We start from the raw sequence: 57,671 nt of genomic DNA on the forward strand, positions 1-57,671 counted from the left end.
ATCACCACGCTGAGGCAGGCTCCTCGCTTCGTGCTGGACTCGGCAGAATCCGGGCCTGTGAGGCTCTTCGGCACCGATGTCTGCACGCATCTGAGCCCTGAGCCGTACCCTGCTGGAGCTTCTGGCACCTCCCTGACTGACACCCCCGACAGGAGCAGCTGAATGTTCACCGGAATCGTCACCGGCCTCGGCACGGTGCTCACCCGCCGTGCCGATCCCGCCCGCGGGGTCGAACAGCTCACGTTCTCGGCCCCCGGGCATGTCACCGGGCTCGGGCTAGGTGGTTCGATCGCCGTCGAGGGCGTCTGCCTCTCAGCCACGGCCATCGAGGCTGAGCACATCACCGTCGATCTGATCCCCGAGACGTTGCAGCGCACTACGCTGGGCATGCTGGACGAGGGCGATCCGGTGAATCTGGAACGCAGCCTGGCCTCGGGCGCGCGTCTGGACGGCCACGTCGTCCAGGGTCATGTCGATGCTCGGGCTGAGCTCATCGCCCGGGATGAGGCGACCGGACTGCACCGATTCGCCCTGCGCCACCAGGATGCTCCGGCCGCCCAGTTCCTCGCGGAGAAGGGCTCAGTGGCGGTCAACGGTGTCTCTCTGACGCTCACAGCCGTCGGCGACGATACCCGTCCGTGGTTCGAGGTCGGCCTGATCCCCACCACATTGGCCGAGACTACGCTGGGCCGGCTGAACCTCGGTGATGAGGTCAACCTGGAGATGGACGTCCTGGGCAAATACGCGCGGCGGATGCTCGACGCCGATCGCCGCTCAGCGCAGGAAGAATCCGGGCGCGCAGAACCGGTGAACACCGGGCCCGGACACGTCAGGCCCGGACACACCGGGCCTGGACACGCGGAACCTGGACACACCCGACCCGGCCAGACACCGGTCCTCCGTGCCCCGGCGGACCCGCTTGCGGTGTTGGACCCGGTGGAGGTGGCGCTGAACCAGCTCGCCGGGGGAAGGCCGGTGATCGTCGTCGATGATGCCGACCGGGAGAACGAAGGGGACCTGATCTTCCCGGCCGCTGCGGCCACGGAGCAGCTGCTGGCCTTCACGGTGCGGCACTCCTCGGGTGTGGTCTGCGTGCCCTTGGGTGCTGAGCGGGCACAGCACCTGGGATTGCCGGCGATGGTCGCGGAGAACGAGGACCCCAAGGGAACGGCCTATACGGTCAGCTGCGACGCCGCGGTGGGCGTGAGCACGGGGATCAGCGCTGCTGATCGGGCCCACACCGCCCGGCTGCTCGCCGACCCCGGCACCGGAGCTGAGGATCTGAGCCGACCGGGACACCTGTTCCCGCTGGTGGCTGACCCACGTGGGGTGCTGGGTCGTGCCGGGCACACTGAAGCTGCCGTGGATCTGTGCCGACTGGCCGGGCGCGCGGAGGTCGGCGTCATCGCCGAACTGGTCCACGACGACGGGCGGATGATGCGGCTGCCGGCCTTACGCGAGTTCGCCGACGCCCACGGGTTCGCCCTGATCTCCATCGCCGACCTCATCACCTACCGTGGGGGCACGCCCTCGCCGCAGACGGTCAGCGATGCACCCCGCGCCCTATGGGAGAACCCGCGGTCCGAAGCCGAGCAGTTGGTCTCCGGCGGCCCGGAGGTGACCCTGCCCACCGAGTTCGGCACCTTCACCGCCCAGGTGTGGACTGAGCAGGCTACTGCCCATGAGCACTTGCTGCTCAGCGCGCCGGGCGCCTCCGGCGGGGCAGCGGAAGGTCCTCAGGCACCCGGTCCGCTGGTGCGGCTGCATTCTGAGTGCCTCACCGGAGACGTCTTCGGCTCCCACCGGTGCGACTGCGGAACCCAGCTGATCTCAGCGTTGCAGAGGCTGCACCGCGACGGCGGCCACCTGCTCTACCTGCGCGGCCACGAGGGGCGTGGCATCGGACTGGCGAATAAGCTGCGGGCCTATCGCCTGCAGCAGGAGGGCGCCGATACGGTCGAGGCCAATGAGATGCTGGGTCTGGCCGCGGAGTTGCGTGACTACACCGGAGCCGCTGCGGTGCTGCATGCCCGCGGCATCACCCGGCTGCGACTGCTGACGAACAATCCGGAGAAGGTCGAGGCGCTGCGCGAGACGGGCCTGCAGGTGACCCAGGTGCCCTCGGACGGGGTGGTGCACGCGGCGAACCGGCGGTATCTGCGCACGAAGCGCGACCGGATGCGCCACATGATGGATCACCGGCAGGACATCGACGAGAACCCCACTGACGAGAAACCCACTGACGAGAACCCCCACCGACGAGGTATCCGCCACCGACGACCAGGGAGAGCAGCGATGAGCAGCACCGGAACCCCCACGATCGCCGAGCAGGAGCTGCGGCGCTTGCGTCAGAGCGCGCCGCAGCTGCGTGTGGCCGTCATCGCCGGCCGATGGCATGAGCAGGTCCGCTCCGGCCTGCTCGCCGGAGTCCGCCGCTTTCTGGCGCAGGTCGGGATCCGGGACTTCACCCTGGTGGAGGCGCCGGGCAGCTTCGAGCTGCCGGTGCTGGCCCGTCATGCCGCCGTCGCACATGACGTCGTCATCGCCCTGGGTGTGGTCATCCGCGGGGGCACACCGCATTTCGAGTATGTCTGCCGTGCCGCCACGGATGGGCTGACACAGGTGGCGGTGGCTACCGGGGTGCCCATCGGTTTCGGCCTGCTGACCTGCGATGACGAGCAGCAGGCGGTGGATCGCGCCGGTCTGGAGGGTTCCCGGGAGGACAAGGGCTTCGAGGCCGCGCATGCCGCGGTGGTCTCGGCGGTGGAGATCGCCGCCCTGCGCTGAGCGCCTCCGTCAGGCCCCCGAGTCGTCGGCGCCCGCGTCCAGGGCCTATCCTGGTCCGGTGAAGACCTTCGACCAGCTCTACACTGAACTCGCCGAGAAGGCCGCCTCCCGGCCAGAGGGCTCTGGGACCGTCGCCGCCCTGGACGCCGGTGTCCATCAGATCGGCAAGAAGATCGTCGAAGAGGCCGCCGAAGTGTGGATGGCCGCGGAGCATGAGTCGAAGGAAGCCGCTGCGGAGGAGATCTCGCAGCTGCTCTATCACCTGCAGGTGATGATGCTCGCCACAGACATCTCCCTCGATGACGTCTACCGTCACCTCTGAGGTGAGGTCCGCCGCATCCCAGCCAGCCGTCCTGCCGACTGCCACCTACGTCCCCGCCGAGGAGCCTCCACCTATGCTGCGCGTCGCCGTCCCCAATAAGGGGGCCCTGTCCGAGGCCGCGATGGCCATGCTCGCCGAAGCCGGATACGTCCAGCGCCGAGACCGCCGGGAGCTGGTGATGCTCGATGAGGCCAACGGCGTCGAGTTCTTCTACCTGCGCCCTCGTGACATCGCCGTCTACGTCGGCTCCGGGACTCTGGACCTCGGCATCACCGGCCGGGACCTGTTCCAGGACGCCCGGGTCGACCACGGAGCCGAGGAGGTCATGGGCTTGGGCTTCGGCGGAGCCGGGTTCCGTCTGGCGGCACCGGTGGGGCGTTTCACCGCCGCCGAGCAGCTCTCCGGCTGCCGGGTCGCCACCAGCTATGACGGACTGCTCAGCCGGTGGCTGGAGGACCAGCAGCTCGCCGATGTCGAAGTCGTCCACCTCGACGGCGCGGTGGAGTCCGCGGTGCGCCTGGGCGTCGCCGATGCGATCGCCGACGTCGTGGAGACCGGCAACACGCTCAAAGCCGCCGGGATGGAGACCTTCGGCGAGCCGATCATGCAGTCCGAGGCCATCATCATCTCCCGCCGCGGCGAGCGTCCCGAGGGCATCAGCCGCATCATGCGTCGGCTGGAAGGGGTGCTGGTCGCCCGTCAGTACCTGATGCTCGACTACGACATCCCCAAGGACCTGCTCGAGCGGGCCTCAGCACTGACCCCTGGGCTGGAATCGCCGACGATCTCCCCGCTTGCCGACGAGGGATGGGTGGCCGTGCGCTCGATGGTGCCCGCCGCCGACACCAATCGCCTGATGGACGATCTCTATGAGCTCGGTGCCCGGGCGATCCTGGTCTCCTCCATCCACGCCTGCCGCATCTGAGCCCTGCCCCCGACATCATCAGCCCTGTTCCTGAGCGCACCGTTTTTCAGCATCCCACGCCTGAGCGCCCCGTCTTTGAGGAGGACACTATGACGGCTTCGAGCACCCTGGCCGTACGGATCATCCCCTGCCTGGACGTCGATGCCGGGCGCGTGGTCAAGGGCATCAACTTCGAGAACCTCCGCGATGCCGGGGACCCGGTGGAATTGGCGCACCGCTACAACGACGTCGGCGCCGATGAGCTCACCTTCCTCGATGTCACCGCTTCCACAGCGGACCGGGAGACCACCTATGAGATGGTCACCAGGACCGCAGAGGAGGTCTTCATCCCGCTGACCGTCGGCGGGGGGGTACGCACGGTGGAGGATGTGGCCCACCTGCTGCGCTGCGGGGCGGATAAGGCCTCGGTCAACACCGCGGCAGTGGCTCGGCCCCAGCTGATCGATGAGATCACCCACCGCTTCGGCTCCCAGGTGCTGGTGCTCTCCCTGGACGCCCGGCGGACCGAAGACCCGCAGTGCGCCTCCGGTTTCGAGGTCACCACGCACGGTGGCCGGCGGGGCACCGGGGTCGATGCGCTGCAGTGGTGCCGTGAGGCCTCGGAGCGCGGCGTCGGGGAGATCCTGCTCAACTCCATCGACGCCGACGGCACCCAAGCCGGATTCGATCTGGAGATGCTGCGGGCGGTGCGTCAGGTGACCGGTGTCCCGCTCATCGCCTCCGGCGGGGCGGGGAAGGTCGAGCACTTCCCTGCGGCTGTGGATGCCGGCGCCGATGCGGTGCTGGCTGCCTCGATGTTCCATTTCGGCCCGCAGGATATGATCGCCCGCGTCAAAGACGCCGTCCGTGCGGCAGGACATCCGGTGCGCTGAGGACACCTGGCTCCGCCGTCATCACCCGCCCCTTCTCCCCGATCCTTCTAGCCGACCGACCCGACCCTTCTCGTTCACCCGAGTAGCCTCCTACCTTCAGGACATCAGATGACCGACCACCAGCTCCCCGAGGATCTGCGCTCGCAGATCCGATTCACCGATGACGGCCTGATCCCGGCGATCGCGCAGGAGGCCAGCACGGGGCAGGTGCTGATGATGGCGTGGATGGATGAGGCGGCCCTGGCCATCACGCTGGGCACCGGGGAGGGAACCTATTGGTCGCGTTCGCGCCGCGAGCTGTGGCGCAAGGGAGCGACCTCCGGGCACACCCAGCGGGTCCGTCGGGTCCGGCTGGACTGCGACGGCGACGTCGTGCTGCTCGAGGTCGATCAGAGCGGACCGGCCTGTCATACCGGAGCGCAGACCTGCTTCACCGGTGGCGAGATCACGCTCGAGACCGGTGCTGAGTCGGCTGAGCGGCGGACAGAGCACATCGAGCAGACACAGCGGACCGAGCAGGCACCGCACACCGAGCAGACACAGCGGACCGAGCGGACACAGGAGGTGGATCGCTGATGCAGCCCTTCGGCGTGATCACCCCGTCCCGCCAGGAGTTCCTGGCCCTGGCCGCTGAGCACCGAGTCATCCCGGTCACTGTGCGCCTGCTGGCCGATGGACACACTCCGCTGAGCATCTACCGGGCCTTGGCCGACGGCCGCCCGGGAAGTTTCCTGCTGGAATCTGCCGCGCCCGGTGCGGTGTGGTCTCGGCATTCCTTCATCGGCGTGCGTTCCCAGGCCACGCTGACCGAGGCGGAGGGTCGTGCACTGTGGATGGGCGAGCCGCCGGCCGGGACTCCCACCGACGGCGACGCCGCCGAAGTGCTGCGCGATACCCTGCAGTTCCTCGCCGGGGACTCCGGGCGCGCCCGTGCCACCACGTTGCCTCATCTGACCTCCGGGTTGGTGGGATACCTGGGCTGGGACATGGTCCGGCACTGGGAGCACCTGCCGAGCCCGCCGGAAGATGATCTCGGAGTGCCTCAGCTGGCCATGAACCTCGTCTCGGACCTGGTCGTCCATGACAACCGGGATTCCACCGTGACCCTGGTGGCCAACGCCATCAACACCGACGGCCGTGACACCGGAGCGGAGGCAGCCTACGAGGCCGCGGTGGCGCGTCTGGAGCAGATGCGGGCCGGTCTGGCCGCTCCGCTCTCCCCGGAGCTGGCCTCCGCACCGGCGGACTGGGCTGAGGCCGTCGAGCGGGACCTCGACGAACGGGTCACCCACGCCTGGGACGAGCAGGAGTACCTCGAGACTCTCAGCCGGGCGAAGGAGGCCATCGTCGACGGTGAAGTCTTCCAGATCGTCGTCTCTCGGCGGTTCGAGGTCGCCACACAGGTGCAGGGACTCTCGGTGTATCGCATGCTGCGGCTGCTCAATCCGAGCCCGTACATGTTCCTCTATTCCTTCGAGACTCCCGACGGCGTGCCCTATGAACTGGTGGGTGCCTCCCCGGAGGCGCTGGTCACCGTGGAGGAGGGCACAGCCATCACCCACCCGATCGCCGGGACCCGGCCACGTGGTGCGACACCGGACCAGGACCACGAGTTCGCCGAGGACCTTCTCGCCGATGAGAAGGAACGCGCTGAACACGTGATGCTGGTGGATCTGGCGCGCAACGATCTGGCCAAAGTGTGCCGACCCGGGTCGGTGCAGGTGACCCGCTTCATGGAGGTCGAACGGTTCAGCCACGTCATGCACCTGACCTCCCACGTCCAGGGTGAGCTCGATGCCGGGGCCACGGCCTACGACGCGCTGGCCGCGACCTTCCCTGCCGGGACGCTCTCGGGGGCGCCGAAGCCGCGGGCGCTGCAGCTGCTCGACGCCTGGGAGCCGACTCGGCGCGGGACCTACGGGGGAGTGGTCGGCTATTTCGACCTCACCGGCCGGATGGATGCCGCCATCGCGATCCGTTCAGCACTGCTGAAGGACGGCCGCGCCACAGTCCAGTCCGGCGGCGGCATCGTCGCCGATTCGCAGGATGAGGCCGAACGTCTGGAGACTGTGAACAAGGCCGCAGCCCCGCTGCGGGCGGTGCTGGCCGCCGACCGGCTGGTCAGCGATTCCCCAGAGAGCGTCGAGGAGCCCTGATGCGACTCAGCCGCAGAACAGTGGTGCTGGCCGCGCTGTTGGCCGGCATCGTGCTGCTGTTCACCACCACACGGACCTGGGTGCGTGCCGTCGGCTTGGGGGAGACCTCAGCGATGGCCAGCGTGGAGATCGCCGGTTCGGACATCGCCCAGGGCGTGACGGCGATGGCGTTGGTCGTCCTCGCCGGCGCGGTGGCGGTGACCATCGCGCGTCGTCTCGCCCGGCTGATCATCGCGGTGCTGATGCTCGGTGCCGCCATGGTCTCCGGGTGGTCGGTGATCCAGGTGATCCGCGATCCGGCCGAGGCCTCGTTGGCGGCCCTGGGCGAGGTCACCGGCACCACAGAGACCGCCGGGTCCTATGAGATCGCTCCGGCGCTGTGGGGGGCTCTGGGCGCTGCGGTCCTGCTCTTCATCGTCTCCGTGGTGCTGCTCGTCGGTTCTTCCCGGTGGGAGGAGACGCGGCGCTACGAATCATCCCGCACGGGGTCGACCTCGGTGTCGACAGGCTCGGCCGCAGCTGCACCGGGAGTCGCATCGGCGCGGGCGCAGGGCAGTGGTCGTGCCGGTGCTCCCGGTGCTTCTGCGGTTGATGAGTTCGACCTTTGGGATGAGCTCTCCGCCGGTGAGGACCCGACACATGACCCGGAGCAGGACTCAGCGCAGGACTCAGCGCAGGACTCAGCGCAGGAGCAGAACCGGGAGCAGAATCCGGCACAAGGGTCAGCCCAGGACTGAGACCAGCCCAGGCCTGAGACCACCCCTGGGCTGAGCCGGGTGCCGTCGAGGCCGGTGTGTCACCGAGACCTGCGGTGTCACCGGGACGTGGCAGAATGGGACGCCGGAGGACCAATCCGGCGCCAGAGAGGACACAGATGAGCACCACCGCTCCCCAGCATGTTGATGTCGAGCAGCAGACCGCCGACACCGAGGCTGACGCCTTCATCCATCACGACCACGTCGGCCACGGCTCCACTCCGGCCGCCTGGGCGCTGTGCACTCTGGTCGTCATCGGTGCGCTGCTCATCGGCCTGGCCATGATCTTCGAGAGCTGGGTCATGGCCTGGATCGGCATCGCCCTGATGCCGGTGGCGCTGATCGTCGGGATCGTGATGAAGAAGATGGGCTACGGCGTGGAGATGGACTCCGCGGCAGTCATCAACCAGGGTGAGGACCCGCGTGATCATCAGGGTCCGGCCACCACGCACCTGAACAGCTGAGGGCTGGATCGGGATGACCGTACTGAGCAGCATCATCGACGGCGTCCGCCAGGACCTCGAAGAAGCCCGTGCGGAGATCCCGCAGCGAGAGATCGAGGCCCGGGCCGCTGCGGCGGCTGCGCCGCGCGACGCGGTGAACGCGCTGCGCGCAGGTCGCACCGATGCCGCCGGTGTGCGCATCATCTCCGAGGTCAAACGCGCCTCGCCCTCCAAAGGTGCGCTCAGCGATATCCCGGACCCGGCCGAGCTGGCGCGCGCCTACTGCGACGGGGGAGCCGCTGCGGTCAGTGTGCTGACGGAACGGCGTCGCTTCCACGGGTCTCTGGCGGATCTTGCCGCTGTGCGCGCCGCAGTGGACGTGCCGGTGCTGCGCAAGGACTTCATGATCGATGAGTACCAGTTCTATGAGGCCCGGGCCCACGGCGCGGACCTGGTGCTGCTCATCGTCGCCGCGCTGGAGGACGATCAGCTCCGGGACTACCTCCGGCTGACCCACGAACTCGGGATGGAGGCGCTGGTCGAAGCGCACACCGAGGAGGAGATCGCCCGAGCCGTCGACGTCGGCGCGCGGATCGTGGGAGTCAACGTGCGCAACCTGAAGACCCTCGAGGTCGATGTCTCCCACTATGCCGCGATGGCGCAGCACCTGCCGGATGAGGTGGTCCGCGTCGCTGAGTCGGGCGTCGACGGTCCCGCTGTCGTCGCTGACTACGCTCGTGACGGCGCCGATGCTGTCCTGGTCGGTGAAGCACTGGTCCGTGACGGTGATCCCGCCGCGGCAGTCCGCCGATTCCGCGCCGCCTCCCGCGGCCGCTGAGCCCCTACCGGAAAGAACCCGCTGATGTCTGAGACTGCCTTCGAGTCCTACCGCGATGCCACCGGCCCCTATTTCGGGCGGTTCGGCGGGCGATGGATGCCGGAGTCGCTGGTCGCCGCACTCGATGAGCTGGAAGAGGCCTTCCTCGCGGCGCGGGGTGACGAGAGCTTCGAGGCTGAGTACCGCCGGCTGTGCCGGGACTACACGGGCCGGCCCTCGATCCTCACCGAGGTGCCGCGCTTCGCCGGGGAGTTCGGGGCCGCTCGCATGTTCCTCAAGCGGGAGGACCTGAACCACACCGGCTCGCATAAGATCAACAACGTCCTGGGCCAGGCGCTGATTGCGAAGCGGATGGGGAAGACCCGCCTCATCGCCGAGACCGGCGCCGGTCAGCACGGGGTGGCCACCGCCACGGCGGCGGCGCTGATGGGCATGGAATGCGTGATCTACATGGGCGCGGAGGACACCCGCCGTCAGGCGCTGAACGTGGCACGGATGAACCTGCTGGGCGCCTCAGTGGTGCCCGTCGAACACGGCGCCCAGACGCTGAAGGACGCCATCAATGAGGCGCTGCGGGATTGGGTGGCCAGCGTGGAGACCACGCACTATCTGCTCGGCACTGTGGCCGGGCCGCATCCCTTCCCCGCGATGGTGCGTCATTTCCACCAGGTCATCGGAGATGAGGCCCGGGAGCAGCTCCTTGAGACCGCAGGCCGGCTGCCCGACGCCGTGGCTGCCTGCGTGGGCGGGGGATCGAACGCGATCGGCATCTTCCACGCGTTCCTCGACGACGCCTCGGTCCAGCTCTACGGCTTCGAGGCCGGTGGTGAGGGGGTCGAGACGGGCCGCCACGCCGCCGCCATCACCCTGGGCCGCTCCGGGGTGCTCCACGGGGCCCGGTCCTTCCTGATGCAGGATGAGGACGGCCAGACCGTGGACTCCCATTCCATCTCTGCGGGGTTGGACTACCCGTCGGTGGGGCCGGAGCACGCGCATCTGGCCGACGTCGGACGAGTCACCTACGAGCCGGTCACCGACGCCGAATGCATGAACGCCTTCGAAGCGCTGTGCCGCACGGAGGGCATCATTCCTGCGATCGAATCCGCGCACGCCCTGGCCGGTGCGGCTCGGCTCTCCGCGGCGTGGACCGCCGAGGACGCCGATGCCGCAGGTCAGCGGATCATCCTGATCAGCCTCTCCGGCCGGGGGGACAAGGATGTGGCCACAGCTGCCGAGTGGTTCCGTCTGATGCCGGGCCAGGAGAACGATCCGACCGAAGCTGAGGCAGATGTCGACATCGATGCCGCTGTAGATGCCGAGGTCGAGGCGGCGCCGGAGACGGGAGTGCAGGCATGAGCGAGGAGACGGTGACCGGGTCGAAGACCGCGGAACGGATCGAGGCGGCCCGCGCACAGGGGCGTGCGGCCTTCGTGGGATATCTGCCGGCCGGCTACCCGGATCGGGAGACCTCGATCGCCGCCGCCGTCGCGCTGGCCGACAACGGTGCTGATGTCATCGAGATCGGTATCCCGTATTCGGACCCGGTCATGGACGGTCCGGTCATCCAGCAGGCCACCACCGAGGTGCTCGGCCGAGGCTTCGGCATCGATGAGGTCTTCGAGATCGTCGATGCCGTCACCCGTGCGTCGGATGCCGCAGTGCTGGTGATGACCTATTGGAACATCATCGACCGGATGGGGGCCGAGGAGTTCGCGCGGCGTCTGGCCGAGGCCGGGGGAGCCGGGGCGATCACCCCGGATCTGATCCCTGATGAGGCGGCGGAGTGGATCGCCGCGACGGACCGTTACGGGCTGGACCGGGTGTTCCTCACCGCGCCGACCTCCTCGGCCGAGCGGGTGGCACGCATCGTCGAATCCTGTCGCGGGTTCGTCTACGGAGTCTCGCTGATGGGCGTGACCGGAGCACGGGACTCCGTCTCTGATGCGGCCGAGCGCGTGGTCTCCGCGGCCCATGAGGCCGGGGCCCCGCGGGTGTGCGTCGGGCTGGGCGTCTCCACGCGCGAGCACGTGGAACAGATCGGCCGGTATGCTGACGGCGTCATCGTCGGTACCGCTCTGGTGGCGGCCTTACGTGATGGGGGTCCTGAGGCCGTGGGCCGCCTCGCCGGCGAGCTCTCCGGCCGCACCCCCTGACCTCACCACAAGAATCCGAACTCTTTCGGGAATCCGAACTCTCCTGGGGACGGATACCCGATACAGTTCGGACACACGTGACTTGATCTGAGAGGACACTGTGCTCCACATCGCCGCAGGCATTCCGGCACCTCCCTTTGAGGGCCTTGACATCGTCGGTCCGTTCCGACTGACCATGTACGGACTCTGCATCGCCGTGGGCATCGCCCTGGCCTTCTACGTCACCCGTCGGCTGTGGGTCTCCCGGGGCGGACGCCCGGAGAACGTCCTCGACGCCGGGATCTGGGCGGTGCTGTTGGGCATCGTCGGCGGGCGCCTCTACCACGTGATCACCTCTCCCGACGCGTACTTCGGTGAGGGTGGAGACATCTCGAGGATTCCGCAGATCTGGCTCGGCGGACTGGGGATCATCGGCGCGGTGCTGCTGGGAGCCGTGGGTGTCTGGCTCGGCTGCCGCCGCTACGGGATGAAGTTCCCGGCCTTCACCGATGCCGTGGTCCCCGGCGTGCTGCTGGCTCAGGCGATCGGGCGCTGGGGCAACTACTTCAACCAGGAGCTCTACGGGGCTCCGACCACTCTGCCCTGGGGCCTCAACGTCGACGTCGAGGCCCGCGTGTCTGCGGTGAGTCACATGTCCGAGGCCACCCTGTTCCACCCCACGTTCCTCTACGAGAGCGTCTGGAACCTGCTCGGATTCCTCGGGCTGCTGCTGCTCTACCGGCGGTTCCAGGTCAAGGCCGGGATGCTCACCTGGACCTATGTGGCCTACTACTCGCTCGGCCGTTTCTGGATCGAGTCGCTGCGCATCGATGAACTCGATAAGTCCACGCAGTGGATCAGCCTGTTCGGCGTCTCCTGGCGGCTGAACATGTGGATCTCTCTGCTGCTCTTCGTCCTGGCAGTGGTGATGCTGGTGCTGCTGTGGTCCCGGCGTCCGCAGAGCGCGGAGGCGATCGCTGAGGAGCGCGAGGTCTACCGCCCCGATGCCGCAGAGCGGACACCGCAGGTCGAGTCCGAGGAGCAGGACGGCGACGGCGGCGGTGCTGACGGTGACGTTGACGGTGACACTTGCGGCGATGCTGATGGCGACGCTGACTCTGCCCGTGAGGACGAGAGCTCGGATGACGTCGACGCTGATGACGACGAGGCTGATGACGCCGATGCTGATTCTGACGACGTCGAGAAGGCCGCCGCAGAACGCGGTGGCAGCACCGGTTCCACGACCTGAGACGGAGAACCCCGCTCTCGGTCCACATCCTGAGATGAGATTTGCGCAGGTCAGGTCTCGGCGCGAAGATGGTTTTCCGATCAGCCCACCCGCTGAGCCCCCTGTGGACACAGTGTGCACCCACTGAGTCCGCATCTCTCGACCCGGTGATCCTCCGGTGAACGAGTCGAGCCGCGACGGCCGCCCGTGTCGCACGGGAGACCGCTCGCCCCTCGCACCCGAGGGGACGTGTCGTCCCGGACACGGGGCCGAGCATGATGCCTGCCGCCGGAGCCGATGACGCCTCCTCCCGTCGACCGCGCCGCACGCGGGGAAGGAACCTGTCATGTCCGAGACCATGCAGACTGCAGCGACTCAGAGCGTCCCGGAGGTCCTGAGCCCCTACCGACGCTTCGCCGCTTTCCCCGAGCGTGCAGGACTCTACGACCCGGCCGATGAGCACGAGAACTGCGGGATGGCCGCAGTGGCCACTCTGCGTGGCGAGCCCGGCCATGACATCATCGAGCATGCCCTGCACGCGCTGCGCAAGCTCGAACACCGCGGAGCCGTCGGTGCCGAGCCCGGCACCGGAGACGGAGCCGGGCTGCTGACCCAGATCCCGGACGAGTTCTTCCGCGCCGTCGTTGACTTCCCGCTGCCGGAACTGGGGCAGTACGTCGTGGGCATCGGCTTCCTCCCGCAGGACAAGACCGAACGCGAGGAGATGGTCGACTCGCTGGCGCAGATGGCAGCCGATCAGGGCCTCGTCGTCCTCGGCTGGCGCGATGTGCCCCACGACGACTCGATGATCGGGGCGATGGCCCGCCGGGCGATGCCCTTCTTCAGTCAGCTCTTCCTCGGTGAGGCCGACGAGCAGACCAAGGCCTACGCCGACTCCTCCGGGGGCACACTGGATCAGCGCGCCTGGCGGCTGCGCAAACGAGCGCAGAACCGCTTGGGCGCCTACTTCCCTTCGCTGTCGTCGAAGACGATCACCTATAAGGGGATGCTCACCACCGCACAGCTGGAGCCGTTCTACCCGGACCTCTCCGATCCCCGCTTCAAGACCACTCTGGGCATCGTCCACTCGCGCTTCTCCACCAACACCTTCCCGTCCTGGCCGCTGGCCCAGCCGCTGCGCAACATCGCCCACAACGGGGAGATCAACACGGTGCAGGGCAACCGCAACTGGATGCGCGCCCGCCAGTCCATGATGGCCGGCGAAGTGCTGGGGGAGTCTCCCGAGTTCCTCTACCCGATCTGCACCCCGGGCGCCTCGGACTCGACCTCCTTCGACGAGGCCGCCGAACTGCTGATGCTCTCCGGGCGCCCGCTGTCCCAGGCGATGCGCATGATGGTGCCCGAGGCCTGGGAGAACCACGAGACGATGGACCCGGCGCTGCGGGCCTTCTATCAGTACCACGCCATGCTCATGGAGGCCTGGGACGGCCCGGCCGCCATCGCCTTCACCGATGGGCGCCAGGTCGGTGCGGTGCTGGACCGCAACGGTCTGCGTCCGGCTCGTTATTGGGTCACCGAGGACGGGTTGGTCGTGCTGGCCTCGGAGGTCGGGGTCGTGGACCTCGAGCCGACCACAGTGGTCCGCAAGGGCCGTGTGGCCCCGGGCATGATGTTCCTGCTCGACACCGTCGAGGGCCGGATCATCGAAGACTCCGAGATCAAGGAGTCCTTCGCCTCCGCGGAGCCCTGGGAGGAGTGGGTCCGGGAGAACCTCATCCAGCTCGAGGACCTTCCAGAGCGGCTGCACGTGCGCCACCCGGCGGATTCGGTGCGGCGGCGTCAGCAGACCTTCGGCTACACCCACGAGGAGCTGAAGATCCTGCTCGGCCCGATGGCGGCCTCCGGAGCCGAACCCCTCGGTGCCATGGGCACCGATACTCCCATCGCGGTCTTGGCCGAACGGCCCCGGCTGCTCTTCGACTATTTCGTGCAGAACTTCGCCCAGGTGACGAACCCGCCGCTGGATGCCATCCGGGAGGAGCTCGTCACCTCGATGGGCATCCACCTGGGTCCCAACGGCAACGTCCTCTCGGGCTCGCAGGTGCGTTCCCGTCAGGTGGCCCTGGACTTCCCGGTCATCACCAATGACCAGTTGGCGAAGATCTCCAATATCCGCGATGCCGAGGGCCACCGCATCACCTTGAAGGTCCGCGGTCTCTACCGGGTGGGCAGCACCGAGGAGCAGCTGCGCCAGCGGATCCGTGACCTCTGCGAGCAGGTCTCCGCGGCGGTGAACCGCGGGGTCGGCTACATCGTGATCTCTGATCGGGACTCTAACGCCCAGTGGGCGCCGATCCCGTCGTTGCTGCTGCTCTCGGCGGTCCACCACCACCTGCTGAAGTCGGCCAACCGCACCCGTGCCTCGCTCATCGTCGAAGCCGGCGATGTCCGTGAGGTCCACCACGTCGCCACGCTGATCGGTTACGGGGCCGCCGCGGTCAACCCGTACCTGGCCATGGAGTCGGCTGAGGACATGGTCCGGCGCGGCGAGATCACCGGCGTCAGCGAGTCCCAGGCCGTGGAGAACCTGATCCGCGCGCTGGGCAAGGGGGTGCTGAAGATCATGTCCAAGATGGGCATCTCCACCGTGGCCTCCTACTGCGGTGCTCAGACCTTTGAGGCCGTCGGACTGGCGCAGAACGTGGTGGATCAGTACTTCTCCGGCACGCATTCGCCCATGGGCGGGGTGGGGCTGGCGGAGATCTCCGAGGAGGTCCGGCGTCGTCACGCGAGGGCCTACAGCTCGGACGGCAATGACCTGGGCCGCGGCGACGAGCTGGAGGTCGGCGGGGAGTACCAGTGGCGCCGTGAAGGACCGCCGCACCTGTTCAACCCGGAGACCGTCTTCAAGCTGCAGCACTCGACGAAGACCCGCCGGTACGACATCTTCAAGCAGTACACCCGGGCCGTGGATGACCAGACCCAGGACCTGATGACCCTGCGCGGTCTGATGAAGCTCAAGAGCACCCGTCGGCCGGTGCCGATCGAGGAGGTCGAACCGGTCAGTGAGATCGTCAAACGGTTCAACACCGGGGCGATGAGCTACGGGTCGATCTCCCAGGAGGCCCACGAGACGCTGGCGATCGCGATGAACCGGCTCGGCGCACGCTCGAACACCGGCGAGGGCGGTGAGCATCCGGCCCGACTGGTGGACCCGGAGCGCCGGTCAGCGATCAAACAGATCGCCTCGGGCCGCTTCGGCGTGACCAGCCAGTACCTCACCCACGCCGATGACCTGCAGATCAAGATGGCCCAGGGCGCCAAGCCCGGTGAGGGCGGTCAGCTGATGGGCAAGAAGGTCTATCCGTGGGTGGCCGAGACCCGGCACTCCACCCCGGGGGTCTAGCTGGTGTCCCCGCCTCCGCACCACGACATCTACTCGATCGAGGATCTCGCCCAGCTGATCTATGACCTCAAGCGCTCCAACACCGGCGCCCGGGTCCACGTGAAGCTGGTCTCGCTCAAGGGTGTGGGGACGGTGGCCGCAGGAGTCACCAAGGCCAAGGCCGATGTCGTGCTGATCTCCGGTCACGACGGCGGCACCGGTGCTTCCCCGCTGAACTCGCTGAAGCATGCCGGCGCACCCTGGGAGCTCGGCCTGGCTGAGGCCCAGCAGACCCTGATGCTCAACGGGCTGCGGGACCGAGTCACCGTGCAGGTGGACGGGCAGCTGAAGACCGGCCGCGACGTCGTCATCGCCGCGCTGCTCGGAGCTGAGGAGTACGGTTTCGCCACCGCGCCGCTGGTGGTCTCCGGGTGCATCATGATGCGCGTCTGCCATCTGGACACCTGCCCGGTGGGTGTGGCCACGCAGAACCCGACGCTGCGCTCGCGGTTCACCGGACAGGCTGAGCATGTGGTCAACTTCTTCGAGTTCATCGCCCAGGAGGTCCGTGAGCTGCTGGCCGAGCTCGGTTTCCGCAGCCTGGATGAGGCCATCGGGCATATCGACGCGCTGGACTTCGATGATGCGCGCCGTCATTGGAAGACCGAAGGGCTGGACCTGGATTCGGTGTTGGGCGGCTATGACCCCCAGGATCCGACGGTGGCCGCGACCCTGCGCCGGACCCGCGGACAGGATCACGAGCTGGAGCAGCATTTCGACGTCTCGGTGATCGATGAGGCCCAGGCGGCGGTGCGGCGCGGTGATCATGTCCGCGTGGCACGTCGGGTCATCAACACTGACCGTTCGGTGGGAACGATGCTCGGCCACGAGATCACCAAGGCCCGAGGCCTCGATGAGCTCGACCCTGACACCGTTGAGGTGGATATGACCGGTGAGGCCGGTCAGTCGCTCGGGGCATTCCTGCCCCGCGGGGTGACCCTGCGGTTGACCGGCGACGCCAACGACTACGTGGGCAAGGGGCTCTCCGGCGGGCGGATCGTGGTGCGGCCCTTCGCCTCGGAGAAGCTGGTGCCGGAGGAGAACACCATCGCCGGCAATGTCGTCGGCTACGGTGCCACCTCCGGGGAGATGCTGCTCAGCGGGCGGGTCGGCGAACGGTTCCTGGTGCGTAACTCCGGTGCGACCGCAGTCGTGGAGGGGATCGGTGACCACGGCTGTGAGTACATGACCGGTGGTCAGGCGCTGATCCTGGGCCCCACTGGGCGGAACTTCGGTGCGGGGATGTCCGGCGGTACCGCCTACGTCCTGGATTTCGACGCCTCGCGGGTGAACTCGCAGGCGCTGGCCGCTGATGACCTGCTGTTCTCCGAGCTGGACGAGGAGGACCGGCAGATCGTGCTGGAGCTGCTGCGCCGTCATGCCGAGGAGACCGATTCCCCCTTGGCCCAGCGGCTGCTGGCGGAGCCTGAGGCGACCATCGCGCGGATGACGAAGGTCCTGCCGCGTAACTTCGATGCTGTGCTGCGCACCCGTGCTGAGGCGCTGGACTCCGGTCTGGACCCTGACGGCGATGAGACGTGGCAGAAAATCCTGGAGGTGACCCATGGCTGATCCGCGCGGATTCCTGACCCACCGTGAGCGGCAGACCCGCCCGTCGCGCCCTGTGCCGGTGCGCATCATGGACTTCAAAGAGGTCCATGAACGGCAGGAACGGGGGGTGACCCAGACCCAGGCCAGCCGCTGTATGGACTGCGGCATCCCGTTCTGCCACCAGGGCTGCCCCTTGGGCAATCTGATCCCGGAGTGGAACGACCTGGTGTGGCGGGACCAGATGGACGAGGCCTCCCGTCGGCTGCACATGACGAACAACTTCCCGGAGTTCACCGGCAGGATCTGCCCGGCGCCCTGCGAGACCTCCTGCGTCCTGGGGATCAACCAGCCCGCTGTGACGATCAAGCAGTCCGAGGTGGAGATCGCCGATGAGGCGATCACCAACGGGCGGGTCGAGCCGGTGCCGCCGCAGAGCCTGACCGGGAAGACTGTCGCCGTCGTCGGCTCCGGGCCGGCCGGTCTTGCGGCGGCCCAGCAGCTGACCCGTGCCGGGCACACTGTCGCAGTGTATGAGCGCGATGATCGCCTTGGCGGGCTGCTGCGCTACGGCATCCCGGACTTCAAGATGGAGAAGCATCACATCGACTTCCGCATCGAGCAGATGCAGGCCGAGGGCACCCGCTTCTTCCCCTCCACTGCTATCGGGGAGGACATCACCTGGGATGCCCTGCGGGAATCCTACGACGCCGTGATCGTCGCCACCGGGGCGATGGTGCCGCGGGATCTGCCGATTCCGGGACGTGGGCTCAGCGGTGTGCACTTCGCGATGGAGTACCTGGTCCAGTCGAATAAGGTGCTGGCCGGTGACGAGCTGGATGATCAGATCCACGCCGAGGGGCGGCACGTGGTGGTCCTCGGCGGCGGTGACACCGGGGCGGACTGCATCGGTACCGCTCACCGTCACGGAGCTGCGTCGGTGACCACGTTGGCCATCGGTGTGGAGCCGCCTCAGGAGCGGCCCGAGCACCAGCCGTGGCCGGTGGATCCGAAGATTCTGGAGGTCACCACTGCTGATGAAGAGGGCGGTGAGCGGACCTACCTGGCCTCGACGGTGGAGTTCCTCGGTGATGAGAACGGCCGGGTGCGTGCGTTGAAGGTCGCCGAGACCCAGTACAACGACGATGGTTCACGGACTCCTAAGCCGGGCACCGAGAAGGAGATCCCCGCTGACCTGGTGCTGCTGGCGCTGGGCTTCACCGGTCCGGAGCAGGATCAGCTCTCCGATCAGCTGCAGCTGAGTGTGGATCGGCGCGGCAACTTGGAACGCGCCGAGGATTACCAGGCTGGCCGTGAGGGCGTGTTCGTCATCGGTGATGCCGGACGCGGGGCCTCTCTGGTGGTGTGGGCGATCGCCGAAGGGCGTGCAGCGGCGAAGGAGGTCGATGAGTACCTGGAGGGTTCCTCCCGTCTTCCGGCGCCGGTCCGGCCCTCGGACCATGGGATCTCCTTGGGTGTCTGAGGTGAGTCTCTGAACTGGCACTCGAGGTCTGCGCTGCCGAGCGCAGAACCTGCTGGGGTGCTTCAGATCAGAACCCGCCAGATCTGATCCTCGCGGGGGCTTCTGCGATAGGCTCGAGATTGGAACAGCTGGCCCAGTGTCGTGCCAGAGATGAACAGATCATCCCATGATCCGCAGAATCCGAACGACGAGGGTGAGTCATGAGACACGCGAAGATCGTTGCCACATTCGGCCCCGCCACGAGCGGCTATGAGAAGACCCGGCAGCTGGTGGAGGCCGGTGTGGATGTCGCACGGGTCAATATGAGCCACGGGGACCATCAGGTCCATGAGGAGACCTACCGCACTGTCCGTGAGGTCTCTCGTGATCTGCGCCGTGCGGTGGCGATCTTCGCCGACCTGCAGGGACCGAAGATCCGTCTCGGGCGCTTCGTCGAGGGTGCGCATGAGCTCGCCGTCGGTGATCGTTTCACGATCACGGTGGAGGACGTCGAGGGGACCAAGGAACGTTGTTCCACCACGTTCAAGGGGCTGCCCGGTGATGTGAGCCCCGGGGACACGCTGCTCATCGACGACGGCAAGGTCAGCCTGCGCGCTGTGGAGGTCACTGACACTGACGTGGTGACCGAGGTGGAGGTGCCCGGTACCGTCTCGAACAATAAGGGCATCAACCTTCCCGGCGTGGCGGTGTCTGTGCCGGCGCTGAGTGAGAAGGACGAGGAGGACCTGCGCTGGGCGCTGCGGATGGGCTTCGACATGATCGCCCTGTCCTTCGTCCGGGACGCCGCTGATATCGAGTCCGTGCATCGGGTGATGGAGGAGGAGGGGCGCTACGTCCCCGTCATCGCCAAGGTGGAGAAGCCGCAGGCGGTGGATGCTCTGCAGGACGTCGTCGACGCCTTCGACGCCATCATGGTGGCCCGCGGTGACCTGGGTGTGGAGCTCCCGCTGGAGGAGGTCCCGGTGGTCCAGAAGCGGGCTGTGCGTCTGGCTCGCCGGTGGGCGAAGCCGGTGATCGTGGCCACGCAGGTGCTGGAGTCGATGATCGAGAACCCGCGCCCGACCCGCGCAGAGGCCTCAGACTGTGCCAATGCGGTCCTCGACGGCGCCGATGCGGTGATGCTCTCCGGCGAGACCTCCGTGGGCGCGTACCCGGTGGAGGCGGTGGACACGATGGCGAAGATCATCCAGGCCACCGAGGCCCGCAGCTTGTCCGAAATCCCGCCGTTGGGCTCTGAGCCGCGCACCCGCGGTGGTGCGATCACCCGCGCGGCGGCACAGATGGCTGATCAGCTGAGCATCGAGTATCTGGCTACGTTCACCCGTTCTGGGGATTCGGCGCGTCGGTTGTCGCGTCTGCGGCCGCGTCAGCCGATCTTCGCCTTCACCCACGTGGAGCACACCCACAACATCATGTGCCTGAGCTGGGGTGTGCAGCCGCGGTGGGTGGAGTTCGCCTCCCACACGGACAAGATGACCGCACAGGTCGATAAGCTGCTCCTGGAGGAGGGTGTGGCCCAGCCGGATGATCTGGTCGTGATCGCCGCAGGCTCACCTCCTGGCCAGGCCGGCACCACCAATATGGTGAAGGTCCACCGCATCGGCGACGCCGCTGAGACTCCGGACATCGCCACCATCGGTGATGACGACGTGCTGCCGCCGCGCCGCCGCGAACCGATCCGGCCGTGGCCGGCTTCCTCGGCGCAGAGCGCGCTGTGATCAGTCCTCTCAGGTATTCACGGCGAGAAGACCGCCACTGCTGCCATCCACGGCCTGACTGATGAAGTGACGGGCGTGTGCCCACCGCATCGGTGGGCACACGTGCAGACGACAGAGCTCTGCGTCTTTCGGTGCCCGAAGTGGGACTCGAACCCACACACCTGAGGTACCGCATTTTGAGTGCGGCGCGTCTACCGATTCCGCCATTCGGGCGCAGAGTGCCCACACAGCATACCGCCCGATAGGCTGTGTGGCGTACTCAGTGCCGTGGCACGCCCAGCGGGAGCGTCACGGCACCCCGAGACACCATGCAGAATTCGGACCGGAGGAGCACCGTGAGTCAAGAGCAGCAGTCGGCTGAGACCGCCGGAGCCGCCAGCGAGGACACACCTCGTCGGCGGGTGGTCGTCGCCGAGGACGAGACGCTGATCCGCCTCGATATCGTCGAGATCCTCACCGGTGCCGGCTACGAGGTGGTGGGGGAGGCGGAGAACGGCGAGCGTGCCGTCGAGCTGGCTACCGAGCACCGCCCCGATCTCGTGGTCATGGACGTGAAGATGCCGGTCAAGGACGGCATCACCGCCGCCAAGGAGATCGCCGAGGAACGCATCGCCCCGGTGGTCATGCTCACCGCCTTCTCCCAGCGTGACCTGGTGGAATCAGCCCGCGAGGCCGGAGCCATGGCCTACGTGGTCAAGCCGTTCTCCGAGAACGACCTCATCCCAGCCATCGAGGTCGCCGCAGCACGCTTCGATGAGATCCGGGCGCTGGAGGACGAAGTCAGCTCACTGGCCGAGAAGTTCGAGACCCGCAAACTGGTGGACCGGGCCAAGTCCCTGCTGACCTCCACGATGGGGCTCTCCGAGCCTGAGGCCTTCCGCTGGATCCAGAAGACCTCGATGGACCGTCGGCTCTCCATGCGTGAGGTCGCTGAGACGGTCGTCGATCAGATGTCCTGACCCTCACAGACACCCTGCCCCGGTGACACGCCGCACCTCCGAGGCGGCCCCCTCCCCGCGGGGAACGCGCGTCAAGCTGACATCGGCTGCCGCGATCAGCCGCCGAAGTACACCGGATAGTGCGCCGCACACCCCGGGTTGAATGCCGCACCGCATCCCCGGCATGTGGAGGTGTCCATATACTCGGCGATGCTGAAACGACGCCGGCAGACGCCGCACAGCAGAGCCACCTCCTCCCGCCGGTCCAGCGGCCAGGGCACGATTTCGTGCGCTTCACTCTCGGCATGGCAGTGCAGGCACGGGTACCACCGTCGGCAGCAGAAGAAACGGATGGCCACCACATCCTTCGGGCTGGCATAGTGCGCGCACCTGGTCTCGGCGTCCACTACCGGCCCCCGGACCCTCACATCCTCCGCCGTGGCACCGACACCCTCCGCACACGTGGGTAGATGCTCATGGTGTGCGGAGGGCAGCTGGTCAGTGTCACGGTTCATCCGTTCAGCCTGGCAGAAGGCGCGGGCGAAGTCACCGGGAGACGTTCAATCCCGCCCTCAGAGCCGCCCTCAGAGCCGCCCCAGGTCGGTCTGGAGCGTGTCATAATCCGAGACGGATCACCGGGCGTGCCCCGCGCCGATGATGACGGGCATAGAATCTGCCCATGGCACAGCGCACCACTGAGGACCGCACCCCGCCCCAGGCCGTGACCGGCCCGACCACCGCCGAGAAGCCCCGCAGCTGGCAGGTCACCGACGGCTACACCCGCGCTCCGGCCCGCGGCATGCTCCGCGCCGTGGGCATGGGAGACGACGACTTCGCCAAGGCACAGATCGGCATCGCCAGCTCCTGGAACGAGATCACCCCCTGCAACCTCTCCCTGGACCGCCTGGCGCGGGCCTCCAAGGAAGGCGTGCACGCTGGCGGCGGCTACCCGCTGGAGTTCGGGACGATCTCAGTCTCCGACGGCATCTCGATGGGCCACGAGGGCATGCACTATTCGCTGGTCTCCCGCGAGGTCATCGCGGACTCGGTGGAGACGGTGATGCAGGCCGAGCGCCTCGACGGCTCCATCCTCCTGGCCGGCTGCGATAAGTCCCTGCCCGGGATGCTCATGGCGGCCGCACGCCTAGACCTCTCCTCGGTGTTCCTCTATGCCGGCTCGATCATGCCCGGGACGGCCCGCTTCGCGGACGGCTCCGAGAAGGAAGTCACCCTCATCGACGCCTTCGAAGGCGTCGGGGCCTGTGCCCGCGGCACCATGAGCGAAGAGGACCTCGACGTCATCGAACGTGCCATCTGCCCCGGTGAGGGCGCCTGCGGCGGGATGTACACCGCTAACACCATGGCGTGCATCGGTGAGGCCCTGGGCATGTCCCTGCCCGGTTCTGCCGCCCCGCCCAGTGCGGACCGCCGCCGCGACCATTTCGCCCACCGCTCCGGGCAGGCCGTGGTGGAACTGCTGCGCCGGGGCATCACCACCCGGGACATCCTCACTCGCGAGGCCTTTGAGAACGCCATCGCAGTGACCATGGCGTTCGGCGGCTCCACCAACGCAGTGCTCCACCTGCTGGCCATCGCCCGTGAGGCCGGTGTGGACCTGCAGCTCGATGATTTCAACCGCATCGGTGACCGGGTGCCCCACTTGGGGGACCTGAAGCCCTTCGGCCAGTATGTGATGGCCGACGTTGACAAGGTCGGAGGGGTGCCGGTGGTCATGCGCGCCCTGCTCGACGCCGGGCTCCTCCACGGCGACTGCCTCACCGTGACCGGGCAGACCGTCGCCGAGAACCTCGCCGAGATCAACCCGCCGGACATCGACGGCCGGATCATCCGCGCCCTGGATGACCCGATGCACCACAACGGCGGCATCGCCGTGCTGCGCGGGTCCCTGGCGCCGGAAGGTGCCGTGGTGAAATCCGCCGGCTTCGACGCCGAGGTCTTCGCCGGCACCGCACGGGTCTTCGACCGCGAACAGAGTGCCCTGAAGGCCTTGGAGGAGGGGAGGATCAGCGCCGGTGACGTCGTGGTGATCCGTTACGAAGGCCCCAAGGGCGGCCCGGGGATGCGTGAGATGCTCGCCATCACCGGCGCGATCAAGGGTGCCGGTCTGGGCAAGGACGTCCTGCTGATCACCGACGGGCGCTTCTCCGGGGGAACCACCGGGCTGTGCATCGGTCATATCGCCCCCGAAGCCGTCGACGGCGGCCCGATCGCCTACCTCGCCGACGGTGACCAGATCCGTGTGGACATCGCCGGGCGCAGCATCGAACTCGACGTCGAGGAGGAGGAGCTGGCGCGTCGTCGGGAATCGTGGACGCCGATGGCTCCGTACGTGACCTCCGGTGTGCTGGGCAAATACGCCAAGCTGGTGCATTCGGCCGCGGAGGGTGCCTACTGCGGCTGAACCCTCACCGCTATGGAGCTCTCAGCTCTTCAGCGGACACCGACGGACATTCCAGATCCTGAGACGGGCACTACACCCGTTGACATGTGACGCGCCTCGCAGGAAGTATGACAGGCATGCGTCACCTGCTACGAGTAGTACCCGGACTCACCGCCGGGGGAGTGTGATCCGATCACACCCCCTTCTGGGCGGCCCAGGGCCTGCTCGAGTACAGGGGCAGGAGACCAGGTCGCACAGATGTCGACGCAGATCGCTCACCCCGGCAGAGATCCCCGCAGGGACCACATTTCTGTCGGGGTTTCTCCATCCCGGGGCGACGAAGCCCCTACCGGCAGCGGGCACAGGCCCGCCGAACGCATACAGGAACGATGAGATGAGCACCCCAGCAGCGACCCGCGCCGCCGCACCGGCGCCGCGTATCTACGGCCCGGGCCACCCGGTCGAGCCGGTCGAGGTCACCGGCTCGGAATCGATTATCCGCAGCCTCGAGGCCCTCGGGGTGACCGATGTATTCGGCATCCCCGGCGGCGCCATCCTGCCGACCTACGACCCGCTGATGGACTCCACCTCCGTCAACCACATCCTGGTGCGCCACGAGCAGGGCGCCGGTCACGCGGCCCAGGGCTACGCGATGGCGACCGGTGACGTCGGCGTATGCTTCGCTACCTCCGGCCCCGGCGCCACGAACCTCGTGACCCCTCTGGCCGACGCCCATATGGACTCCGTGCCCATGGTGGCGATCACCGGCCAGGTCAACGCCCATGTCATCGGCACTGACGCCTTCCAAGAAGCCGACATCGTGGGGGTCACCACCCCGATCACCAAACACTCCTACCTGGTCACCGACGCCGACGATATCCCTCGGGTCATGGCCGAGGCTTTCCACCTGGCCTCCACCGGACGCCCGGGGCCGGTGCTGGTCGACGTCACCAAGTCGGCGCAGACCGCACGCACCACCTTCTCCTGGCCCCCGAAGGTGGAGCTGCCGGGATACCGGCCGGTGACCCGCGGCCATGCCAAGCAGGTCCGAGAGGCGGCCAAGCTGATCGGTGAGTCGCGGCGTCCGGTGTTCTACGTCGGCGGGGGACTGGTGAAGTCCGGCGCCTTCGAGGAGTTCCGTGAACTGGCTGAGACCGTCGGCGCACCGGTGGCCACCACGCTGATGGCCCGCGGCGCGTTCCCGGACTCCCATGAGCTCAACGTCGGGATGCCAGGAATGCACGGCACCGTCGCCGCAGTGGCGGCCATGCAGCGGGCTGATCTGCTCATCACCCTCGGTGCCCGGTTCGATGATCGGGTCACCGGCCAGCTCGACACCTTCGCTCCGGAGGCGAAGATCATCCACGCCGATGTGGACCCCGCTGAGATCTCCAAGAACCGGCGGGCTGACGTCCCCATCGTCGGCTCGCTCAAAGAGATCGTCCCGGAGCTGACATCCGCCGTCACCGATCTCTACGCCCGTCAGGCTCGTCCGGACATCGAGCCCTGGTTGCGGCAGGTGCGTCGCTTCCAGAAGACCTACCCGCTGGGTTACACCGCGCCCGACGACGGCGGCATGGCCCCGCAGAAGGTCATCGAGCGGATCAGCGAGGCCGCCGGGCCGGAGGCGATCTACGCCGCCGGGGTCGGGCAGCACCAGATGTGGGCCGCGCAGTTCGTGAAGTACGAGCGCCCCCGTCAGTGGATGAACTCCGGCGGGCTGGGCACGATGGGCTACGCGGTGCCCGCGGCCATGGGTGCTCAGGTCGCCGAGCCCGAACGCACCGTCTGGGCGATCGACGGTGACGGCTGCTTCCAGATGACCAATCAGGAGCTGGCCACCTGCGCGATCAACCGCATCCCGATCAAGGTCGCCGTCATCAACAACTCCTCGCTGGGCATGGTCCGGCAGTGGCAGACCCTGTTCTACGAGTCGCGGTATTCCCATACACACCTGAACACGGCGCTGTCCCCTGACGGTGCTGAGGTGGTCCGCATCCCGGACTTCGTCACCCTGGCGGAGGCCTACGGCTGCCTCGGGCTGCGCTGTGAGCGCGAGGAAGACCTCGATGCGGTCATCGCTGAAGCGATGGCGGTCAACGACCGGCCCGTGGTCATCGACTTCGTGGTGTCCCGGGACTCCATGGTGTGGCCGATGGTGCCCGCCGGAGTCTCGAACTCCGATATCCAGGTCGCCCACAACATCAAGCCCGAATGGGACGACGAGGAGGCCCCCCATGAGCACCAGTGACCCGTTGCGCATACCCCGGCGCCGTACCCTCTCCGTCCTGGTCGAAGACGTCCCCGGGGTCCTCTCCCGGGTCTCCGGGCTGTTCTCCCGCAGGGCGTTCAACATCGATTCCCTCGCGGTTGGCCATTCCGAGATCCCCGGGCTGTCCCGCATCACCGTGGTGGTAAACGCCGATGACGTGCTGCTGGAGCAGATCACCAAGCAGCTCAATAAGCTCGTCAACGTCATCAAGATCATCGAGCTCGCCCCGGACGCCGCCGTCGAGCGTGACCACCTGCTGATCAAAGTCCGAGCCGATTCGACGATGCGCCTGCAGGTCACTCAGGCGGTGGACCTGTTCCGGGCCAAGATCGTCGATGTCTCCGTGGATTCCCTGACCGTGGAGGCCACCGGAGCCCAGGACAAGCTCAACGCCCTGCTGGAGGTGCTGGAGCCCTACGGCATCAAGGAGATCGTGCGTTCCGGCACGCTGGCCATCAGCCGTGGGTCCAAGTCCATGACCGAGCGCGCACTGCGCCAGTGATTTCCCCTATCAGCCTCACCCCCGATACCGAGGAGAAGAACCTGTGACTGACCTGTACTACGACGACGACGCTGACCTCTCGGTCCTCTCCGGCCGCAAGGTCGCCGTGATCGGCTACGGCTCCCAGGGCCACGCCCACTCGCTGTCGCTGCGCGACTCCGGTGTGGATGTGGTGGTGGGACTGAAGGAGACCTCCTCCTCGAAGGCCAAGGCCGAGGAGCAGGGCCTGACCGTCAAGCCGGTGGCCGAGGCGGCCGCGGAGGCGGACGTCATCATGATGCTGGTGCCCGACCAGCACCAGGAGGCCGTCTACACCGCCGAGATCGCCCCGCATCTGAAGGCCGGCGATGTGCTGATGTTCTCCCACGGATTCAACATCCGCTTCGGCTTCATCGCTCCGCCCGCCGACGTCGACGTCGCCATGGTGGCTCCGAAGGGCCCGGGCCACGTGGTCCGCCGTGAGTACGAGGCCGGACGTGGTGTGCCGGCGCTGATCGCTGTGGAGCAGAACCCCTCGGGCCAGGCCAAGGACATCGCCCTGGCCTACGCGAAGGCTATCGGCGGCACCCGCGCCGGAGTCATCGAGACCACCTTCACCGAGGAGACCGAGACGGACCTCTTCGGTGAGCAGGCGGTGCTCTGCGGCGGCGCCTCCCAGCTGGTCCAGTACGGCTTCGAGACGCTCACCGAGGCCGGGTACCAGCCCGAGATCGCCTACTTCGAGGTGCTCCACGAGCTCAAGCTCATCGTGGACCTCATGGTCGAAGGCGGGCTGACCAAGCAGCGCTGGTCCATCTCCGACACCGCAGAGTTCGGTGACTACGTCTCCGGCCCGCGGGTCATCTCCCCGCAGGTGAAGGAGAACATGAAGGAGGTGCTGGCCGACATCACCTCCGGTGCCTTCGCCCAGCGCTTCATGGACGACCAGCGCAACGGCCAGAAGGAGTTCGAGGAGCTGCGGCGGAAGAACGAGTCGCACCCCATCGAGTCCACTGGCCGTGAGCTGCGCAAGCTGTTCTCCTGGATCACCCAGGACGACGACTACACCGAGGGCACCGCAGCTCGCTGATGAGTTGAGCCCATCGTGGACGATGGTCCCGGACGTACCCCGCGCCTCGGGGACGTCCGGGACCTCGTCTGCCGGAGAAGACCGCAGGAACCCGTCAGAGAATGAAGGACGTCAGATTATCGTGACCGCCGCCCGCCCCGTCGTCGTGCTCGCCGAGGAACTGTCCCCCGCCACTGTCGAGGCCCTGGGCCCCGACTTCCAGATCATCCAGTCCGACGGCACCGACCGCCCGCGGCTGAAGCAGGATCTCGCCGAAGCCGATGCGCTGATGGTGCGGTCCGCCACCACCGTCGATGCCGAGATCCTCGCCGCGGCACCTCGGCTGAAGATCGTCGCCCGGGCCGGTGTCGGACTCGACAACGTCGATATCCCGGCCTCCACCGAAGCCGGTGTCATGGTGGTCAACGCGCCGACGTCGAACATCACCTCCGCCGCCGAGCTGACCTGCGCGCACATCCTCGGGCTCTCCCGCCATGTGGTCCCTGCCTCGGCGGCGCTGAAGGGCGGGGAGTGGAAGCGCTCGAAGTACACCGGTGTGGAGCTGCAGGGAAAGACGCTCGGAGTCATCGGGCTGGGTCGCATCGGCGGCCTGGTCGCGGAGCGGATGAAGGCCTTCGGCATGGAGATCATTGCCTATGACCCGTACGTCACCTCGGCCCGCGCCCACCAGCTCGGTGCTCAGCTGGTCACCCTGAACGAGCTCTACGCGGCCGCCGACGTGATCACCATCCACATGCCGAAGACCCCGGAGACTCTGGGGATGCTCAACCGTGAGGCCTTCTCCGCTATGCGGGACACCGCGCTGGTGGTCAACGTCGCCCGCGGTGGACTCATCGATGAAGACGACCTCGCCGTCGCCCTCGACGAAGGCGCGATCGGCGGTGCCGCGGTCGATGTCTTCTCCTCAGAACCGGCCACTGACCTGGCGTTCTTCGCTCATGAGAACGTGGTCGTCACCCCGCACCTGGGCGCCTCCACTGCTGAGGCTCAGGAGAAGGCCGGGGTCGCGGTGGCGCGCTCGGTGCGCCTGGCGCTGGCCGGGGAGCTGGTGCCTGACGCCGTGAATGTGGTCGGCGGGGCTATCGACGAATACGTCCGCCCCGGCATCCCGCTGATGGAGAAGCTCGGGCGCACGGTCACCGCGCTGGCCCCCGATTCCCTGACTGACGTGGAGACCGAGGCCGCCGGTGAGATCGCCGACTATAAGGTCGATGCGCTGCAGCTGGCCGCGCTGAAGGGGCTGCTCACCGATGTGGTCTCCGAACAGGTCTCCCACGTCAACGCCCCGGTGCTGGCCGAGCAGCGCGGCATCCAGACCCGCCTGATCACCGCCGCCGGGATCGATGACTACCGCAATGCGCTGACCATCCGAGCGGCCACCTCCTCCGGCGCCCAGATCGAGGTGCGCGGTACGCTGACCGGTCCGAAGCAGATCGAGAAGCTCATCGGCATCGACGGCTACGAGTTCGAGCTGCCGCTCACCGAGCACCTGGTGGTCCTGGAATACTCCGACCGCCCCGGAGTGATCGGTGCCTTGGGACGGCTGCTGGGGGAGCACGCGGTCAACATCGCCGCGATGCAGGTCTCGCAGAAGTCCGAGCGGGGCTCGGCACTGGCTGTGCTCGCGGTGGACGGCCCGCTGCCCGCCGGTATCCTGGACAGGCTCAGCGCGGAGATCGACGCCGCGCGGGCTGCCGAGATCGATCTGGAGGAGCACCGCTGATGACCCAGGCCCCGCCGTACTATCTGACCACGGCGATCCACTATCCCAACGGCGAGCCGCATATCGGCCACGCCTATGAGGTCATCGCCGCTGATGTGCTCGCCCGGTTCAAACGCCTCGACGGCTACGACGTCTTCTTCCTCACCGGCACCGACGAGCACGGCTCGAAGATGCAGCAGACCGCCGAGAAGCTCGGCATCAGCCCGATGGAGCTGGCCACACAGAACGCCGAGCGCTTCCGGCACATGGACGAGGAAGTCGTCGGCATCAGCGAGGACCGGTTCATCCGCACCACCGATGCCGATCACTACGCTGCCTCCCAGGCGATCTGGACGCGGATGGCCGAAGCGGGGGACATCTACCTGGACACCTATGCCGGCTGGTACTCGGTGCGTGACGAGCGGTTCTTCACGGAGGAGGAGACCGCCGTGGCCGAGGACGGGGTCCGCCGCGCAGTGGAGACCGGCACCGAGGTGAGCTGGACGGAGGAGGAGTCCTATTTCTTCCGCCTCTCCGCTTACCAGGACAAGCTCCTGGAGCTCTACCGCTCCCAGCCGGAGTTCGCCGGACCGGCCTCTCGGTTCAACGAGGTCATCCGTTTCGTGGAGAACGGGCTGGAAGATCTCTCCATCTCGCGGACCACGATGGACTGGGGAATCCCAGTACCGGAGTCCGCGGGTCAGGAATCCTCCACCGCGGATCACGTGATGTACGTCTGGGTCGATGCGCTGACCAACTATCTGACCGGCGTCGGGTTCCCGGACACCACCTCAGAGGCCTTCACCACGTGGTGGCCGGCGGATGTGCACATCATCGGCAAGGACATCTCCCGGTTCCACTGCATCTTCTGGCCGGCCTTTCTGATGAGCGCCGGGCTCGAGCTGCCCCAACGGGTCATGATCCACGGCTTCCTGCACAACCGCGGGGAGAAGATGTCGAAGTCCGTGGGCAACGTCGTCGCCCCGGCGGAGTGGATCGCCGAATACGGACTCGACGCCGTGCGCTTCTTCCTGATGCGCGAGTTCCCCTTCGGCCAGGACGGCTCCTACAGCCACGAGGCCGTCGTGGGACGGAAGAACGCGGATCTGGCGAACAATCTGGGGAACCTGGCCCAGCGCTCACTGTCGATGATCGTGAAGAACTGCGACGGCGCCATCCCTCAGCCCGGTGAGTTCACCGCGGAGGACGAGGCCATTCTCGAGCAGGCCTCGGGCCTCTTGGAGGTCTCCCGGGCCGCGTATGAGAAACAGGACTTCCACCGTGCGCTGGAACGCACCTGGTTCGTGCTGGGGGAGACCAACGCCTATTTCGCCGAGCAGCAGCCCTGGGTGCTGCGCAAGACCGACCCGGAGCGCATGGCCACCGTGCTGTATGTGACCGCTGAGGTGCTGCGCCGTGTGGCACTGCTCTCCCAACCGGTCATGCCCGTCTCAGCGTCGAAGCTGCTGGATGCCCTGGGTCAGCCCGAGGACGGCGACGCTGGTGCCTCCTCAGCCTCCGGTGCGGGTGCGCGCAGCTTTGTGGCCTTCGACGAGCCGCTGGCTGTGGGCACACCCATCGCCAAGCCCGAGCCGGTCTTTCCCCGTCACGAGGAGCAGGAGTGAACTGTCATGGGTGACACTGTCATGAGCGACACCGCAGCACGGTCCCTACCTGAGAGCGTTCGGGTCGCCGTGATCGGCGGCGACGGCATCGGCCCCGAAGTGGTCACCGAGGCCCGCCGTGTCCTGGAGGCCGCACTGGCTCAGGAACCGGTCGAGATCGAGTACGTCGAGTTCTCCCTGGGCGCTGAGCACTGGTTGGGCACCGGTGAGACGTTGAGCGAGGAGACCCTCGAGCAGCTGCGCGGCGTCGACGCGATCCTCTTCGGCGCGGTCGGCGCTCACCCGCAGGATGAGAAGGCCCCCTCGGGCCTGCTGGAACGTGAGGTCCTGCTGCGACTGCGTTTCAGCCTGGACCACAGCGTGAACCTGCGCCCGGCGCGCACCTACCCGGGCACGGCCACGCCGCTGGCCGGAGCACCGGAGATCGACTTCGTCGTCGTGCGTGAGGGCACGGAAGGACCCTACGTGGGCAACGGAGGGGCAATCCGCCGGGGCACCGCCCACGAGATCGCCACGGAGACCTCCCTGAACACCGCCCACGGGGTGCGCCGCGTTGTGGAGGATGCCTTCACCCGCGCGGAATCCCGCCGCGGACACGTGACGTTAGTGCATAAGCACAATGTACTCACCCACGCAGGGGACCTCTGGCGGCGCACCACGGAGACCGTCGCCGCGGAGCACCCGGGTGTTGAGTGGGACTATATGCACGTCGACGCCGCCACGATCCACATGGTCAACGATCCCGGGCGCTTCGACGTCATCGTCACCGACAACCTCTTCGGTGACATCCTCACCGATCTGGCTGCGGCGGTGACCGGCGGGATCGGCCTGGCGGCCTCGGCCTCGATCAACACTGAGGGCAGCGCGCCCTCGATGTTCGAGCCGGTCCACGGCTCGGCACCGGATATCGCTGGTCAGCAGATCGCCGACCCGACGGCGGCGGTCCTCTCCGCTGCGCTCATGCTGGACCATCTGGGGCTCTCTCAGGCGGCACACCGGGTGGAGCAGGCGGTGCATGCGCAGCTGGAAGCCTGGGCGCAGGCACCAGATTCCGCCCGCGGGCTCAGCACCTCTGAGCGAGGCAAGGCCTTCGCCGCACGTCTGCGCCCCTGAGGGGTTAGGGTGATCCTGTCACTATGAGGCAGATCATGATGCACGCCACGGCGAAAGGTCCCCCGATGCAGTTCGACGTCACCCCGAACCCCCAGCCCGTCGACGCCGCACGCCGTCGGGAGATTCTCGCCGATCCGGGCTTCGGCACGCACTTCACCGACCACACTGCCGTAGTGGACTGGAGCTGGGACGAGAGCGGCGGACACTGGCACAGTGCCCGTGTGGAGGCCTACGGGCCGATCCAGCTCGATCCGGCCGCCTCCGTGCTGCACTACGCCCAGGAGGTCTTCGAGGGCATGAAGGCCTACCGTCACGCTGACGGCGGTATCTACACCTTCCGCCCGCAGGCCAACGCCGCCCGCCTGCAGCGTTCGGCCCGGCGCCTGGCACTGCCGGAGCTCGACGAGGCGACCTTCCTGGCATCTCTGGAACAGCTGTTGGCTCTAGACCACGCCTGGGTGCCCGACGGCGACGGCGCGGCGCTGTATCTGCGGCCCTTCATGTACGCCTCGGAGGCCTTCCTGGGAGTGCGCCCGGCCCATGAGGTCAGCTACCGAGTGATCGCCTCCCCGGCGGGCAACTACTTCGGCGGTGAGCTCAAGCCGGTGCGCATCTGGGTCTCGCGTGACTACACCCGTGCCGCCCCGGGCGGCACCGGGGCGGCGAAGACCGGCGGCAACTACGCCGGCTCCCTGGTCGCCCAGCAGCAGGCCGCAGACAACGGCTGTGCACAGGTACTCTTCCTCGACCCGCTGCATGACAACGCCGTCGAAGAGCTCGGCGGGATGAACGTCTTCCTGGTCACCTCCGACGGACGGCTGATCACCCCGGCGCTGACGGGCACCATCCTCGAGGGCATCACCCGCGAGTCGGTGATCCAGCTGGGCAGGGACCGCGGACTGGAGGTTGAGGAACGGCGCATCACGCTGGACGAATGGGCCCGCGGTGTCGAGGACGGCACCATCACCGAGGCCTTCGCCTGCGGCACCGCTGCGGTCATCACGCCGATCGGTGAACTCGTCGACGGCGACACGGTCATCGCCTCCGCCGGCACCGGGGAGGTCACCACCTCCATCCGTGAGGAGCTGTTGGGCATCCAGACCGGGGCGGTTCAGGACCGTCACGGCTGGCTGCACCGGCTCGCCTGAGGTTCAGGCCGTGCGGGCGGGCTCTCCCAGTGCTGATGGCTCGGTGCCGATAGCTCAGTGCTGATGGCTCGGTGCTGATAGCCCTGTGCCGATAGACTGGCCAGCATGCGCATCGCACGATTCGTCACTGAGGAAGAGCCCGTCTACGGAGTCGTCACCGGAGAGCCAGGCGAGGAGATCATCACCGAGCTGACCGGAGACCCGTTCTTCGTCGGTGTCCAGCAGACCTCCACCACCCATGCGTTGGCGGACGTCCGGCTAGTCGCCCCGATTATCCCGCGGTCGAAGGCGGTGGGCATCGGCCGCAACTATGCTGATCACGCCGCTGAGATGGGCAATGAGCTGCCCGCCTCACCGATGATGTTCTTCATCCCCAACACCGCCATCGCCGGCCCGGGTGACCCGATCACCCTGCCCAGCTTCTCCGAGGAAGTCCATTACGAGGCTGAGCTGTGCGTGGTGATCGGCCGGATCTGCAAGGACGTCCCGCTGGACCGCGTCTCCGAGGTGATCTTCGGCTACACCGTCGGCAACGATGTCTCCGCCCGTGATGCGCAGCGTACTGACGGCCAGTGGGCCCGAGCCAAGGGCTTCGACGGCTCAGCGCCCATCGGACCGTGGATCGAGACGGAACTGGACCCGGAAGGTCTGCGCATCAGCGGACGGCTCAACGGGGAGACCGTCCAGGACAGCTCCACATCGGAGATGGTCTTCGGCGTCCCGGAACTGGTCTCCTACGCCTCTCAAGCCTTCACTCTGCTGCCCGGTGACGTCATCTTCACCGGCACTCCGGCCGGTGTCGGCCCCGTGACCGAGGGCGACCGTTTCGAGGCCGAGATCGAGGGGATCGGCACCCTCACCAACACATTCCGCCGCTGACCACCCTCTCACCTCCCAGGAGAACCTCTCACTGATGAGCACCGCTGCGCCCACTGCCGCCCCGGAGATCCCCACTGTGCCCGATGACGCCCCCGTGCGGGTGCGGTTCTGTCCCTCGCCGACGGGGGTTCCGCATGTCGGGCTGATCCGCACCGCCCTGTTCAACTGGGCCTACGCCCGGCATACCGGGGGCACGATGGTCTTCCGCATCGAGGACACCGACGCCAAACGCGATTCGGAGGAGTCCTATCAGCAGCTGCTCGAGGCGCTGCGCTGGCTCGGCATCGACTGGGATGAAGGCGTCGAGGTCGGGGGAGACCACGGGCCGTACCGCCAGTCGCAGCGGGCAGAGATCTATACCGATGTGCTCAATACGCTGCGTGAGGCGGGTTTTGTCTATGAGGCCTTCTCCACCCCGGAGGAGGTCGAGCAGCGGCACGTGGCCGCCGGACGGGACCCCAAACTCGGCTATGACAATTACGACCGTGACCTCACTGCCGAGCAGATCGAGGCCTTCCGCGCGGAGGGCCGTCAGCCGGTGCTGCGGCTGCGGATGCCCGATGAGGACATCACCTTCACCGATTTGGTCCGCGGTGAGATCACTTTCTCCGCCGGTTCGACTCCGGATTTCGTCGTCGCCCGGGGCGACGGCCAGCCGCTCTACACCCTGGTCAACCCGGTCGATGACGCGATGATGGGGATCACCCATGTGCTGCGAGGAGAGGACATCCTCTCCTCGACGCCGCGGCAGATCGCCCTGTACCGGGCCCTGCATGCGATCGGGGTGGCCGATGTGCTGCCGCGCTTCGGCCATCTGCCGTATGTGATGGGGGAGGGCAATCGGAAGCTGTCCAAGCGGGATCCGGAGTCGAACCTCTTCCACCATCGGGACCGCGGATTCGTCCCTGAGGGGCTGCTGAACTACCTGGCGCTGTTGGGGTGGTCGCTCTCGGCCGATGAGGATGTCTTCACAGTGGATCAGCTGGTCGAGGCTTTCGACGTCGCCGATGTGCTGGCTAATCCGGCCCGGTTCGACGTCAAGAAGGCTGAGGCGATCAACGGCACCCATATCCGCCGGCTCGACCCCGGGGACTTCCGTGACCGGATGGTGCCGTATCTGCAGGCTCAGGGGTTGGTCGGCGAGGAGCTGAGCGCACGCCAGGCCCAGCTGCTCGACGGTGCCGCACCGCTGGTGCAGGAGCGCATCGCCCTGTTGGGCGAGGGCGCAGAGATGATGGCGTTCCTCTTCGTCGCCGACGAGGATCTGGTCATCGAGGACAAGGCCTTCTCCGGGTTGGGAGAGCAGGCGGTGGAGACCGTCGATGCTTCGCTGGAGGCGCTGGAGTCTGTCGCGGACTGGACGACTGAGTCAGTGGAGCAGGCGTTGCGTGAGGCGCTGATCGACGGTCTGGAGCTCAAGCCGCGCAAGGCTTTCGGTGCGGTCCGTTCGGCGGTGTCGGGCCGGAAGGTCTCGCCGCCGCTGTTCGAGTCGATCGAGCTGCTGGGCCGGGCCTCGGCAGTGGCTCGGCTGCGTCGTTTCCGGGCCGAGCTGGTGGCGCGGGGCTGAGCCGAGGTGAGCTGGTGAGCACCTCGATCCGCGGTGTCCTCTTCGACGTCGATGACACGCTGGTGGACTTGCGAGCGGCGATGGCGTCGATGTTCTCGGAGCTCTCCGCGCAGTGGCTTCGCGGCCACAGCGCGGAGGCCCGTCAGCGGGCGGCGGTGGCGTTCGCCGGTGATATCCACGGCCGGTACGAGCGTTACCTCGCCGGTGAGCTCGGGTTCGGTGAGCAGCGGGCGATGCGTTTCGTCGATGCGCTGGCCGAGATCGGCGTGGCGGTACCGGAGCCGGCAGTGCTCGAGGAGTGGAACAGTCTCTACGAGGCGGGGATCTCCGGCCGGTGGGCTGCTTTCGACGACGTCGGTGTGAGCCTTGATCGTCTGCGTGCTGCAGGTGTCAGGATTGCGGCGGTGACGAATAATGTGGCTGACTATCAGCGGCGGAAGCTCTCCGCTGCGGGGCTGGCCGAGCGGTTCAGTGCGGTCATCGGAATCGAGGAGGCTGCCGCACCCAAACCGGCGCCTGAGATGTTCCACGCGGGAGCACGAGCAGTGGGACTGGACCCCTCAGGCTGTGCGTATGTCGGTGATAATCCCATCGCCGATGGCGAGGGCGCCCGGGATGCGGGGATGGTCTCTGTGCTGGTGGACCGTGGTGGGGGCGTCGAGGCACCGTGCGGTGTGACGAAGGTCGCCTCCTGTGAGGCGGCGGTCGATTTTGTGCTCGGGCGATGCTCTCGTGTAGAGTAGAGGATCGTTGCACGGCGATGTTATGTGCTCTGCGATGGAAGAAATAAAATTAATAACTATATCAATGGGCTATGGTGTAATCGGCAACACGACGGTTTCTGGTACCGTTATTCTAGGTTCGAGTCCTAGTAGCCCAGCGAAGGTTCCGGTTTGCGGAACTGAGATTCTGCCTGCTAGGCTGAGTCAGTCCTCAAGCCGAGGATGCATAAATGAACACGGCCCCATCGTATAGCGGCCTAGTACGCCGCCCTCTCACGGCGGTAACGCGGGTTCGAATCCCGCTGGGGTCACCAGCACGAAGAAAACCCCCGGGATGTGTCCCGGGGGTTTTCTCATGCCATCATCTTTGGTGCCATCGTCGCGGGCCTGTTGTCATATGGTCAGAGCATTCGTCTGTCATGCCCTGTTTGTTCCGACCTCATTTGTCCCGGCCCCATTCGTTCATTTGTCATAGCTTCGTGCAGAATCTCGTCGTCACAGGGCTATGATCTGCGCAGGTGCCTATGATCCGTGGTTCTCCGGTGAGACGGGGAGGCATCCGCAGCACAGGTGGCCCCCTACCGAGGACGAGCGCGGAGAACAGATCTGGCACGATGGCTGCTATGCCTGCCTCCCAGACACCGGACTCTCCGCGCACCCTCGCCGAGCTGGGCGAGGATGCCATCCTTGACCGTCTCACCCGTGCATTCGGTCCGTTGGCCGGGACCGGAGGGGCGCTCATGCTCGGCATCGGCGACGACGCAGCCGTGCTCCGGGCCGATTCGGGCCAGTTAGTGATCACCACGGATACCCTGACCGAGGATCAGGACTTCCGTCCGGGCTGGTTCAGCACGCCTGAGTCCTATGGAGAGTCGGTCGGGCACCAAGCCGTGGTACAGAACCTCTCCGACATCGTCGCCATGGGCGCCCATCCCACCGCCGTGCTCCTCAGCCTCGTCCTGCCGCCGGAACTGGACGCTGACTGGGTCGATGGCTTCGGCGCCGGAGTCGCAGCAGCCCTGAGTGCAGCAGGCGCCGATCTGAGAGTAGCCGGGGGTGATCTCGGAGCCGGCCCCTCCGTCAGCGTGAGCGTCACGGCCCTCGGCGAGGCGCCGGGGTCTCTGCTGCGCCGCGACAGCGCACAGCCGGCAGACGTGCTGGCAGTCGGGCCGTCGTCCCCCGGCGCTGCACGCAGCCCCTTGGGCTCCGCGGCCGCCGGGCTGGCACTGCTGGAGGCCGGTATGCTCGCCTCAGAGGTGCAGCGGCCCTATCTCGCGGCCCAGCTGTATCCCAGCATCGATGTCTCTGCCGGTGTGCGCGCCCTCGCCGCCGGTGCTCACGCCGGGCTGGACGTCTCCGACGGGCTGCTGCGCGACACCGTGCGCCTGGCCTCGGCCTCTGGGGTGGTCATCGACGTCGAATCGGAGGCGCTGCGCGCGATGGTCACCGAACTCGAGCCCTTGGCCGTCGCCCTCGGGGCACAGGAGGCAGAGGCCGCCCGGGCGCAGGCCTGGGGCTGGCTGCTCAGCGGGGGAGAGGACTACGTGCTGCTGGCCAGCTTTCCCGCCGAGGCCGAGCTGCCGAGCGGGTTCACCCGCCTCGGCACAGTGCACGGTGCCGCCGCTGAGGCTCCAGGCACTGTTCTGCTCGACGGCGCCGACCCCGCCGCAGTCCTGAAGGGGACGGGGTGGGATTCGCTGCGCTGACGGCACGACTCACGACACGACCCTCGGCCCGGCCCTCGCCTCGACGCGCAGCCGGGTTGATCAGCCCTCGTAGAAGCGTCCCAGTTGAGCGAAGTCCCAGCCGGCGTCCTTCCACTGGGCGGAGCTGAGCACATTGCGGGCGTCGAGGAACCGGCGCTGAGCGACCAGACCCTCCAGATCCGCCGGAGTCAGAGCCTTGAACTCGTCCCATTCCGTGGTCAGGACCACCAGGTCAGCGGAGCCGACGGCCTCGGCCAGGGTGTCACAGTAGTCCAGACGCGGGAACCGCTTGGCAGCGTTCGCACTGCCTTCTGGGTCGTAGACCGCCACATGGGCCCCGGCCACATAGAGCCGGTTGGCGACGTCCAAGCCGGGAGAGTCCCGCACGTCGTCGGAGAGCGGTTTGAACGTGACTCCCAGCACCGCCACCCGGCGGCCCTCGAGATCCCCGCCGAGCATCTGCTCGGAGAGCGTCACGGCGCGCTCACGCCGACGCAGGTTGATCTGATCCATCTCGGAGAGGAAACGCATCGTATGGTCCAGCCCCAGCTCGGAGACCCGTGACTGCAGGGCGCGGATGTCCTTGGGCAGGCAGCCGCCGCCGAAGCCCACTCCGGCGTTGAGGAACTTGCGGCCGATGCGGGTGTCGTGCCCCAGAGCATCGGCGAGGGTGCGGATGTCCCCGCCTACGGTCTCGGTGACCTCGGAGAACGCGTTGATGAACGAGATCTTCGTGGCCAGGAAAGCGTTGGCGGCGACTTTGACCAGCTCAGCGGTCTCGAAATCGGTGGCGATCCACGGCGTCTCGCGTCCCAGCGCCTCGGCGTAGACCTCGCGCAGGGTGTCCACGTCCTCAGGCCGCTCGGTGCCCACCACCAGACGGTCCGGGCGCAGCGTGTCCTGCACGGCCAGTCCTTCGCGCAGGAACTCAGGGTTCCAGGCCAGGGCGACGTCGACGTCCTGACGGGACTGCTCAGCCAGCAACCGGGAGAGCCGGCGCGCGGTGCCCACCGGTACGGTGGATTTGCCGACGACGAGCGAGTCCTTGGAGATCACTCGGGCCAGATCGGTCACAGCGGCATCCACGAAGGTCATATCCGCGCCGTTGCTGCCGGGCAGCTGCGGTGTGCCGACGGCGACGAAGTGCACGTCCGCCCAGTCCCCGGCTTCGGAGATATCGGCGGTAAAGCGCAGCCGCCCGCTGTCCACATGCCGACGGATCAGCTCGGGCAGGCCCGGTTCGTGGAAGGGCAGATCGCCGCGGGAGAGCTTCTCGATCTTCTCCGGGTCCACATCGACGCCGAGCACGTCGAATCCCAGCTCAGCCATTCCGGCGGCGTGGGTGGCTCCCAGATATCCGGTACCGATGACACTGATGTTCTTGACCACGGCCCCATCCTAGGGTGTCGCGGCCGGAACCGGGGAGAACCCGGACAGACACTGCTTCTCCGGTCCGATCCGGTCAAGTCAGGTCAGATCAAGTCAAGCCAGATCAGGTCTCACCGAGGCCGTGCTCCGCCGCCTCAGGATTCTTCCGCAGCAGTTCGGTGAGCTGATGGGAGGCCTGGACCACGGCTTCGGCATGCATCCTGCCGGGCTGTCGGCTCAGCCGCTCGATGGGACCAGAGATCGAGACCGCGGCGATCACCCGCCCTGAGGGGCCGCGCACCGGAGCGGAGACTGAGGCGACGCCAGCCTCGCGTTCACCCAGTGATTCCCCCCAGCCGCGCCGCCGGACCCCGGCGAGGACAGTGGGCGTGAACCGGGCGCCGTGCAGTCCTTCCACCAGGCGCTGATGATCCTCCCAGGCCAGCAGCACCTGGGCAGCGGAGCCGGCCTTCATCGACAACTGCGTCCCCACGGGGATCGAATCGCGCAGCCCGATGGGCCGTTCCGCCGAGGCCACGCAGATCCGTGCATCACCCTGACGCCGGTAGAGCTGAGAGCTCTCTCCGGTGAAGTCCCGCAGCTGCAGCAGGATCGGGCCGGCGGCTGAGACGAGACGATCGTCGACTGCGGCTGAGGCCAGCTCGGCCAACCGGGAGCCGATCACATACCGGCCACGCACATCCCTGCTGAGAAAACGGTGGTGGACCAGCGCGCTGGCCAGTCGATGGGCTGTGGGCCGGGCCAGTCCAGTGATCTCCACCAGCTGTGCCAAGGTGGCGGGCCCTGCTTCGAGCGCGTCGAGGATCATCACCGACTTGTCCACCACGCCGATGCCTGAGGGGGAGCGTAGGGGGCCGGAGCGGGGTGGGCTCGTCGGCTTGGTGTGCGCAGGGGGCGGGGTGGGTCGGTGCGAGCGCGACATGGTCTCCATGATAATCCAGGAGCTCCGCGAGGGGTCTCAAATACTGAGAAGCTTTGCGAGACTCTGGTGACTCCCCGGCGAGGGTGGTTCTGTGGTAAGACAGCGCAGATTTCAGGAGGTTCCCATGGTTGAGCGTGAGACAGCCTCGGACCACACGGCTCCGAGCCAGACGGCCGCGCCCCTGACCTTGGCGGAGAAGGTCTGGCGGGACCACGTCGTCGTCGCCGGGACCGAGCAGGACGGCCACCGGACCCCGGACCTGCTCTACATCGACCTGCACCTGGTCCACGAGGTGACCAGCCCTCAGGCCTTCGAAGGTCTTCGGCTGGCTGACCGCGGCGTCCGCCGCACTGAGCACACGATCGCCACTGAGGATCACAACACGCCCACGCTGGCCATCGATCGGCCCATCGCTGACCCCACCAGCCGCAAACAGGTGGACACGCTGCGCTCCAACGCTGAGGAGTTCGGTGTGCGCCTGCATTCGCTCGGCGATGCCGACCAGGGCATCGTCCACGTCGTCGGCCCGCAGCTGGGACTCACCCAACCGGGAATGACGGTGGTCTGCGGTGACTCGCACACCTCCACCCACGGCGCCTTCGGTGCGCTGGCCATGGGCATCGGTACCTCGGAGGTGGAGCATGTGCTGGCCACTCAGACGCTGCCGCTGAAGCCCTTCAAGACTATGGCCATCACCGTGGACGGCACGCTGCGCCCCGGGGTGAGCTCCAAGGACATCATCCTTGCGGTCATCGCGAAGATCGGCACCGGCGGGGGCCAGGGCTATGTGCTGGAATACCGTGGCGAGGCCATCGAGAAGCTCTCGATGGACGCCCGGATGACCATCTGCAACATGTCCATCGAAGCTGGCGCCCGGGCCGGGATGATCGCCCCGGACCAGACGACCTTCGACTTCATCGCCGGCCGGCCACACGCCCCGCAGGGTGAGGAGTGGGACACCGCCGTCGAGTACTGGAAGACGCTGCGCACCGATGACGACGCCGTCTTCGACGCCGAGGTCGTCCTCAACGCCGATGAGCTCGAGCCTTTCGTCACCTGGGGGACCAACCCGGGGCAGGGCGTCTCGCTGTCCGAGAGTGTGCCGTATCCGACCGACTTCGACGAACCGGCGGCCCGCGATGCCGCGGAGCGCGCTCTGGACTACATGGATCTCGAACCCGGCACGGCGATGCGCGATATCCGCGTCGATACAGTGTTCCTGGGCTCCTGCACCAACTCGCGGATGGAGGATCTGCGGGCCGCGGCCGAGATCATCCGTGGACGGCAGAAGGACCCACAGGTGCGCATGATCGTGGTTCCCGGCTCGGCGAAGGTGCGCCTGGAGGCCGAGGCCGAGGGCCTGGATCAGGTGTTCACCGACTTCGGCGCAGAATGGCGGTTCGCCGGCTGCTCGATGTGCCTGGGGATGAACCCGGACCAGCTCTCCGAGGGGGAGCGCTGCGCCTCGACCTCGAACCGCAACTTCGAAGGCCGCCAGGGCAAGGGCGGGCGCACCCACCTGGTGTCTCCGGTGGTGGCTGCCGCCACCGCGGTGCGCGGCACACTCTCCGCCCCCTCCGACGTCCTCAGCGCCGCCCCGCAGCCGGCCTGAGCCGGATCAGGCGTCGGACCTGACGGCATATACGACACAGGAGACACAACAGGAGTCATTGATGGAACCCATCACCACCCACACCGGCGTCGGGGTCCCGCTGCGGGCCTCGAACGTGGACACCGACCAGATCATCCCCGCGGTCTACCTGAAGCGGATCACCCGGACCGGCTTCGAGGACGCCCTCTTCTCCTCCTGGCGGCGCAACCCTGACTTCGTGCTCAACCAGCCGGAGTACGCCGAAGGCTCCGTGCTGGTGGCCGGGCCCGACTTCGGCACCGGCTCCTCCCGGGAACACGCCGTCTGGGCGCTGAAGGACTACGGCTTCCGCGTGGTCATCGCCTCCCGGTTCGCCGATATCTTCCGCGGCAACTCCGGCAAGCAGGGACTGCTCACCGCCCAGGTGCCCCAGCCGGAGGTGGAGCTGATCTGGAAGGAGCTGGAGAACGATCCGGGTCTGGAGATCACGGTGGACCTGGTCGAGCGCACTGTGCGCTGCGGCTCCGTCGAGACCGGCTTCGAGATCGACGACTATACCCGCTGGCGTCTGCTCGAAGGGCACGACGACATCAGCCTCACTCTGCAGCATGAGGACGCCATCGCCGCCTATGAGGCCTCCCGTCCCTCCTTCAAACCCAAGACCCTGCCCGCCCGCACCTGACCCTGCTGGAGCACATGCTCACCGGGTATCGGGTCACGCTGTGGGCGAACCTGGGTGAGGATGGGCCTGAACCTGGGTGAGGATCGGCACGGCACCGTGTGATGCGCCCGGCACCTCCGTTAGAGTGGCAAGGCGCTAGAGTGGCACAGCCACCATCGGGGCGCACACCCTGCACGGGCACCACGAAGGGATCGACGAGACATCATGGCAAAACTCCTCACCATCCAGGGCGGAAAGCCCCTGAACGGCCGCGTCCGCGTCCGCGGTGCCAAGAACCTGGTCCCCAAGGCGATGGTGGCCTCTCTGCTGGGCAGTGAGCCCTCGGAGCTGCGGAACATCCCGGAGATCAAAGACGTCGACATCGTCACCTCCCTGCTGACGATCCACGGGGTCAAAGTCGATCATGACCGTGAGGCCGGCACGCTGACGATGGACCCGCGGGAGACCCGCAACGCCACCTACTCCGAGATCGACACCCATGCCGGTGACTCTCGGATCCCGATCCTCTTCTGCGGCCCCCTGATGCACAAGAACGGGGAGGCCTTCATCCCCGATCTCGGCGGTTGCCGGATCGGTGACCGGCCTATCGACTACCACCTCGAAGTCCTGCGCAACTTCGGTGCGGTGGTGGACAAGCAGCCCAGCGGCATCCGCATCTCCGCGCCGAAGGGTCTGCGCGGGGCCAAGCTGGAGCTGCCCTACCCCTCGGTCGGGGCGACGGAGCAGGTGCTGCTGACCGCGGTGCTCGCCGAGGGCATCACAGAGCTGAAGAACGCCGCCGTCGAGCCGGAGATCCACGATCTCATTCAGATCCTGCAACAGATGGGCGCGATCATCTCGGTCAACACCGACCGCACGATCCGCATCGAAGGTGTCGAGCGGCTCTCGGGCTACCGTCACCGTTCGATCCCGGACCGCAATGAGTCCGCCTCCTGGGCCTCGGCGGCTTTGGTCACCCAGGGTGACATCTACGTCGAGGGCGCCGCCCAGCGTGATCTCACGGCCTTCCTGAACACCTACCGCAAGATCGGCGGCGAGTTTGAGGTCTACGACGACGGCCTGCGCTTCTGGCACGGCGGCGGTCTCCTGCAGCCGTTGGTCCTGGAGACGGATGTGCACCCCGGTTTCATGACGGACTGGCAGCAGCCGATGGTCGTCGCGCTGACTCAGGCCACGGGGGTCTCCATCGTTCACGAGACCGTCTATGAGAACCGTTTCGGCTTCACCCATGCCCTGCAGCGCATGGGTGCCTCGATCCAGCTGCACCGCGAATGCCTGGGATCGAACCCCTGCCGGTTCGGGCAGCGGAACTTCCTGCACTCGGCGGTGATCTCCGGTCCGTCGAAGCTCCACGGGGCAGACATCGACGTCCCGGACCTCCGTGGCGGCTTCTCCCACCTGATCGCTGCCCTGGCCGCGGAGGGCACCTCGCGGGTCACCGGCATCGAAGTCATCAACCGCGGCTACGAGAAGTTCCTGGACAAGCTCATCGGTCTCGGCGCTGACGTCGAGCTCTCTGAGCGCTGAGCCGCGGAACACCGACGCTGCCGTGATGACGAGCTGAGTACTGGACGACGAGCTGAGTGCTGAATGAGTGCCCCTGACCCCGCGCCGGAGTCCGCCGGAGAGACCCCTGAGCGCACCGTGCCCACCGGCACCCGCCTGTTCTTCCACGCCGTTGCGGCCATTGTGCGGCCCAGCCTCAATCTGGCCGTGGGCAAGACCTGGCGGGGTGCCGACCAGTTGCCCGACGGCGGATTCATCGGTGTGGCCAACCACGTCACTGAGCTGGACCCGCTCGCCGTCGCCCACGCGGTCTATCGCACCGGCAGGACACCGCATTTCTTGGCCAAGGACTCGCTGTTCCGGGTCCGGGGCCTGGGCGGGGTGCTGCGGGGGCTGCGGCAGGTGCCGGTGGCCCGTGGCACCCGCGACGGCGGCGCCTCGCTGGAGGCGGCGCATGAGGTGCTGCGGTTCGGCGGTGCGGTGCTGGTCTACCCCGAAGGTACTCTCACCCGGGATCCGCAGATGTGGCCGATGCGCAGCAAGACCGGGGCGGCACGGCTGGCGCTGAAGACCGGCTATCCGCTGGTGCCGATCACGCAATGGGGAGTACACGAGCTGCTCGGCCGCTATGCGAAGCTGCCGCGGCCCTTTCCGCGCAAGCACTACACGCTGCAGTTCGGTGAGGCGATCGACCTCTCGGACCTGCGCCAGAGACCAGTCAGCCGCACCACGCTGCAGGCGGCCACCACTCGGATCGAGGAGGCGCTGACCGCCGGTGTGGCGGCGCTGCGCGGTGAAGAGCCTCCGGAGCAGATCTGGGATCCCGCCGAGGATGCCTATGTACCGCGGCGTCATGATGCGGGGAGCACTCCGGGTTCCGGGCAGGCTTCCGAGACATCGCAGGCCCCACAGGCTCCGCAGGCCCGGCAGGCCCCGGATGCACAGGAGGGCAGTGACTGATGACCCTGCCTGATCCCGGTCTGATCGCCCCCCGTCGTATCGCCGTGCTCGGCGCGGGAAGCTGGGGCACCACGTTCGCGAAGATCCTCGGTGATTCCGCCGAAGCCTCCTCCGTGCCCACCCAGATCGTCCTGTGGGCGCGCCGTGACGAGGTCGCCGAGGAGATCCGCACCCAGCACACCAACAGCACCTACCTGGGGCAGTTGCCCCTGCCGCAGAACGTCACCGCGCAGACGGACCTGACGGAGGTCGTCACCGAAGCTGAGGTCGTCGTCCTCGCCGTACCGGCACAGTCCCTGCGCGAGCACCTGCGCACCATACGCGGGGCCACCGCCGAGGACGCCGTCTTCGTCTCGCTCATCAAAGGCCTCGAACGCGGCACCTATATGCGGATGTCTGAGGTCATCGCCGAGGAGCTGGCAGTCAGCCCCGCGCAGATCGCCGTGGTCTCGGGGCCGAACCTGGCCATGGAGATTGCGCGGGGGGAGCCGACGGCCTCCGTGGTGGCCTCAGCGGATGAATCCACTGCTGAGCGGATCACGGCGATGTGCAGCACCGGTTACTTCCGGCCGTACACCAACGGTGATGTCATCGGTGTGGAGCTGGCCGGCATCGTGAAGAACGTGATCGCCCTGGCCGTCGGGTTCTGCGACGGCCAGGATCTGGGGGACAACTCCAAAGCCTCGGTGATCACCCGCGGACTGGCGGAGACCCGTCGGCTCACCGCGGCCCTGGGCGGCGAGGTGGAGACGCTGGCGGGTCTGGCCGGTCTGGGTGATGTGGTCGCCACCTGTGCCTCTCCGCTCTCGCGCAACCGCAGCGCCGGACGTCTGCTGGGCACCGGGCTGACTGCGGAGCAGACCGCGCAGGAGATGACTCAGACGGCCGAAGGCATGAAGTCCGCCTCAGCCGTGGTGGATCTGGCTCGGCGCCACGGTGTGGAGATGCCGATCGCCGAGGCCGTCGTCGCCGTCCTGGACGGTGCGCTGCCGGTGGAGCGGCTGGCCAAGCTGCTGCTCGCCCGAGACCTCAAATCTGAAGGGAAGTGACCACTGTGTCTGCTGAACGTCTGCGTGTCCTGGTCCTCTACGGCGGTCAGTCCTCCGAGCATGCGGTCTCCTGCGTCACCGCCGCCGGTGTCCTGGGTGCGGCGGATGCCGAGCGGTTCGAGATGCTGCCGGTGGGCATCACCCGTGACGGACAGTGGACCGTGCCCACCACGGATCCCCGCACCTACGCCTTCTCCGCCGAGGGTGCGATGCCCGAGGTGACCGCCGGGGAGACCCGTGTGGTGCTGCACCCCGGCTCGGCCGGTACAGCCGAGCGCGGTGCGCAGATGCTGGAGGTCGCCGCCGATGGGTCCACGCGGTCTCTGGGGCATGTCGATGTCGTCTTTCCGCTGCTGCACGGACCCTTCGGGGAGGACGGCAGCATCCAAGGGCTGCTCGAGGCCTGCGGAGTTCCCTATGTCGGGGCGGGGATCCTGGCCTCAGCGGTGGGAATGGATAAGCACTTCATGAAGGTCGCCTTCGCCGCTGCCGGTCTGCGGGTCGGCGACTTCGAGACGATCACCGGGCGTCAGTGGCGGCAGGACCCTGCCGCAGCCATCGAGCGGGTGCATCGGTTGAATCTTCCGGTGTTCGTCAAACCGGCCCGCGGCGGCTCCTCGGTGGGCATCACCCGAGTCGACGACTGGTCGGAGCTCGAACAGGCGATCGACCAGGCCCGCGAGCATGACCCGAAGCTTGTGATCGAAGAGGGCATCGACGGCCGTGAGATCGAGTGCGCGGTGCTGGGCGGACGGGACGGGGCCGCCCCCCGGGCCTCGTTGCCGGGTGAGATCGATGTCCACGACGGCGGGGAGTCTCACCAGTTCTACGACTTCACCGCCAAGTACACCGACGGCACCGCCGCGGACCTCTCCTGCCCGGCGGACCTGCCGGAGCAGGTGCTTGAGGAGGTGCGGCGCCAGGCCGTCATCGGCTTCGAAGCCGTCGACGCCGAGGGCATCTCCCGAGTGGACTTCTTCGTCACCGCCGAGGGCGAGCCGATCATCAACGAGATCAACACGATGCCCGGCTTCACTCCGATCAGCATGTACCCGCAGATGTGGCAGGCCTCCGGGCTCAGCTACCCGGATCTGATCACCGAGCTGATCATGTTGGCCGCGGAGCGCAGCACCGGGCTGCGCTGAGGCACACGTACAGCCTTCTTTAGGTGCATACTCAGCCCTCTGACGTGCACTCGCGGGTCTGCTCGATGTTCTCGGCCGCACTGGCCAGGGCGACCATCGCCGTGGAGGAGGCCACCCGCTCGATGTCCAGGGTGACTTCGATTGCCGGTTCGCGGCCGTAGCTGATCAGCTGCCAGTCCTCCTCGCGTTCGATCGCCAGCCAGTCCACCCCTTCGGCTGTGACACAGTGCTCTGTGGAGGGCCCCGGCGGTTCTGCCCCGCAGCGCACCACTACCGCGCTGGGTTCGCCGTAGGCGGCCGTGGCCTGGGAGGTGGTCTCGCGGAGCTCGAACTCAGCGATCTCCTCGGGCAGGCCCAGCATCACCTCGGCGCAGTCCGGATCTGCTGCGTGCGGTGCCGCCTCGACGGTGGCCGTGGAGCCGCATCCTGTGACGAGTGCAACAGTCGTCACACCGAGCAGCGCCCACAGGCTGCGCCGTGACGTGCGGGTCGGCGATGCATAGGTCAGCGGTGCACGGGTCAGTGAGCGGGTGCGCGGGGCAGGCATGGCTCCAGGGTAGTGGAGGGTGATCTGGCCTGAAGTCCCCGGGGTCTGTGTGACCATGGCCTATCCTAGTGGCCAGGCCTGAGCCTGCCCTGTGCTGCGGCGTGCTCGGGAGGAACGAGCCTGTCCGGTGGGAGGAGACCCATGGCGAGTCATGACGCGCATGAGTATTACGAGGACGATGCTCCGCGCCGCGGGGGGCGGCGGCGTCGCGGTGGTTGCATCGTCCTGATCATCGCGGCGGTGCTGGTCATCGGTGCCCTGGTGGCTGCGGGTCTGTATCTGACCTCGATCGGCCGTTCCTTCGATCAGCAGTCCGAGAAGTTCGACGACTCGTTCCCCGATGAGCAGAACCGCCCCGAGGACGATGACGCGACGAACATCCTGCTCCTGGGCTCGGACTCTGGTGGTGGGTCTGGCGAGAACGAGGACCTGCCGATGGTGCCCAACAGCGGGCGCTCGGACACCATGATGCTCATCCACATCCCCGAAGACGGCGATGATGTGCAGCTGATGTCGATCATGCGTGACACCTGGGTCGAGATCCCGGGCCACGGCGAGCACAAGATCAACGCCGCATTGTCCCTGGGCGGGGTGCCGCTGACGGTGGAGACGGTGGAATCGCTGTTCGATGTCCGCGTTGATCACGTCGCCGCCATCGACCTGGAAGGCTTCACCGGACTGGTGGACACGCTCGACGGCGTGACCGTGGATTCTCCGGCAGCCTTCGAGACCAATGACTACTCCTTCGCCGAGGGGGAGCAGGAGTTGGATTCCGATCAGGCGATGCAGTTCGTCCGAGAGCGCTACTCCTTCGACGACGGGGACTTCCAGCGTGTGCGCAACCAGCAGGCCTTCATGGAGGGTGTGATGGATGAGGTGCTGACCCCGTCGAACCTCGCCAACCCGGCGCGAGTCCAGGATCTCGTCGATGACCTCGCCCCGTACATCACCGTTGACGACACGCTGGACTCCTGGGAACTGGCCCAGATGGGCTGGCATCTGCGCAGTGTGCGCTCCGGTGACGTCACCATGTTCACGCTGCCGGTGGACGGCTTCGGCCGCTCCGGCGACGGCCAATCCATTCTGCTGCGTGATGACACGGCCATCGAGGAGATCGGTGAGGCGATGCGTGAGGACCGCCTGCAGGAGTACGTGGAGGACAACGATCTCTGAGCATCGGATCGGCGCCTCTGGTGCGCCTCTGAGATGCGTCACGGACCGCTGAGGAGGGTTCGGTCTTGGCCAAGCGACGCTTCCGCGGCCGTGCTGCGATGCTGCGGTGGTTCGATCTCGGCACCGAGGTGCTGCACACCCATCGGGCCACGCTGAACCGGCTCAACGTCTTCCCGGTTCCCGATTCCGACACCGGTGACAATATGCTCGCCACAGCCCAGGCCACCCGCACCGCGGTGGAGGCGGCCGACTCCGAGGACTTCGGTGACCTGCTCGGACTCGCCGGTGCCGAGGCGATGGTCCAGGCGCGCGGCAATTCGGGCACATTGCTCGCAGTGCTGCTGACCGGCCTGTCCGGTCCGCTGCGCGGCGCCGACCGGCTGACGCTGCCGAGTTTCGCCGCGGCGTTGGACGCGGCCTCGGTGCGGGCCTGGTCTGCGCTCTCGGGCCCGGTGGCCGGAACGATGCTCTCGGTGATCGATGCGGTCCGTGACTTCGTCGCCCAGCGTGCTGCTGAGGTGCAGGAGCCCTCCAGCTATCTGGCGTTGGAGGCCGCCCTGCCGGAGGTGGTCGCCCAGGCCCGGCGAGCGGTGGAGCAGACGGAGTTCCAGCTTCCGGCGCTGCGCACCGCCGCCGTCGTCGATTCCGGAGGTGCTGGCCTGCTGCTGGTCTTCGATGCGCTGCGTGCCGCAGTGCGCGTCGAGGAGGTCGATGAGACGCTGCTCGACGGGCTGCATGGGGTCGCTGCACGTGATGGGGCAGACCCCGCGGCAGGAGCGCAGGCGGGGTCGGAGGCCGGCAGCGTCGAGTCCTCGGCCGAACCGGTCGGTGACGCGGATGTCTCGGGGATGGTCGAGCTGATGGCCACTGTCCGTCTAGATCCGCTGGGTGCCGCCGGGATCCGGCATACCCTCGACGAGCTCGGTGATTCGGTGATCGTGACCCCGGTGGAAGCCGAACCCGACGGCGCGGGCACCTACCGGTGGCGCATCCACGTCCATACTGATGCACCCGATACCGCCCGTGCCGCCCTGGCCGCAGCAGGTCAGGTCGAGGACAGCGGGGTCAGCCCCCTGCACACCGGCGGGGTCAGGCCGTGACCGTCGGCACCGTCGGCCCGGAGACGGCGCTCACCACGGTGCTCGGAGGGCCCTCGGCGCAGAAACTCGCCGAGGCCCTGGGCATTTTCACTGCGGGGGAGCTGCTGGACCACTTGCCCCGCCGCTGGGTGGAGTACGGCCGGCTCTCCACGCTCAGTGAGCTGCGCGAGGACGAGCATGTCAGCTTCGTTGCGCGGGTTCGCAGCACCAGCAAGCGCCGGATGCAGCGGCGCCGGGGTTTCCTCACCGAAGTCGTGGTCGAGGACGACGCTGAGGGCACGCTGCAGATGGCGTTCTTCCAGGGCCACCAGGCCCACCGCGAGCTGACCGCGGGCACTCTGGCGACCTTCCACGGCAAAGTCGGCAGCTACCGGGGGCGGCTGACTCTGAACAATCCGAAGTACGCGGTGCTGACCCCGGTGGCTGAAGACATCGGCGCCGCTGAGGAGCAGGCCGCCGTCGCCGGGCTCTACGCCAGTCTGCGCGAAGGCCCGACGCCGCTCTATCCGGCCAACGCCCAGATCACCTCCTGGCAGATCGAATCTGCGGTGGAGACGGTGCTGCGCGTGGCCGAGCTCAGCGCCTGGCCGGATCCGGTGCCGGCGGAGGTGCTGCTCAGCGAGGGTGCGCCGTCGCTGGCGGAGGCCTACGAGCTGGTCCACCGGCCCGAGACGATGGAGGACACCCGCCGTGGGCTGCACGGGCTGCGCCTTCACGAGGCCTATCTGCTCAACGCCCTGATCGCCCGACGCCGCGCCGAGGCCGGCCGGGGGGAGGCTGTGCCCCGGGCGGCGAAGTTCTCAGGCCTGTTGGAAGCCTTCGATGAGCAGCTGATCTTCACACCCACCCGGGGGCAGCACGCCGCCGGGCAGCTGATCGCTGAGGACCTGGCCCGAGAGACGCCGATGAACCGGCTGCTGCAGGGTGAGGTCGGTTCCGGCAAGACGCTGGTGGCGCTGCGGGCCATGCTGCAGGTCGTCGACGCCGGGGGACAGGCAGCCCTGATCGCCCCGACCGAGGTGCTGGCGGCTCAGCATCTGCGCTCGCTGCAGGGTCTGCTGGGTGGTCTCGTCGAGGGTGACCTGTTCACCACCGGCACGGCGGAGGCGGAGCTGGCCGGTGTGCGGCTGACGCTGCTCACCGGTTCTGCGAGCACGGCGGAGCGCAAACAGACGCTGCTGGACATCGCCTCCGGTCAGGCGGGGATCGTGGTCGGTACTCATGCGCTGCTCGGTGAGCAGGTGCAGTTCGCGGATCTGGGGCTGGTCGTCGTCGATGAGCAGCACCGCTTCGGTGTCGAACAGCGTGATGCGCTGCGCCACCGTGACGCCCAGGTGCCGCATATGCTCGTGATGTCAGCGACGCCGATCCCGCGCTCGGTGGCGATGACGGTGTTCGGGGACTTGGAACTCACCGTGCTCGAAGGCCTCCCCGGTGGTCGGCAGCCCATCGAGACCCACGTCGCGCAGATGACGCGGGGCCCGCGGGTCATCGGGCGGGTCTGGGAGCGGCTGGCCGAGGAGGTCGCCGCCGGTCGTCAGGGCTATGTGGTCTGCCCCAAGATCACCGAGTCTGATCGGCGTGAGGATCCGCAGAGCGGCGTCGCGGTCGAGCAGGACGCCTCGGTGGAGATGATCGGGCAGAAGCTCGCCGAGCACCCGCTGATCGGTCGGCTGCGCCTGGGCACACTGCACGGGCGTATGGAATCCGCGGAGAAGGAACGGGTGATGACCGCCTTCGAGGGTGGAGAGATCGACGTGCTCATCTCCACCACGGTCATCGAAGTCGGCGTCGACGTCCCCAACGCGACGTTCATGGCGGTGCTCGACGCCGATGCCTTCGGCATGTCCACGCTGCATCAGCTGCGCGGACGCATCGGCCGGGGCGCGGAGGCCAGCGTGTGCCTGCTGGTGACCCGGCTGCCCGATGACCACCCCTCCCTGGAGCGGATCAGGGAGGTCGCTGAGCACACCGATGGCATGGTCCTGGCCCGGTTGGACCTTCAGCGGCGCCGGGAGGGCGATGTCCTCGGCGCCTCCCAGGCCGGGGCGCGCTCCAGTCTGCAGCTGCTGCGGATCCTGCGTGATGAGGATCTGATCCTCCGGACCGCGGAGCATCTGCGCCAGCTCACTGAGCAGGATCCCCAATGGCACCGGCATCCGCAGCTTCGTGCCGCCGTGGAGGCCTGGACGGCGGAGAACGACGACGCCGGGGACTTCGTCACCCGAGGTTAGGAGCCCAGCTATGGCCCGCATCATCTCCGGCACCCACCGGGGCCGCCGTCTGGCCGCCGTCCCCGGCGATGGCACTCGGCCCACCAGCGACCGGGTCAAAGAGTCCCTGTTCTCCCGGTTGGAGGGCTACGACGCCCTGGTCGATGCCGTCGTCGTCGACGCCTATGCCGGTTCTGGGGCTTTGGGGTTCGAGGCCCTGAGCCGCGGGGCGCGGTTGCTGGAGGTGCTGGATCGGGCGGAGGCGGCGGTGAAGGCGTTGCGCCGCAACGCCGCCCTGTTCCCAGCCGAGACGGTCAGTGTCCAGAAGACGGAGGCGCTGAAGTATCTGCGCCACCGGGAGGGCGAACCCATCGAGCTGCTGTTCCTCGACCCGCCCTATGGTCTCTCGGAGCGTGAGCTGGCCGCGGTGCTCACCGCGGCCGCCCCCCAGCTGCACCCGGCCGCGACGATCGTGGTGGAGCGCGACGCCGCCGCCCCGGAACCAACCTGGCCCCACGGGGTGACCGGTTTCCACGACAAGACCTACGGGAGCACGCGGATCTGGTTGGCCGAACCGCAATGAAACCTCCCCGGCGCCTATCGGGCGCTAGAGAGGTCTCCGCTCGCTCGGCCGCTCGCTCGGCCGTTCGCTCAGCCGCGTGCCCAACCGTGGAGGTCCTCGCCGCTGAGCACCTCGCCGGGGTGCGGGCCGCGGGCCCAGAGGGTGTCGACGGCCTGCTCGACCATCGCGTCTCCGGGGCAGGCCACAAGCACCAGATTGCCCTCAGCTTCGGCGGAGATCACATCGGCGGGGGCGCTGAGGATCAGATGGTCCCAGCGGTGCTGCATCTGTTCCGCCACCATGCTCACCAGGCTCCGGGCGAAGTCCATCGGAGGGTCATCACCGAGGTTCATCAACACCAGTCCCTCCGGGCTGGCCTCCAGCAGCGAGCTCAGGAACTGCGGTGAGGTGAGCGAGGCCGGCGCCTCCGCGGAGTTGAACAGGTCGACGATCACCACGTCGAAGCGCTCTGCGGCCAGTGCGCCGCCCTCGTCGAGCACCTCGGCCGCGTCGGCAACGACCTGCCGCGGCGGACGGTCCATGGGCAGGTGCTCCAGCACGAACCCCATCAGCTCCGGGACGAGGTCCACGGCGACCTGCTCGGCCTGCGGACGGTGATGGTCGATCCAGCGGGGCAGCGTCAGCGCCCCGGCGCCCAGATGCAGCACCTTCGGGCGGGGGTGCGGTGCCAGGGTCTCCAGCGCGGCAGCCATCCGCAGGGTGTAGTCATGGAGCAGAAAGTCTGGGTCCTCCGGGTCCACATGGGACTGCTCCGCGCCGTCGAGGAACAGCACCATGCCGCGGTCGGTGAGACCGTCGGGCTCCAACCGGATGCGTCCGGCCGCCGCATTGCGCCTCACGCCGGACGGTGGTCCAGTGCCGCCGGCAGCCGCTGAGCCAGACGGTCCATGGCGGCCTCGATCGTCTCGTGACGTTTGCAGAAGGCGAACCGCACCAGGTTCTGCAGCTCATCCTGCGGGTTCGCCCGATGCTGCACGGTCAGCGAGGACACCGGGATCGCCGCGACGCCGACCTCTTCGACCAGCATCCGGCAGAACTCCACATCACCGATGTCGGTGAGCCCGCGGATATCGGCGACGATGAAATACCCGGCCTCGGCGTGGTTCGGACGCAGCCCCGCGGCCTCGAGGCCGGCGTAGAGGAGGTCCCGGCCGGCCTGCAGCCCTGCCACGTTCTCCGCGTAGAAGCCACGGTCGTCGGCGAGCCCGGTGGCGACCGCCCACTGATATGCGGGGCCGGAGCAGAAGCTCAGGAACTGCTTGATCCCCAGCACCTGGTTGACCAGCTCCGCCCGCCCGGTCACCCAGCCCACCTTCCACCCGGTCAGGGAGAAGGATTTGCCGGCCGAGCCGATGGCCACGGCCACCTCGTCCGCTCCGGGGATGGTGAGGATGGGGCGGTGCGGTTCGGCGGCGTCGTCGAAGACCAGCTGTTCATAGACGCCGTCGCACATGATCTTCACGTCGTGGCGGCGGGCCAGTTCCACGATCCGGCGCAGCTCCTCGGTGCTGAACACCGTGCCGGTGGGGTTATGCGGAGTATTGAGCAGGATCAGCGAGGTCCGCTCAGTGATGGCGGCTTCCAGGGCGTCGATATCGGGACGGAAGTCAGGTCCGCGCAGTGGCACCCCCACCAACTCGGCGCCGGCGATGGCGGTCACAGCGCCGTAGGAGTCGTAGTGCGGCTCGAAGGTCAGTACCTGGGTCCCCGGGGCTGCGAAGGCGAGGATAGAAGCGGTGATCGCCTCTGTGGCGCCGGTGGTGACCAGCACCTCTGAGGTCGGATCCAGCTCGATGCCCCAGCGGCGCTGCTGATCAGCGGCGATCGCTTCGCGCAGCGCCGGAAGTCCCGGTCCCGGAGGGTACTGGTTTCCCGGCCCCTGCTGCGGATCGGTGATGGCCGCGGCGGCGGTCTCCAGCATCCACTGGGGGCCCTCATGGTCGGTGAAGCCCTGGCCCAGGTTCAGCGCCTCGTGGCGCAGCGCGGCGGCCGTGGTGCGCTCGTAGATGGTCGGAGTCACCCGGCCGGAGGCGAAGTCATAGGTGTTGGCACCCACTGCCGCCTTCGTCCAGAGCTGCCGGTGATCCAACGGCACCCGCGAGGGGGCAGACGGCGCGGCCACGGTGGCGTCGTCGGGCGGAAGGTTCGAAGACGGGCCGGAGGAGGGGCGGGAGTGCTGGGACGAAGACATGTCCACCATCGTAAACAGTGCGGCTCTGTCAGCACGGACCCTCGGTGCGGGCTGTCGCCGGGGCGTGGAGCTGTGCAGTAGTGTCCTGTATATGCAGTCCGCAGTGTGCCCCGGCTCTTTCGACCCGCTCCACAACGGCCATGTGGAGGTCATCGCACGCGCCTCCAACCTCTTCGACGAGGTCATCGTAGCCGTCTCGGCGAATATGCATAAGTCTCCGATGTTCCCCTTGGAGGAACGGATCGCCATGGCCCAGGAGACCTTCTCCTATTTCCGCGGGATCACCGTCAAGCCGCTGGGGGAGGGACTGCTGACGGAGTTCTGCAAAGCCCAGGGCGCCAACGCCGTCGTCAAGGGTCTTCGCGGGCCGCAGGATCTGGAGTACGAACGCCCGATGGCGACGATGAACCGGCACCTCTCCGGCCTGGAGACCATCTACCTGCAGGCTGACGGACGGTACACGCATCTGTCCTCCACACTGATCAAAGAAGTCCATAGCCTCGGCGGCGACGTCTCCGAGATGGTGCCGCGCGCGGTGTACCGCCGTCTGCTGGAACAGCGAGGCTGATGCTCTACTGCCGCCCTGATCTGCCAGCTTCTGCCAGTGTCTTCACGCGAGTGTCCATCTGCCAGTGTCCGTCCATCTGAGGAGATCTCCATGAAACCGATCACCAAGGCTGTCATCCCGGCGGCCGGTCTGGGTACCCGCTTTCTGCCTGCCACCAAGGCTATGCCCAAGGAGATGCTGCCGGTCGTCGATGAACCGGCCATCCAGTACGTCGTCGCCGAAGCCTCTCAGGCGGGGCTGGACGACATCCTGATGATCACCGGGCGCAATAAGCGCGCCCTGGAAGACCACTTCGACCGGGTGCCCGCGCTGGAGGCGATGCTGGAGGCCAAGGGGGATCAGGACAAGCTCACCGCCATCCAGCGTGCCACGGACCTCGGAGAGATCCACTATCTGCGTCAGGGAGATCCCAAGGGGCTCGGCCACGCCGTGCTGTGCGCCCGCCAGCACGTCGGTGCTGAGCCCTTCGCCGTGCTGCTCGGCGATGACATCATCGATGCTCGCGACGAGCTCCTCTCCACCATGCTGCGCACTCAGCAGGAGCTGGGTGGCTCGGTCATCGGTGTCATGGAGGTCCCGCAGGAGAACATCAGCGCATACGGAGTGGTGGACACCGGAGGGGACCCGGCCGATGAGGACGTGGTGCCGGTGGCCGGTCTGGTGGAGAAGCCCCCGGCCGAGGAGGCGCCGTCGAACCTGGCGATCATCGGACGCTATGTGCTCCACCCGGCGATCTTCGAGGAGCTCGAGCGCACGGAACCCGGTCGCGGCGGGGAGGTCCAGCTCACCGATGCACTGCAGCAGATGGCCTCCAAGCCGGTCGAGGAGGGTGGTGGAGTCCACGCTGTGGTGTTCCGTGGCCGACGCTACGACACCGGGGATAAGCTCAGCTATATCCAGGCGGTGGTGACCCTGGCTGTGGACCGTGAGGACCTCGGACCGGACCTGCGCAGCTGGCTCAAGGAGTTCGTCGCCGGACTCGACTGACAGGGCCGCCGCGATAGCCTTCGAGATAGCCGTTGAGACACGCTTTGACACACCCGCAGCGCCGAAGATTCGCCAGCTCTCGGTGTGGTGGGCTAGACTGACACGTCGGTCCAGACCTGAGTCTGCTCTGGATCCGGTTCGTCGAACGCAGGGAGTGAACACCGTGACTGCTCAGCAGGGCGGCGAGCTGTCCGTCGAGGTCAAAGAGCTCCGGGGTCACCCCGGTGCGCAGGAGACCTTTGCCCGGACAGTCCCGGTGCCCACGGAGTTCTCCACTGTGCTGATCGGTCTGCCTGAGGGTGAGGACCTGGAACTGGATCTGCGTCTGGAATCGGTGCACGAAGGTGTGCTGGTGACCGGTACCGCTGCCGCCCGCGCGGCGGGCCAGTGTGCACGGTGCCTCGATGAGCTGTCCTATCCGCTCACCGTGGATGTGATGCAGCTGTTCACCTACCCGGAGCGTGCCGAGCCAGGTGCGGACGAGGAGGACGAGCGTTTCGTCTCCGAGGACCTCGCCATCGAGTTGGAGCCGATGCTGCGAGACCTGATGGTCTCGGCGTTGCCGTTCCAGCCGGTCTGCCGTGAGGACTGCCCGGGGTTGTGCTCCCAGTGCGGATTCCGCCTGGAGGATGACCCGCAGCACGCGCATGAGCAGATCGACCCCCGCTGGGCCGCCCTGGCGGGCCTCGCCGAGGATCTTGAGGGATCTGAGGACGAGGACGGCCCCAGAGGCTGACCCAAGGGCTTTTCCAGCCCTCATAAGCCCGATACGACCTGCCCGCAAACGAGAGAGAAGAGAGACACCGTG

General features: G+C 67.5%; 48 protein-coding genes, 3 tRNA genes and 1 pseudogene (2 of these 52 cut by a window edge). 45 read left to right on the top strand and 7 right to left on the bottom strand.

Annotated features, from left to right (window positions below):
- The 16 genes and pseudogenes from ribD to pyk all read left to right on the top strand — a co-directional run.
- On the top strand, positions 1 to 162 hold the 3' end of the coding sequence (gene ribD, locus RIL96_RS02815; protein ID WP_310547490.1) for a bifunctional diaminohydroxyphosphoribosylaminopyrimidine deaminase/5-amino-6-(5-phosphoribosylamino)uracil reductase RibD. Its footprint begins 969 nt before the window's first position; the window shows 162 of its 1,131 coding nt (coding positions 970-1,131); its start codon lies beyond the left edge, outside the window; its stop codon occupies positions 160 to 162.
- Positions 163 to 2,787, top strand: a complete 2,625-nt coding sequence (gene ribB / locus RIL96_RS02820; RefSeq protein ID WP_310547491.1) for a 3,4-dihydroxy-2-butanone-4-phosphate synthase — start codon at positions 163 to 165, stop codon at positions 2,785 to 2,787.
- A gap of 58 nt (positions 2,788 to 2,845) precedes the next feature.
- Entirely contained in the window at positions 2,846 to 3,109 is a 264-nt protein-coding gene (locus RIL96_RS02825) for a phosphoribosyl-ATP diphosphatase (protein WP_310547492.1), read from the top strand.
- A gap of 73 nt (positions 3,110 to 3,182) precedes the next feature.
- Entirely contained in the window at positions 3,183 to 4,034 is an 852-nt protein-coding gene (gene hisG / locus RIL96_RS02830) for an ATP phosphoribosyltransferase (RefSeq protein ID WP_310547493.1), read from the top strand.
- A gap of 89 nt (positions 4,035 to 4,123) precedes the next feature.
- Entirely contained in the window at positions 4,124 to 4,906 is a 783-nt protein-coding gene (gene hisF / locus RIL96_RS02835) for an imidazole glycerol phosphate synthase subunit HisF (protein ID WP_310547494.1), read from the top strand.
- Positions 4,907 to 5,014: 108 nt separating this feature from the next.
- Positions 5,015 to 5,482, top strand: coding sequence for a phosphoribosyl-AMP cyclohydrolase (gene hisI, locus RIL96_RS02840; protein WP_310547495.1), 468 nt, complete (start codon positions 5,015 to 5,017; stop codon positions 5,480 to 5,482).
- Positions 5,482 to 7,062 (top strand): anthranilate synthase component I, encoded by a 1,581-nt coding sequence (locus RIL96_RS02845; RefSeq protein ID WP_310547496.1) that lies wholly within the window; start codon positions 5,482 to 5,484, stop codon positions 7,060 to 7,062. The genes hisI and RIL96_RS02845 overlap by 1 nt, the downstream gene beginning before the upstream one ends.
- Entirely contained in the window at positions 7,062 to 7,799 is a 738-nt protein-coding gene (locus tag RIL96_RS02850) for a Trp biosynthesis-associated membrane protein (RefSeq protein ID WP_310547497.1), read from the top strand. Before RIL96_RS02845 ends, RIL96_RS02850 begins: the two co-directional genes overlap by 1 nt.
- A gap of 137 nt (positions 7,800 to 7,936) precedes the next feature.
- Positions 7,937 to 8,281, top strand: coding sequence for an HGxxPAAW family protein (locus tag RIL96_RS02855; protein ID WP_310547498.1), 345 nt, complete (start codon positions 7,937 to 7,939; stop codon positions 8,279 to 8,281).
- Between the two features lie 13 nt (positions 8,282 to 8,294).
- Positions 8,295 to 9,098: an indole-3-glycerol phosphate synthase TrpC gene (gene trpC / locus RIL96_RS02860; RefSeq protein WP_310547499.1), complete on the top strand. Its 804-nt coding sequence runs from the start codon at positions 8,295 to 8,297 to the stop codon at positions 9,096 to 9,098.
- Positions 9,099 to 9,122: 24 nt separating this feature from the next.
- Positions 9,123 to 10,454 carry a tryptophan synthase subunit beta gene (gene trpB, locus RIL96_RS02865; protein ID WP_310547500.1) on the top strand — a complete coding sequence of 444 codons (1,332 nt, stop codon included), beginning with the start codon at positions 9,123 to 9,125 and terminating at the stop codon, positions 10,452 to 10,454.
- Positions 10,451 to 11,251, top strand: coding sequence for a tryptophan synthase subunit alpha (gene trpA, locus RIL96_RS02870; RefSeq protein WP_310547501.1), 801 nt, complete (start codon positions 10,451 to 10,453; stop codon positions 11,249 to 11,251). The genes trpB and trpA overlap by 4 nt, the downstream gene beginning before the upstream one ends.
- Before the next feature lie 100 nt (positions 11,252 to 11,351).
- Positions 11,352 to 12,479, top strand: a complete 1,128-nt coding sequence (gene lgt / locus RIL96_RS02875) for a prolipoprotein diacylglyceryl transferase (RefSeq protein WP_310547502.1) — start codon at positions 11,352 to 11,354, stop codon at positions 12,477 to 12,479.
- Between the two features lie 325 nt (positions 12,480 to 12,804).
- Positions 12,805 to 17,436 (top strand): annotated as a pseudogene (gene gltB / locus RIL96_RS02880) (glutamate synthase large subunit).
- Entirely contained in the window at positions 17,429 to 18,895 is a 1,467-nt protein-coding gene (locus RIL96_RS02885) for a glutamate synthase subunit beta (RefSeq protein ID WP_310547503.1), read from the top strand. The pseudogene gltB and the gene RIL96_RS02885 overlap by 8 nt, the downstream one beginning before the upstream one ends.
- A 200-nt stretch (positions 18,896 to 19,095) precedes the next feature.
- Positions 19,096 to 20,613 (top strand): pyruvate kinase, encoded by a 1,518-nt coding sequence (gene pyk / locus RIL96_RS02890; protein WP_310547504.1) that lies wholly within the window; start codon positions 19,096 to 19,098, stop codon positions 20,611 to 20,613.
- Between the two features lie 132 nt (positions 20,614 to 20,745).
- On the opposite strand, the gene RIL96_RS02895 is transcribed toward pyk, so the two are convergent.
- Positions 20,746 to 20,826: transfer RNA gene (locus RIL96_RS02895), tRNA-Leu, on the bottom strand.
- A 95-nt stretch (positions 20,827 to 20,921) separates the two neighbouring features.
- Here RIL96_RS02895 and RIL96_RS02900 point away from each other — a divergent pair.
- Positions 20,922 to 21,572, top strand: a complete 651-nt coding sequence (locus RIL96_RS02900) for an ANTAR domain-containing response regulator (RefSeq protein WP_374761832.1) — start codon at positions 20,922 to 20,924, stop codon at positions 21,570 to 21,572.
- Between the two features lie 95 nt (positions 21,573 to 21,667).
- Here the strand turns inward: RIL96_RS02900 and RIL96_RS02905 are convergent, their stop codons facing one another.
- Positions 21,668 to 22,066, bottom strand: a complete 399-nt coding sequence (locus RIL96_RS02905; RefSeq protein WP_310547506.1) for a CHY zinc finger protein — start codon at positions 22,064 to 22,066, stop codon at positions 21,668 to 21,670.
- A gap of 164 nt (positions 22,067 to 22,230) precedes the next feature.
- On the opposite strand from RIL96_RS02905, the gene ilvD reads away from it, so the two are divergent.
- The 14 genes from ilvD (at position 22,231) to thiL (ending at position 38,257) form a co-directional block, all read left to right on the top strand.
- Entirely contained in the window at positions 22,231 to 23,973 is a 1,743-nt protein-coding gene (ilvD, locus tag RIL96_RS02910) for a dihydroxy-acid dehydratase (RefSeq protein ID WP_310547507.1), read from the top strand.
- A 373-nt stretch (positions 23,974 to 24,346) separates the two neighbouring features.
- The gene (locus tag RIL96_RS02915) at positions 24,347 to 26,203 is read left to right on the top strand and encodes an acetolactate synthase large subunit (RefSeq protein WP_310547508.1); all 1,857 of its coding nucleotides are present in this window, start codon (positions 24,347 to 24,349) and stop codon (positions 26,201 to 26,203) included.
- Complete coding sequence (gene ilvN, locus RIL96_RS02920; protein ID WP_310547509.1) at positions 26,190 to 26,726, top strand: acetolactate synthase small subunit; 537 nt, start codon at positions 26,190 to 26,192, stop codon at positions 26,724 to 26,726. The genes RIL96_RS02915 and ilvN overlap by 14 nt, the downstream gene beginning before the upstream one ends.
- A gap of 43 nt (positions 26,727 to 26,769) precedes the next feature.
- Positions 26,770 to 27,795, top strand: coding sequence for a ketol-acid reductoisomerase (gene ilvC, locus RIL96_RS02925; RefSeq protein ID WP_310547510.1), 1,026 nt, complete (start codon positions 26,770 to 26,772; stop codon positions 27,793 to 27,795).
- A gap of 121 nt (positions 27,796 to 27,916) precedes the next feature.
- The gene (gene serA / locus RIL96_RS02930; protein WP_310547511.1) at positions 27,917 to 29,518 is read left to right on the top strand and encodes a phosphoglycerate dehydrogenase; all 1,602 of its coding nucleotides are present in this window, start codon (positions 27,917 to 27,919) and stop codon (positions 29,516 to 29,518) included.
- The gene (gene metG / locus RIL96_RS02935) at positions 29,518 to 31,122 is read left to right on the top strand and encodes a methionine--tRNA ligase (protein WP_310547512.1); all 1,605 of its coding nucleotides are present in this window, start codon (positions 29,518 to 29,520) and stop codon (positions 31,120 to 31,122) included. The genes serA and metG overlap by 1 nt, the downstream gene beginning before the upstream one ends.
- A gap of 6 nt (positions 31,123 to 31,128) precedes the next feature.
- Positions 31,129 to 32,235, top strand: a complete 1,107-nt coding sequence (locus tag RIL96_RS02940; RefSeq protein ID WP_310547513.1) for a 3-isopropylmalate dehydrogenase — start codon at positions 31,129 to 31,131, stop codon at positions 32,233 to 32,235.
- A gap of 38 nt (positions 32,236 to 32,273) precedes the next feature.
- On the top strand, positions 32,274 to 33,383 hold the full coding sequence (locus RIL96_RS02945; RefSeq protein WP_374761840.1) for a branched-chain amino acid aminotransferase: 1,110 nt from the start codon (positions 32,274 to 32,276) through the stop codon (positions 33,381 to 33,383).
- Positions 33,384 to 33,488: 105 nt separating this feature from the next.
- Entirely contained in the window at positions 33,489 to 34,262 is a 774-nt protein-coding gene (locus RIL96_RS02950; RefSeq protein ID WP_310547514.1) for a fumarylacetoacetate hydrolase family protein, read from the top strand.
- A 34-nt stretch (positions 34,263 to 34,296) separates the two neighbouring features.
- Positions 34,297 to 35,829 carry a glutamate--tRNA ligase gene (gltX, locus tag RIL96_RS02955; protein WP_310547515.1) on the top strand — a complete coding sequence of 511 codons (1,533 nt, stop codon included), beginning with the start codon at positions 34,297 to 34,299 and terminating at the stop codon, positions 35,827 to 35,829.
- 14 nt (positions 35,830 to 35,843) lie between these two features.
- Positions 35,844 to 36,572, top strand: coding sequence for an HAD family hydrolase (locus RIL96_RS02960; RefSeq protein WP_310547516.1), 729 nt, complete (start codon positions 35,844 to 35,846; stop codon positions 36,570 to 36,572).
- A gap of 65 nt (positions 36,573 to 36,637) precedes the next feature.
- Positions 36,638 to 36,709 (top strand) — tRNA-Gln (locus RIL96_RS02965).
- Between the two features lie 80 nt (positions 36,710 to 36,789).
- Positions 36,790 to 36,865 (top strand) — tRNA-Glu (locus RIL96_RS02970).
- Positions 36,866 to 37,174: 309 nt separating this feature from the next.
- Entirely contained in the window at positions 37,175 to 38,257 is a 1,083-nt protein-coding gene (gene thiL / locus RIL96_RS02975; RefSeq protein WP_310547517.1) for a thiamine-phosphate kinase, read from the top strand.
- Between the two features lie 60 nt (positions 38,258 to 38,317).
- Here the strand turns inward: thiL and RIL96_RS02980 are convergent, their stop codons facing one another.
- Both RIL96_RS02980 and RIL96_RS02985 read right to left on the bottom strand, forming a co-directional pair.
- Positions 38,318 to 39,646 carry a UDP-glucose dehydrogenase family protein gene (locus tag RIL96_RS02980; protein WP_310547518.1) on the bottom strand — a complete coding sequence of 443 codons (1,329 nt, stop codon included), beginning with the start codon at positions 39,644 to 39,646 and terminating at the stop codon, positions 38,318 to 38,320.
- Positions 39,647 to 39,749: 103 nt separating this feature from the next.
- The gene (locus RIL96_RS02985; RefSeq protein ID WP_310547519.1) at positions 39,750 to 40,568 is read right to left on the bottom strand and encodes an IclR family transcriptional regulator; all 819 of its coding nucleotides are present in this window, start codon (positions 40,566 to 40,568) and stop codon (positions 39,750 to 39,752) included.
- Between the two features lie 124 nt (positions 40,569 to 40,692).
- Between RIL96_RS02985 and leuC the strand changes: the two genes are divergently transcribed.
- The 6 genes from leuC (at position 40,693) to RIL96_RS03015 (ending at position 47,501) form a co-directional block, all read left to right on the top strand.
- A complete protein-coding gene (gene leuC / locus RIL96_RS02990; protein ID WP_310547520.1) occupies positions 40,693 to 42,180 on the top strand; it encodes a 3-isopropylmalate dehydratase large subunit in 1,488 nt (495 codons plus the stop codon).
- Between the two features lie 61 nt (positions 42,181 to 42,241).
- Positions 42,242 to 42,841, top strand: a complete 600-nt coding sequence (gene leuD, locus RIL96_RS02995) for a 3-isopropylmalate dehydratase small subunit (RefSeq protein WP_310547521.1) — start codon at positions 42,242 to 42,244, stop codon at positions 42,839 to 42,841.
- A gap of 204 nt (positions 42,842 to 43,045) precedes the next feature.
- Positions 43,046 to 44,368 carry a UDP-N-acetylglucosamine 1-carboxyvinyltransferase gene (gene murA / locus RIL96_RS03000; protein WP_310547522.1) on the top strand — a complete coding sequence of 441 codons (1,323 nt, stop codon included), beginning with the start codon at positions 43,046 to 43,048 and terminating at the stop codon, positions 44,366 to 44,368.
- Between the two features lie 63 nt (positions 44,369 to 44,431).
- On the top strand, positions 44,432 to 45,307 hold the full coding sequence (locus RIL96_RS03005; RefSeq protein ID WP_310547523.1) for a lysophospholipid acyltransferase family protein: 876 nt from the start codon (positions 44,432 to 44,434) through the stop codon (positions 45,305 to 45,307).
- Positions 45,307 to 46,356, top strand: coding sequence for an NAD(P)H-dependent glycerol-3-phosphate dehydrogenase (locus tag RIL96_RS03010; protein ID WP_310547524.1), 1,050 nt, complete (start codon positions 45,307 to 45,309; stop codon positions 46,354 to 46,356). The genes RIL96_RS03005 and RIL96_RS03010 overlap by 1 nt, the downstream gene beginning before the upstream one ends.
- Before the next feature lie 5 nt (positions 46,357 to 46,361).
- On the top strand, positions 46,362 to 47,501 hold the full coding sequence (locus RIL96_RS03015; RefSeq protein WP_310547525.1) for a D-alanine--D-alanine ligase family protein: 1,140 nt from the start codon (positions 46,362 to 46,364) through the stop codon (positions 47,499 to 47,501).
- 31 nt (positions 47,502 to 47,532) lie between these two features.
- Here RIL96_RS03015 and RIL96_RS03020 read toward each other — a convergent pair whose 3' ends face one another.
- Entirely contained in the window at positions 47,533 to 48,048 is a 516-nt protein-coding gene (locus tag RIL96_RS03020) for a DUF3515 family protein (RefSeq protein ID WP_310547526.1), read from the bottom strand.
- Positions 48,049 to 48,189: 141 nt separating this feature from the next.
- Here RIL96_RS03020 and RIL96_RS03025 point away from each other — a divergent pair, with 141 nt between their 5' ends.
- The 4 genes from RIL96_RS03025 to rsmD all read left to right on the top strand — a co-directional run bounded on the left by RIL96_RS03025 (position 48,190) and on the right by rsmD (position 53,117).
- Positions 48,190 to 49,221, top strand: a complete 1,032-nt coding sequence (locus RIL96_RS03025) for an LCP family protein (protein ID WP_310547527.1) — start codon at positions 48,190 to 48,192, stop codon at positions 49,219 to 49,221.
- A 65-nt stretch (positions 49,222 to 49,286) separates the two neighbouring features.
- Positions 49,287 to 50,321, top strand: a complete 1,035-nt coding sequence (locus tag RIL96_RS03030; RefSeq protein ID WP_310547528.1) for a DAK2 domain-containing protein — start codon at positions 49,287 to 49,289, stop codon at positions 50,319 to 50,321.
- On the top strand, positions 50,318 to 52,555 hold the full coding sequence (locus RIL96_RS03035) for an ATP-dependent DNA helicase RecG (protein WP_310547529.1): 2,238 nt from the start codon (positions 50,318 to 50,320) through the stop codon (positions 52,553 to 52,555). The genes RIL96_RS03030 and RIL96_RS03035 overlap by 4 nt, the downstream gene beginning before the upstream one ends.
- A gap of 10 nt (positions 52,556 to 52,565) precedes the next feature.
- Complete coding sequence (gene rsmD, locus RIL96_RS03040; RefSeq protein ID WP_310547530.1) at positions 52,566 to 53,117, top strand: 16S rRNA (guanine(966)-N(2))-methyltransferase RsmD; 552 nt, start codon at positions 52,566 to 52,568, stop codon at positions 53,115 to 53,117.
- 68 nt (positions 53,118 to 53,185) lie between these two features.
- Here the strand turns inward: rsmD and RIL96_RS03045 are convergent, their stop codons facing one another.
- Together RIL96_RS03045 and RIL96_RS03050 are read right to left on the bottom strand one after the other, a co-directional pair.
- The gene (locus RIL96_RS03045; RefSeq protein ID WP_310547531.1) at positions 53,186 to 53,956 is read right to left on the bottom strand and encodes a spermidine synthase; all 771 of its coding nucleotides are present in this window, start codon (positions 53,954 to 53,956) and stop codon (positions 53,186 to 53,188) included.
- Positions 53,953 to 55,308, bottom strand: a complete 1,356-nt coding sequence (locus RIL96_RS03050; protein ID WP_310547532.1) for an aminotransferase class I/II-fold pyridoxal phosphate-dependent enzyme — start codon at positions 55,306 to 55,308, stop codon at positions 53,953 to 53,955. The genes RIL96_RS03045 and RIL96_RS03050 overlap by 4 nt, the downstream gene beginning before the upstream one ends.
- A 91-nt stretch (positions 55,309 to 55,399) precedes the next feature.
- Here RIL96_RS03050 and coaD point away from each other — a divergent pair, with 91 nt between their 5' ends.
- The 4 genes from coaD to rpmF all read left to right on the top strand — a co-directional run.
- A complete protein-coding gene (coaD, locus tag RIL96_RS03055; RefSeq protein WP_310547533.1) occupies positions 55,400 to 55,876 on the top strand; it encodes a pantetheine-phosphate adenylyltransferase in 477 nt (158 codons plus the stop codon).
- Between the two features lie 90 nt (positions 55,877 to 55,966).
- Positions 55,967 to 56,863 carry a UTP--glucose-1-phosphate uridylyltransferase GalU gene (gene galU / locus RIL96_RS03060; RefSeq protein WP_310547534.1) on the top strand — a complete coding sequence of 299 codons (897 nt, stop codon included), beginning with the start codon at positions 55,967 to 55,969 and terminating at the stop codon, positions 56,861 to 56,863.
- A gap of 163 nt (positions 56,864 to 57,026) precedes the next feature.
- On the top strand, positions 57,027 to 57,599 hold the full coding sequence (locus tag RIL96_RS03065) for a YceD family protein (RefSeq protein WP_310547535.1): 573 nt from the start codon (positions 57,027 to 57,029) through the stop codon (positions 57,597 to 57,599).
- A 69-nt stretch (positions 57,600 to 57,668) separates the two neighbouring features.
- Positions 57,669 to 57,671: the beginning of a 50S ribosomal protein L32 gene (rpmF, locus tag RIL96_RS03070; RefSeq protein WP_070161041.1), read on the top strand. Its footprint extends 201 nt past the window's final position; only the first 3 of its 204 coding nucleotides appear in the window; it begins with the start codon at positions 57,669 to 57,671; the stop codon falls past the right edge of the window.

It is taken from the genome of Nesterenkonia aerolata (assembly GCF_031470965.1).
GTDB classification, from domain to species: Bacteria; Actinomycetota; Actinomycetes; order Actinomycetales; family Micrococcaceae; genus Nesterenkonia; species Nesterenkonia aerolata.

Coding starts and splice junctions, on each gene's coding strand:
- RIL96_RS03020 (WP_310547526.1), bottom strand. CDS start 48,048: ATGCCTGCCCCGCGCACCCGCTCACTGACCCGTGCACCGCTGACCTAT.
- ilvN (WP_310547509.1), top strand. CDS start 26,190: ATGAGCACCAGTGACCCGTTGCGCATACCCCGGCGCCGTACCCTCTCC.
- hisI (WP_310547495.1), top strand. CDS start 5,015: ATGACCGACCACCAGCTCCCCGAGGATCTGCGCTCGCAGATCCGATTC.
- ribB (WP_310547491.1), top strand. CDS start 163: ATGTTCACCGGAATCGTCACCGGCCTCGGCACGGTGCTCACCCGCCGT.
- trpB (WP_310547500.1), top strand. CDS start 9,123: ATGTCTGAGACTGCCTTCGAGTCCTACCGCGATGCCACCGGCCCCTAT.
- RIL96_RS02950 (WP_310547514.1), top strand. CDS start 33,489: ATGCGCATCGCACGATTCGTCACTGAGGAAGAGCCCGTCTACGGAGTC.
- RIL96_RS03050 (WP_310547532.1), bottom strand. CDS start 55,308: ATGTCTTCGTCCCAGCACTCCCGCCCCTCCTCCGGCCCGTCTTCGAAC.
- hisG (WP_310547493.1), top strand. CDS start 3,183: ATGCTGCGCGTCGCCGTCCCCAATAAGGGGGCCCTGTCCGAGGCCGCG.
- RIL96_RS03025 (WP_310547527.1), top strand. CDS start 48,190: ATGGCGAGTCATGACGCGCATGAGTATTACGAGGACGATGCTCCGCGC.
- gltX (WP_310547515.1), top strand. CDS start 34,297: ATGAGCACCGCTGCGCCCACTGCCGCCCCGGAGATCCCCACTGTGCCC.
- RIL96_RS02850 (WP_310547497.1), top strand. CDS start 7,062: ATGCGACTCAGCCGCAGAACAGTGGTGCTGGCCGCGCTGTTGGCCGGC.
- ilvD (WP_310547507.1), top strand. CDS start 22,231: ATGGCACAGCGCACCACTGAGGACCGCACCCCGCCCCAGGCCGTGACC.
- leuC (WP_310547520.1), top strand. CDS start 40,693: ATGGTTGAGCGTGAGACAGCCTCGGACCACACGGCTCCGAGCCAGACG.
- RIL96_RS02985 (WP_310547519.1), bottom strand. CDS start 40,568: ATGTCGCGCTCGCACCGACCCACCCCGCCCCCTGCGCACACCAAGCCG.
- RIL96_RS02845 (WP_310547496.1), top strand. CDS start 5,482: ATGCAGCCCTTCGGCGTGATCACCCCGTCCCGCCAGGAGTTCCTGGCC.
- RIL96_RS02885 (WP_310547503.1), top strand. CDS start 17,429: ATGGCTGATCCGCGCGGATTCCTGACCCACCGTGAGCGGCAGACCCGC.
- RIL96_RS02915 (WP_310547508.1), top strand. CDS start 24,347: ATGAGCACCCCAGCAGCGACCCGCGCCGCCGCACCGGCGCCGCGTATC.
- RIL96_RS02905 (WP_310547506.1), bottom strand. CDS start 22,066: ATGAACCGTGACACTGACCAGCTGCCCTCCGCACACCATGAGCATCTA.
- rsmD (WP_310547530.1), top strand. CDS start 52,566: ATGGCCCGCATCATCTCCGGCACCCACCGGGGCCGCCGTCTGGCCGCC.
- hisF (WP_310547494.1), top strand. CDS start 4,124: ATGACGGCTTCGAGCACCCTGGCCGTACGGATCATCCCCTGCCTGGAC.
- pyk (WP_310547504.1), top strand. CDS start 19,096: ATGAGACACGCGAAGATCGTTGCCACATTCGGCCCCGCCACGAGCGGC.
- thiL (WP_310547517.1), top strand. CDS start 37,175: ATGCCTGCCTCCCAGACACCGGACTCTCCGCGCACCCTCGCCGAGCTG.
- RIL96_RS02855 (WP_310547498.1), top strand. CDS start 7,937: ATGAGCACCACCGCTCCCCAGCATGTTGATGTCGAGCAGCAGACCGCC.
- RIL96_RS02940 (WP_310547513.1), top strand. CDS start 31,129: ATGGGTGACACTGTCATGAGCGACACCGCAGCACGGTCCCTACCTGAG.
- RIL96_RS03005 (WP_310547523.1), top strand. CDS start 44,432: ATGAGTGCCCCTGACCCCGCGCCGGAGTCCGCCGGAGAGACCCCTGAG.
- galU (WP_310547534.1), top strand. CDS start 55,967: ATGAAACCGATCACCAAGGCTGTCATCCCGGCGGCCGGTCTGGGTACC.
- RIL96_RS03010 (WP_310547524.1), top strand. CDS start 45,307: ATGACCCTGCCTGATCCCGGTCTGATCGCCCCCCGTCGTATCGCCGTG.
- coaD (WP_310547533.1), top strand. CDS start 55,400: ATGCAGTCCGCAGTGTGCCCCGGCTCTTTCGACCCGCTCCACAACGGC.
- leuD (WP_310547521.1), top strand. CDS start 42,242: ATGGAACCCATCACCACCCACACCGGCGTCGGGGTCCCGCTGCGGGCC.
- murA (WP_310547522.1), top strand. CDS start 43,046: ATGGCAAAACTCCTCACCATCCAGGGCGGAAAGCCCCTGAACGGCCGC.
- trpC (WP_310547499.1), top strand. CDS start 8,295: ATGACCGTACTGAGCAGCATCATCGACGGCGTCCGCCAGGACCTCGAA.
- trpA (WP_310547501.1), top strand. CDS start 10,451: ATGAGCGAGGAGACGGTGACCGGGTCGAAGACCGCGGAACGGATCGAG.
- RIL96_RS02945 (WP_374761840.1), top strand. CDS start 32,274: ATGCACGCCACGGCGAAAGGTCCCCCGATGCAGTTCGACGTCACCCCG.
- RIL96_RS02900 (WP_374761832.1), top strand. CDS start 20,922: ATGCAGAATTCGGACCGGAGGAGCACCGTGAGTCAAGAGCAGCAGTCG.
- metG (WP_310547512.1), top strand. CDS start 29,518: ATGACCCAGGCCCCGCCGTACTATCTGACCACGGCGATCCACTATCCC.